This is a genomic window from Phytohabitans flavus (assembly GCF_011764545.1).
Lineage (GTDB): Bacteria > Actinomycetota > Actinomycetes > Mycobacteriales > Micromonosporaceae > Phytohabitans > Phytohabitans flavus.
Window position 1 is genome coordinate 114167 of record NZ_AP022870.1, and the last position, 56122, is coordinate 170288.

The following is a 56122-nucleotide window of genomic DNA, read 5'->3' on the forward strand; positions in this document are numbered from 1 at the left end:
GAGGCGGCCAGGTGGCGCACGGCCGGCCGCAGGCCCGCGCCGCGGGCCGTGGCCACGCCCCACTCGAACAGCCGCCGGCCCGCCGCGTTGGCCGGATGCCCTGGCATCTCCGCGCACGCGAGGTGTCCCATCACCCCGACCACCCGGATCCGCCCGTCGCGCTCGGCGGCATACGCCTGCCGGCACAGGTCGACCCATGCCCCTGGTTCCGTGCCGTCGCGGGCCATGCCGGTGTCCAGGTGCAGGTGCACGCGTGCGAGGCCGTCCGCGCGGGTGATCGCGTCGAGGTGGTCGCGGCTGGGTACCGCCAGGTCGACGCTTCGGCGCACGGCCGTGTCGAAGTCGGCGTCAACGGGGTTGAGCCAGCTCAGCACAGGTACCCGGAGCCCGGCATCGCGCAGGGCGACGGCTTCGTGGACGCTCGTCACGCCCAACCAGCCCGCGCCGGCGGCGGTGGCCGTGCGGGCGACGTCGACGGCGCCGTGGCCGAACCCGTCGGCCTTGACCACGGCCATCAGCCCCGCCTCGGTACGCCGCCTGAGCAGTCGGACGTTGTGCGCGACCGCGGTCAGGTCGACGGTCAGCCGCGCGCCCTCGCCAAGCGCCTCGGGACGAGCGGGCGCGAGCGCGGTCGCGGGGTGCTTCACGCGCCCGGCTCCGCCAGGACCGGGCCGTACAGCGCGGCGGGTGCGCCCGTCATCAAGGCCCAGTACCGGTCGCCGTAGCTCCAGTGCCACCACTCCGTCGGGTAGTTCACCAGGCCGGCGCCGCCCAGCACCTTTCCCAGCAGCTCCCGGCGCGCACGGGCGTCCGCGTCGATCCCCTCCGCGGCGTAGTAGCAGGCGCCGCCGGACTGCTCCGGCGTCGCGTCGATCGGCGTACCCATGTCGAGCTCCGCGCCGTCCGGGTCGACCAGCGTGAGGTCCACCGCCGCGGCCGCGACATGCGGAGCCACGTCGACCGGTGACACGAACCTGCTCGTCAGGCGGTGCAGCTCGGCGTCGGGCAGCCCCGGGTACAGGCGGCGAAGCTCCGTCGAATAGGTGGCGATGATGGACCGCTGCTGCCCAACCGGACGGTGACCCTCCACCACCCGCAGCCCGAGGCCGGCCGGCAAGGCGTCCCGAGCGGCGGCAAGCCGCTCACCCAAGCCCCGGCGGACCCACGCCCGTGCCGGCCCGAAGTCCGCGTCGAGGCGTACCAACGCCTCGCCGGCGTCGCGCACCGGCACCGCCGCCACCCGAGAATCGGAAAGCAAGATTGTCATGGTCCGAAGGTGGCGGCGCGAGGAGCGGTGCGCCTCAGTCTCAGGTGCCGATGGCCGGTCCTCGGGTACGAAGGACCGGCACCTAAAGCGAGAACGGGGTGTAACTTGCGAACCGACGAAATGAGGAGGGGGCCGGTGACCACTGGTGGCTTCTCGCCGAAGCGGCTGACTCGGCTGCGCGGGCTGCTCGAGCGTCATGTCGAGTCCGGCTTCGTCCCGGGGGCGGTGGCCGTCCTGGCCCGACACGGCGAGGTACGCATCGAGGCAACGGGCAATCTCGCGTTCGAGGGCGCGGGGTCGCGGACGCCGATGGCGGGCGACACGATCTGTCGCATGGGCTCGATGAGCAAGCCGATCGTGGCCGCGTGTGCGATGACGCTCGTCGAGGACTGCACGCTGCGCCTGGATGATCCGGTCGACGACCTGCTACCGGAGTTGGCGGACATGACCGTGCTCGCCGATCCCGGCGGGCCGCTGGAAGACACCGTTGCGGCGAAATGCGCGATAACGGTGCGGGATCTGCTGACCTACACCGTGGGTACCGGCGTGGTCCCCGCCGAGCCGGGAACGGTCCCGATCTCCGACGCGCTGAGCGCACTCGGTAGGCCGTCGCCAGACGAGTGGATGCGCCGGCTGGGCGCGCTTCCGCTGGTGCACCAGCCGGGTGAGCGGTGGATGTACGACACCGCCGCCGACGTGACGGGCGTGCTCATCGCCCGGGCCACTGGCATGTCTTTCGGGGATGCGTTGCGCGAGCGGATCTGCGATCCGCTCGGGATGAAGGACACCGCCTTCATCGTGGGCGGCGAGAGCGTCAGCCGGCTGGCGACGGCGTACGAGCGCGACAATGCCGCCACCGGTGAGCCGGTCGTCGAAGACGGCCCCGACGGGCGGTGGAGCCGGCCGCCGACGTTCGAATCAGGTGGCGGCGGGCTCGTCTCGACCGCCGACGACTACCTGACCTTCGCCTCGGCGCTGCTCGCCGGCGGTACGCACCGCGGCCAGCGGGTGCTCTCGCGGCCGTCGGTGACGCTGATGACCAGCGACCAGCTCACCCCGGCGCAGAAGGCGGTCTCCGGGTTCTGGCCGGGGTACTTCGACGCCATGGGCTGGGGTTTCGGGATGTCGATCCGCACCCGCCGTACGCACCTCGGGCCCTCGGTCGGTAGCTACGGGTGGCCCGGCTTCTACGGCACCGCCTGGTACAACGACCCGGCCGAGGACATGACGGCAATCCTCGTCATCCAGCGGGCACACGCCGGCGACCAGAGACTGCCGAGGTCGCACGACTTCTGGACCGCCGTCTACCAAGCAATCGACGACTGACCGGCGCAGTGCCCAGGTTCAGAAGGTCACGCGAGGCGGGGAGGAAACCCGCCGGTCGCGACAGGACCCCATCGCCTGGGTGTGATGCGCATTAGGGATTTGCCCTGGTCGAGCATGGCCTGGCGGTATTCGTTCCAGTCGGGGTGCTCACCGGCGATGTTGCGGTAGTACTCCACGAACTCGTCGAGTCCTTCGGCGGCGTCGAGTACCTCACAGTCTCCGTCGACCTGCGTCCACGGGCCGCTCCACTCGTCGGAGAGCACGATGACGCTCACCCCCGGACGTGAGCGTGCGTTGCGCGCTTTGGCGCGCTCTGGATACGTGGACACGACAATCCGGCCGGAATCATCCACGCCGCCGGTCACTGGTGACGCCTGCGGCGAGCCGTCCGCCCGCTGGGTGATCAGGATCATTCGGTGCCTGGGCCGGACGAACTCGAGGAGTCCGTCGAGGTCGACGGCTGTGTTCGTGGCGATGGTGCGCGCCATGCTTGTTCTCCTTGCTGTCTGACCGCCGCGTCAATGCGGAGGATAGGCGACAGCGACGCGCACCCCCAGAGAAGGGCAACCGCATGGAAGAGGACGGGCGGCGACCTCATGCCTCGCCGTTCGGCGCGGTGGCGGCCGAGTACGCCGAGCACCGCCCGGACTACGCGCCGGCCGCGGTGCGTTGGGCGCTGGAGCCCGCGTCCGGCCCGCGAGTGCTCGACCTCGGCGCCGGAACCGGAAAGCTAACCGGCACGCTTGTCGCGCTCGGTTTCGACGTCATCGCGGTCGAGCCCGACCCGGCGATGCTGACCGAGCTGCACCGCGCGTTGCCGGCTGTCCGTGCCCTGCCGGGCAGTGCCGAGGCGATACCGCTGCCGGACGCGTCGGTAGATGCCGTGCTGGCCGGAAATGCCCTGCACTGGTTTGACATGGCCGTCGCGGGGCCCGAGATGGCCAGAGTCCTCGCGCCCGGCGGCATCCTGGCTGGCCTGTGGAATGTCGTCGACAACCGGGTCGACTGGATTGCCGGACTCGAGCGGGTCAGCGGAAGCGCGGTCATTGGCCCGCGTGACACGTTCAGCAGTTGGCGCGCCGCGACGGCAGGCTCGCACCTTCCCGAGATTGGCCTGGTCGCCCAGTTCGGCTCGCCGGAGCAGGCCGAGTTTCCGCACGGGCAGCGTCGCACCGCCGACTCTCTCGTCGCGACACTCGTGACGCGCGCGGGGGTGCTGGTCATGCCAGAGCGGGAACGAGAGGTCACGCTCGGCCGGATCCGCGCTTTCCTCGCGAGCAGACCGGAGACGACCAGCGGCGAGTTCATCCTCCCGATGCTGACCGGCGTACTGCGCGTCCGGCAGCTGTGACCGTGAAGGACAAATGACGCAGCCGGATGATATGACCAACGGTATGGGCAAAGTGATCTGCGACATCACGATCTCGATCGACGGGTACTCGGCAGGGCTCGACCAGACCGAGGAACGCCCGTTCGGCGACGACGGCGGTGACGGCTCGGGCGGCATGCTGCACGCCTGGATGTTCGACACCCCCGAGGAAAACCGGGCCGAGGCCGACCAGTTCGCCGCTGCCAAAGCATTCATCATGGGCGCAACATGTTCGGCCCAGTGCGTGGCGAGTGGGATCGGCCGTGGAACGGCTGGTGGGGCGAGGATCCGCCGTTCCACGCCCCGGTCTTCGTGCTCACCCACCACGCGCGCGACCCGCAGCAGATGGACGGTGGCACCACCTTCTACTTCGTCACAGACGGCATCGCGTCGGCACTGTCACAGGCGCGCGAGGCAGCCGGCGACGGCGATGTCGTGATCGCCGGCGGTGCGACCGCCATCAACCAGTACCTCGCCGCCGGCCTGATCGACGAGCTGCAGCTGCACATTGTGCCGCTCACGCTCGGCGCCGGCACCCGGCTGTTCGAGGGGGTCCCGCAGCTGAAACTCGAGCAGGTGAGGTCGCGGGCAGCGAGCCTGGTCACGCACGTGACCTACCGCGTGCTTTCCTGAGCTGGCGAGCAGAAGCCTTGGCGGCGCCGGCCGCCGGCAAACCAGGTTTGCCGGCGACCGGCTGTACAGCCGGGTCCGGCCGAGAGCGGCACAGCGCAAAAGCTGTACCCACCCTCGAACTCGGCCCAAGCCATGAGCGGAAATGGGCTCACTTGATGCCCTTGGCCTCCCGCTTGGCCATCATCGGCTCGGCACCCTTGCCGACCTTCTGCAGCGCCTGCTTCAACTCTTTATCGTTCATCCTGGAACTACCCGGGATACCCGCTTCATGGGCGCGCTGACGCATTTCGTGAAGCTCTTCGCGACCAGCCATCTCGAAATCCTCCGTCCTCACTGCCAGGTGTGCGGCAGGGTTGTCCCTGCGTTATGGCTGGCTTACCCGCGACCACTTGGCGGAAACACGCATGGTTTTCCGCGCAGGAGGAAAGCGCGTAGGTGAGAGTTGTCGAGCGGATGCTGAGGAGTTGCCATGTCCATCGCCGTTACCGGGGCCACCGGGCACCTCGGGCGCCTCATTGTGGAGTCGTTGCTGCGCCGAGGCGTACCTCCGGATCAGATCGTCGCCCTCGGGCGGAATGTCGCGAAAGCCGACGACCTGCGTGATCGGGGGTTGCCGTCGTGCAGATCCAGTACGACGACGTCGACTCGCTGCGCCTGGCGTTCGCCGGGGTCGACGAGCTGATGTTCGTATCCGGCAACGAGGCCCGCAAACGCGAACAGCACCGCAATGTCGTCACCGCGGCGAAGGACACCGGAGTTGGGCTGATCGTGTACACAAGCATCGCCAACGCGGACAGGTCGACGCTTATGCTCGCCGCCGATCACCGGGCGACCGAGCAGGAGATCGTCGCATCCGGCGTGCCGTTCGTGTTTCTGCGCAACAGCTGGTACCTCGAGAACTACACCTCCCAGCTGCCGACGTACCAGGAGCGGGGATCGTCGGTGCGGCGGGCGACGGCGAGATCAGCGCGGCGACCCGCGCCGACTTCGCGGACGCGGCCGCGGCGGCACTGACTGGCGGCGCTCAGGCTGGCCAGGCGTACGAGCTCGGCGGTGCGGCGTTCACCATGGCGGGGCTGGCCGACGAGGTGTCGCGGCAGTCCGGCAAGCAGATCACGTACACCGATCTGCCCGTCGACAAGTACGTCGGTGTCCTTGTCGACGGGGGAACACCCCAGGCCGGCGCCGAGATCGTCGCCGACGGCGACCGCGGTGTTGCCAGCGGAGACCTTCATGTGGAAGGGAACGACCTCGAACGGCTCATCGGACGCCAGCCGACCACGCTCGCCGAGGCCAGCCGAGATGCGATGTGAGTGAGTAACGCGGTCAGCCCGCCTGGCGTCCCCGGGCGGGCCACGTCACCGTCCCGCTGAAACGGGACAATGAGGAACGCATCGGTCAGATGGGCCGTCAGGGTAGGGATGCCTGGATGCGTCCCCCGACCTCGCGGGTGCGCAGCAGCGGCTGGTCGCTGGCGGCCGGCCCGTGCAGGACCACACCGTCGGAGAGCCGGAAGGTGCTGCCGTGCCAGGGACATACCAGGCATTCGGCACCGTCCACATTGATCAGCTCGCCATCGCCGAGCGGGCCGGTCTGGTGGCCGCAGTTGCCGATCATCGCGGTCACGGCGCCGTCGGTACGGGTCACCACCACCGGCACCTCGCCGATCGAGGCCCTGAACGGCTTGCCCTCGGCGAGTGCGTCCTGCGCGCACAGGTCCTGCCACCCTTCGGGGATCTGGCGCAGGAACGCCTCGGCCTGGTTCACCGCGGCCGCCTGCCGGTAGCTCAGGTGGCCGCCGAGGTAGGCACCGAGGCTGGAGCCGGCCAGCCCGGCGTAGGCAAGCCGCCGCCCGAGGTGGTGGTTGCCGCTGAGCCGGGCTATCAGCGAGCCGGTGTAGAGGCCGACGGCGACAACGTTGACCGAGGCGTGGACGAGACCAATCCGGCGCTGCTCGCGAGACAGCGACGCCCAGTCGTTGAGGCCCGCCGCCACCGCCGGCAGGGCACCAGCAGTGCCGACGCCGGTGAGCACTGTCGCGGTGCGGTCGGCACCGGGAAGGGCGTCGACCACGGCGGTGCTCAGCCACGCGCCGATGGGTAGCTGCACGAGTGCGGGATGCAGCGGATGGCCCAGCCACACACCGTGCAACACATCGCGTATCCGCCCGCGTAGCACGGCCTGCACACCGCGCTGCAACGGGTCACCTACCCGGTCCAGCCAGTTGGCGGTCTCCAACCGGTCAAGCATCGTCCGCACAGCCATAGCACGCTGGTTCCCCACGCGGCGGCAGGCAAACGGCCGCCGCATGCAGAGGTGCGCGACGCGGCCGTCACGTGGATTCGTTGACCACGGCTAGACTGTGGCCCCGGCATTGCGGCGCCCCAAAGCGAGTCCTGGAAGGCTGATGATGGCTGACAAACCCGCCGTTGAAGAAAAGATCCGGCCGCACGTGCCGCACACCGCGCGGATCTGGAACTACTGGCTTGGCGGCAAGGACAACTACGCGGCCGACCGAGAGGTCGGGGACCGGGTCCGGGAGATCTTTCCCGTGGTGATCGAGCTGGCACAGGCCGACCGCCTGTTCCTGGGGCGGGCCGTGCGCTACCTGGCCGCCGAGGTGGGGATCCGCCAGTTCCTCGACATCGGCACCGGACTGCCCACTCAGGACAACACTCACGAGGTCGCGCAGCGGGTGGCCCCCGAGGCACGGATCGTTTACGTCGACAACGATCCGCTGGTGCTGGTCCACGCCCGTGCCTTGCTGACAAGTTCCCCGCAGGGCACCACCGACTACATCGAGGCCGACCTGCACGACCCGGACACCATCTTGCGGGCTGCCGCCAATACGCTGGACTTCTCCCAGCCCGTGGCGATCATGCTGCTCGGCGTCATGCACTTCATCAGCGACGACGACGAGCTTCAGCAGATCATCGACCGGTTGCTGGCGGCGGTTCCGTCCGGAAGCCACATTGCCGTGGCCAACACCACCACGGCTGTCAACGGCGACGTCACCGCGGAGGCCGTCCGCGTGTGGAATATCGACGCCGAGCCGAAACTCAAGCTGCGCACCCCTGAGCGCATCGCCGAGTTCTTCGCCGGCCTCGATGTCGTCGAGCCGGGCTGGGTCTCGTGCTCGCGGTGGCGCCCCGAGCCGCGCGACGACGGCAGCCTGCCGGTCGAGGTCGACCAGTGGTGCGGGATCGTCCGCAAGCCCTGACCTCCCTCCGGTCCGGACTTGCGCGGTCGGTCGATGTGGCGCATCGGCGACGGGCGATGAACCAGGCTTGAAGGGCCGCCGTAGTGTCCACAGGTGACAACTACGGCGGCTCTGGGTCTGGGAGGGAGCATGAACGGTGCCCTCGCGTCTGGGCTCGCGCCCATCGCGGAAAAGCATGACCTCGGCGGGTTGGTCAGCCTGCACCGGCAGGAGCGGCCGCTGATCCGTTACCGCGCTCGCATGTTCTGGATCATCGGTGTCGGCCTGTTGGTCGGCGTGATCTGGGTGGCGTTCCCGGATCCTGCGGTCTTCCTCTCCGTGCTGGCTGTCCACCTGGTCGGGGTCGCGCTGTCCGGCCCGGTCGCGGCCTGGGCGTTTCCGCCTGACGGGCCGTCCCGGTGGGTGGCGCTGTTCGAGCGTGGCCTTGTCGACGTGACCCAGCACGACGTCGACCATCGTGGTCGGGAGCCGGAGCACGACCTTGTCGTGCGCGTGGTGCGGTTCGAGCAGATCCGGCAGGTCGAGCAGCACCGCGGGTACGCCTACTCGACCGGCCAGTCGTTCCAGGCCGGCAGCGCGGCGGCCCGGGTCGTGGCCGACCGCGACGGCCAGCGGACAGTGATCGACCTGCACGGATACCGGCACCAGGACAAGCTTCTGGACGCGGTCCGGGCCCACGTCGGGGATCGGCTGCGTGCCGAGTCCCTGGCCGACCTGCGCAGCAGCGGCCAGGCACGCTTCGGCGAGCTGCTCGTCACCACGGAAAGGCTCTCGGTCAGCAGTGGTACCGGCGGCCTGCTACCCGGCGAGGCGTCGTCGCTGTCGCTGTCCAATGTGGTCCGGGTGCAGGAGATGGGCAAGGGTGCCAGCCTCATCATCTACCGGCGCAGCAGGCCCGGCGAGCGGTCGATCTTCCGGGACGGTTCGAACATGTGGTTTTCCGGGGCCGTCCCGAACGCGACCGCGGCCGCGGAGGCGATCGCCGCCATGCGGGGTGAGACGTCGAGCGGTGGGTAGGCTGCCGGCATGGCCGTTCCGGACTACCTGAAGCCGTTCGTGCTGCCGGTCGAGGTTATCGCCGCCGAACGCCATGGACCGGTCGTCGACCTCTATCTGCCGGAGGCCGCGCGGCCGTGTCCGGCTGTGGTGTTCGTCCATGGGGGCCCTCTTCCGCCCGACCTGCGGCCCACACCGCGTGACTGGCCGGTCTACCAGGCGTATGGCTCGATTGCCGCGCGGCGCGGCGCCGTCGGCGTCACGGTGGACCACCGGCTGTACGGTTCGGGCGATTACCCGCAGGCCGCCGCCGACGTGGCTGGGGCGATCGAGACGGTACGGGCCGACCCGCGGGTCGATGGCGACCGCGTTGCCATCTGGTGCTTCTCCGGCGGCGGGCTGCTCCTAGCCGACTGGCTGCGCGAGCCGCCGCACTGGCTGCGCTGCTTGGCGGCGAGCTACCCGGTGCTCGCCCCACTGCCGGGTTGGACCGTCGACCCGCGCTTCCGGCCGGCCGAGGCGGTCGCCGCCGCTGGAGCGCTGCCGATCGTGTTGACCCGTGTGGGGCGCGAGCGGCAAGAGGTCGCCGCGGGGATGGAGCTGTTTGTCGAGGCCGCTCGTGCGTCCGGAGCAGCGCTGGAGATCATCGACGTGCCGGACGGGCGGCACGGGTTCGACGTGCTCGATCACACCGCCGAATCTCGCAAGGCAATCGAGCGCGCCCTCGAAACGGTGCTAGCCGCGGTGGCCTGACCACCTCGCGGCGGAACGTCCGACGCCTATGTCCATCCCCCGATCCTGAGGAGGCCCCGGGCGCCTGCGTCAGCTCGCGGGGCCGGCGAACCACCGCCATCCATAGTGGATGGCGGTGGGTTCATCGCCGGACGTGAGCGTCAGCCGCGGCGCCACTTCTGGTTGGCGCCGCCGTGGCACTCCCACGTGATGAGGCGGGCGCCGTCGTTGCTGTCCCAGCCCGCGACGTCCACGCACTTGTTGGCCTGCGGGTTGACCAGGTCACCGGCCGCGGTCAGCACCCACTGCTGGGCCGGGTTGCCGCTACAGCCCGCCAGCTGCACCACGGCGCCGTTGGCAGTCGAGCCCCACGCCACGTCCATGCAGAGGCCGAATGCGCGGATCGTGCCGTCGCCGGGGAAGGTCCAGGCCTGCGCGCCCGTGCCGTTGCAGGTGTAGAGCTGGAGGTACTGGCCGTCGACCCCGTTGCTGTTAGGCACGTCGATGCACTTGCCGGCGTACCCGATGAGGCGGCTGGTGCTGCCACCGCCGCCGGTCGTGGTCAGGGACAGGCCGTAGACGCCGAGGATCTCGTTGACCGGCTGGTAGACGGTGGTACCGCCGCTGTTGCAGTCGCCGCCGGCGCCGGAGGTGACGCCCTGCGCCTGGTTGCCGCTGATGAAGGAGCCGCCGGAGTCGCCGGGTTGGGCGCAGGCGCTGCTGGCGACGAGACCGTACACAAGGGAGCCCGAGTAGTTGACGGTGACGTTCTTGGCGGTGATCGTGCCGCAGCGCCACCCGGTGGTACGGCCGGAGCGGCAGACCGAGCTGCCCACGGCGGCCTCCTGCGAGCCGGCCACGTTGGTGGTGCCGCCGTTGTACGTGTTGACGACCGGGCGGGACACCCAGTTGGAGTTCACCTGGACCCAGGCGTAGTCGTTGTCCGGGAACGAGGAGCCGCGGAACGTACCCTGCGCCGCGCCGCTGCCGCTCGTGGTGCTGCCGACCCCGCCACAGTGGCCCGCGGTCACGAAGCCGCCGGAGACCGCGAAGCCGACCGAGCAGAGGACGCGGTTGTCGATGACGTACTCGTCGCCGCCACGCACGTCGTACACCGGGCGGTAGGGGCTCGCCTTCGCCACGGTGCGGGCCGCGGTCCCGCCGACGCCGGCGGCGCGGACGAAGCGGTCGGCGGCGGCCACAGTGGACGCTTCCACGACCACGCTGTTGGAGGCGGGGTCGACGTACCAGGAGTGGACGCCAGCAGCCGCGGCGGCGCGGCGGTCCAGCGCGGCCTTGGTGCGGTCGAGGTCGGCGGCGCTACGGGCGACCGGTTGCGGGCGCGCACCGGCCGCGCGTACCCGAGCGGCCTGTGCCTTGTCGGTGACCCCGACGATGAGTGCGCCGCCGTCCGGGGCGACCCAGGCCCCGGCGTAGGCGGCGCCGAGCTCGGCGCTCAGCCGGCGTTCGATGGAGGGCGCGGCCGCCTCGACGACGAGCCGGTCGTGGATCTGCGCGTCGTTCAGGCCGAGGTCGCTTCGGAGGGCGGCGAGCTGGCCGGCCGGCAGCCCGGCCGGCTGGACGGCGGGTGCGGCGGGGTCGGGTGCGGGTGCGGCGGCGACCGCCGGTGAGGTGGCCGCGCTGAGGACGAGCGCGGCGGCGGAGACGAGGACAGCGGCTTTGCGGACCATTCGGATACCTCCCCAGAGCGCGAGAGCGCTTTCTGGGAGGAACCTTTACTGTTCGCGTGGATGTTTGTCAATGTGTTCGTGAGCGCTTCGCTTCGGTTCTGATCGTGCTCCCTTGGCGGGCTCGCCGCCACGAGCTGCACCGCGACCGGTTCTGATCGGATCTGAGACCGAATCTGATCGGTTGATATTGACTTTGATCGCGGTGAGTGCTTGGTTGGGTCGGAGACGTTTCAGGAGGGTTAACCATGAGACGCACAGTCGCCCTGTCAGCCCTGCTCAGCCTCGTCGCCGCTGCCGCGACCGCGCCCGGTGTGGCGTACGCGGACACCGCCCCCGCGCAGTGGCGGCCGGGCACACCCCCGATCAGCACGCCGTGGACCGCCGAGGTCGGTCCCGACAACGCCCTTCCCGAGTACCCCCGACCCCAGCTCGTCCGGGACCGCTGGCAGAGCCTGAACGGGGTGTGGCAGTTCGCCGGCGCCGCCGAGGGCGAGGCACCGCCGTTCGGCGCGGAGCTCAGCGAGCGGGTCCTGGTGCCGTACCCGATCGAGTCCGCGCTCTCCGGCATCCAGCGGCGCGAGGACCGGATGTGGTACAAGCGCACGTTCCGGGTGCCGACCCGCTGGCAGGTCGGTGGCGACCAGCGGCTCCGGCTCAACTTCGGCGCCGTCGACTACGACGCCACGGTGTGGGTCAACGGCGTCCGCGTCGCCACCCACCGGGGCGGCTACGACGCGTTCAGCGTCGACGTCACCGACGCCCTGCGCCCGACCGGGCAGCAGGAGCTGGTGGTCGGCGTCACCGACCTGACCGACCAGACCTGGCAGCCGGTCGGCAAGCAGCGCAACGTGCCGGACCGCGGCATCTTCTACACCTCCGCCTCGGGCATCTGGCAGAGCGTGTGGATGGAACCTGTCGCGGCCGGCCACATCGAGCGGCTCCAGCTGACGCCGGACATCGGCGACGGCAGCCTCCGCCTCGACGCGCGGGCGGCGGGCGGCAGCGGGCTGACCGTCGAGGCGATCGCGTACAACGGCAACAGGGTGGTCGGCCGGGTCAGCGGTCCCGCCGGTACCGAGCTGCGGCTGCCCGTGCGCAACCCGAAGCTGTGGTCGCCCGACTCGCCGTTCCTCTACGACCTCACGGTCAAGCTCTTCGACGGCTCGCGGCGGGTGGACCTTGTCACGTCGTACTTCGGCATGCGCGAGGTCGGCACGAAGCGGGGCGCCGACGGCAAGCCGTACATGACGCTGAACGGCGACATCCTCTTCAACATGTCCACACTGGACCAGGGGTTCTGGCCGGACGGCATCTACACCGCGCCCACGGACGAGGCCCTGCGCTTCGACGTGGCCGAGCACAAGCGGCTGGGCTTCAACACGATCCGCAAGCACATCAAGGTAGAGCCGGACCGCTGGTACTACTGGGCCGACAAGCTCGGGCTGATGGTGTGGCAGGACATGCCGTCGATGCGCACCGGCGGGACGCCGCCCGAGGACGCGCGCCAGGAGTTCGAGCGGCAGCTGCACGAGATCGTCGAGGAGCACCGCAGCTGGACGTCGATCACCGTCTGGGTGCCGTTCAACGAGGGCTGGGGCGAGTGGGACCGGGCCGCCACCGGGCGGATCGCCGACGAGGTCGGCGCGCAGGACCCCAGCCGCCTTGTCAACGCGCACAGCGGCGTCAACTGCTGCAACTCGCACGGCGACTCCGGCCGCGGCGACATCATCGACTACCACGACTACCACGGCCCGGCGTCCCCGGTGCCGAGCGGCGACCGGGTGGCCGCCGACGGTGAGCACGGCGGCTTCGGCATGGAGGTCGACGGGCACATGTGGTTCGGCGAGGGCCACGGGTACGGTGCGCTGCTCCCCGACAGCGCGACGCTGACCGCGCGGTACGTCGAGAACCAGCGGAACCTGCTCGCCATCGCCAACCGGTGCGGCCTCTCGGCCGGCGTCTACACCCAGATCACCGACGTGGAGCACGAGGTCAACGGCTTCTACACGTACGACCGCCGAGTGGCCAAGATGGACTTCAACCGGGTACGCGACGTGAACCTCGCGATCGTCCGGTCCGTCGACGGCACCGGCGCGAACGTGCCGCAGCCGCCGCCCGGCACGCCCGGCCTCACCGGCGTCGGCTACTGGCCGCTGGACGAGGGAGCGGCACGGTGACGGCGGACGCGGCTGGCGACCACGACGGTACCCTCGTCAACGGTCCAACGTGGACGCCCGGCAAGAGCGGAAACGCGGTCCAGTTCAAGGGCACCAACCAGTACATCGACACCGGCGCGGCGATCCTCGACACGACGGGCGGTTACACGGCGTCGGCGTGGGTGCGGCTGGACAGCCTGGGCGGCTTCGCCACCGCGGTGAGCCAGGACGGCGACAGCCACAGCGCCTTCTTCCTCCAGTACTCCGGGGCCGACAACCGCTTCGCGTTCAGCTTCGCGGGCATCCGGGCGCTCGCGCCCACGGCGCCGGAGACCGGCCGCTGGTACCACCTCGCCGGGTACGCGACCTGACCACCGGGTCGCTGACCCTCTACGTCGACGGTCAGCGGGCCGGTAACGCCAACGCCTGCCTCGGTGAGCGGTCGAGCGGCAACACCGTCATCGGCCGCGGCAAGTTCAACGGCAACCCGGTCGACTTCTGGCGCGGCGCGGTCGACCAGGCGCGCGTGTACGACCGTGCGCTCTCCGCGAGCGAGGTCGCCCAGCTCTACGCCTCCGGCGGGTAGGCGCCGCGCGGTACGTGGCGAAGGGCCGGTCTTCGGCGTTGCCGGCCCTTCGCCCCCGCCGCAGGAGCCGGTCGCCGTCAGAGCACCGGCTGGAGGAGGCGGTGCGGGCGGGCGCGGAGGGCGACGCTGACCGGGTCCTCCCGAGGCTGGGCCGGCGCCCCCGGGCCGGGGTGGGCCTCGATGTCCGCCGGTTGTACGTCGACACCGCCGCAGGTCGGGCAGCGGCCGGCCGCGTCGATCTCGGTGCCGCACACCGCGTGCCGGAACGTCCGTAGCGGCTGGCCGGTGGCGAAGTGGCGCTCGCCCCAGCGCATTAGCGGGTAGATCACCGACCAGAGCTCGACCCCTCGCTCGGTCAGCAGGTACTCGTCTCGCGGAGGGGAGTCCTGGTAGCGGTGGCGTGCCAGGATGCCGGCCTCGACAAGCGTGGCGAGGCGGTCGGCGAGCACCGCCCGCGGGATGTCGAGATGGGCGAGGAGGTCTCCGTAGCGGCGCACGCCGTAGAAGGCGTCCCGGACGATGAGCAGCGTCCACCGCTCGCCGACCAGCTCGAGTGCCCTCGCCAGCGTGCAGTTCTGCCCCTCGTAGTTCTTGCCCAGCGCCACGCTGTGATCCTACGCCCACTCGGTTCATTCAACGAACTGACCTTGCTAATGTCGGTTCGTTCACCGAACCGAGGAGCCCTGAGCGATGTCGACAACAGCCGCACCACCTGCCCCGGCCGTGTCGCGGGACGAGGCCCGCACCGCGTCGCGGGCCCTCTTCGTGGTCTGCGCCGCGACCCTGCTCGTCCTGCTGAACTACACGGCGCCGGTCGCCGTGCTCCCGCAGACCGCGGCCAGCCTCGGTGCCGGGCTGACCACCCAGACCTGGCTCATCAACGCGATCACCCTCGGCCTCGCGGCGACCCTGCTCGTGGCCGGCAGCCTCGGCGACGACTTCGGGCGCCGGCGCGTCTTCTGGGTCGGCCTCGCGCTGCTCGCGGTGAGCACGGCGGCCGCCGCGGTCGCGCCGGACGCCGGCACCTTCATCGCCGCCCGCGTGGTGCAGGGCGTGGCTGGCGCGGCGATCCTCGCCGCCGGGCTGGGGCTGCTCGGCCACGCGTACCGCACCAACCACGGCCGCGCGCACGCCACCGCCCGCTGGGCGTCGATGCTCGGAGCGGGTATCGCGATCGGCCCGCTGGCGTCGGCCGGGCTCGCCTCGATCGGTAGCTGGCGCTGGTTCTACGTGATCCTCGCCGCGCTGGCCGCGGTGCTGGCGGTGACCGGTGGCCGGCTGCTCGCCGAGTCCCGCGCCGCCCGGGTTGCCCGCATAGACGTGCCCGGAGTGCTGACCCTCGGCACCGGCCTGGCACTTGTCCTCGTCGCGGTGACCGCCGGCCGTACCGGCTGGGTACGGCCCGCGACGCTGGTGCCGCTGGTGCTCGGCGCGCTGCTGCTGGCGGTGTTCGTCGCGGTCGAGGCGCGCGGGCGGGCGCCGATGCTCGACCTGGCCCTCTTCCGCCGGCCGGACTTCAGGGTCGCCACGCTGGGCGCGCTCTTTACCGGGCTCGCCGCGCTCGGACCCAGCACCGTGCTGCCGACACTGGCGCAGCGGCTGATCGGCGTCAGCGCGTTGGGTGCGGCCGGGCTGGCGTTCGTGTGGGCCGGTGCCTCGTTCGTGGTCAGCGACCAGATGCGCCGGCTCGGCACCCGCGTCGCCCCGCACCGCCAACTCGCGCTCGGCTTCGCGCTGACCGCTGTGGGCTACCTGGCCATGCTCGGGTACGCGGACGCGCACTCCTGGCTCCGTACCATCCCCGGGTTGTTGATCTCCGGTGCCGGAAGTGGCCTGCTCAACGCGGCGCTCGCCCGGCTCGCGGTGGCCACCGTCCCGGCCGACCGGGTCGCGATGGGCTCGGGCGCCAACAACACCGCGCGGTACGTCGGTGCCGCGCTCGGCGTGGCCGCCAGCATCACCGCCGCGTCCAGCCTCCTGCCCGCCGGGCAGAGCGGCGGCTTCTCGGCACACGGCGCCGACGCGGTGCTGCTCCTCGGCGCGGTGCTGGCCCTCGCCGGGATGGGGATCGCGCTGGCCCGGCGGAACGAGCGAGCTACGACCTGACGCCTTTGGCGGCCGGTGTCCGCGACGCACCTCGCGTCCGGTTCGTGGCCGTCCGCGTTCGATGGGTCCGGATGTCCGGTCGCCCGGCGGAATTGCCGGCGGCCGGACGTCGTTATGCATGCGGCTCACGAAGGAAACGGGGCCCGGTACTGTGACGGGCGCCATTGCCGGAATGGCCGGGCCGGCCGTGTCGTTGAATGACTGGCGCCGGTGAATAGAGAGCGCCCGGCGTTTGATTCCCCCTTTCTGAAGCGCCCAAATGGTGCCCGTATGCGCCGTGCGCTTCCCCCTGGAATGGATGGAGTTTGGTTTGTCTAGCATGAACACGCTGCTGCGCAAGACAGTCACCGCATTCGCGGGTTTCACCTTTGCCGGTGGTTCCCTCTTCGGTTCGTCGACTCTGGCGCTGGCCGTGCCGGCCACCGCTGTGGCGACGACCGCGTCGGTGGCGGCGGCTGCGCCGGGTTCGGACAAGCCGAATGCCGAAAACAAGCCGTGCATGGACAAGCTTGTCCCACACGGTGTGCAGGGTGAGCAGTCGTACGTCGAGCTCAGCGATGAGCAGGTGGCGAACGCGAAGGCGATTATCGCGGCCACGAAGAAGTCGGACATGGACGAGCGTGCGGCTGTCGTGGCGGTCGCCACTTCGCTGCAGGAGTCCAAGCTCGAAAACCTGGGTCACCTCGGTGACATGAACGACCACGACTCGCTGGGGCTGTTCCAGCAGCGCCCGTCCGCGGGTTGGGGTACGCCCGAGCAGATCACCAATCCGGAGTACTCGACGGAGGCGTTCCTGTCCGGGCTGAAGAACATCGACGGGTGGCGGGACATGCCGCTGACCGATGCCGCGCAGTCGGTGCAGGTGTCGGCGTTCCCGGACCACTACGCACAGTGGGAGTCGCAGGCCGCGAACATCGTGGCTGATCACTGGAACGGCTGACCCCACACCTAGACCGCTGGCCGGGTCCCAAAGTTCGCACCCCCCGCGAGGGACCCGGCCAGCTCTCCTGTCTAAAGAGGACCTGACGGTCGGCTGGCGCCCGCCGCCTTGACGATGCGGATGATGGGCGCCGTCTCGACGTGGCGGATCGCGGTCAGCGCGCCGAGCCGCTCGGTCAGGTACCGGTACAGCGCCTGTACGTTCCGGCAGACGACGGTGGCGACAAGGTTTGTCTGCCCCGTCGTGGCGGCGGCGAAGGCGACCTCCGGGTGCGCGGCGACCGCCCGGCCGACAGCGTCCAGTTCGGACGGTGGCACGGACAGCCACAGGATTGCCTGGGTGTCGAAGCCGAGCGGGTGGGGGTCCAGGTCGAGGTCGAAGAAGACGATGCCCGCCTCGTGCAGGTACCGCAGGCGGCGCTTCGCGGTCGACTCGGACCACCCGGTCGCGGCGGCCAACTCGCCGTAGCTGGCCCGGCCGTCCTTGCCCAGCGTGTCGATGAGGATGCGGTCCTCGGCGGATAGGGTCACCGGTTCGTCGCGGCGGGGCAGGTCGGTGGTGAGCGCCGCGACCTGGGCGGGCGTGAGCGCGTCGGCCACCGCCGGGTGTTCGCTGGCGCCGCCGAAGTACAGGTGCAGTAGGCAGTGCGCGCTCACCCCGACGACGCGCGGTGTGCGCGGCAGCTTCCGCAGCAGCAGCGCGTCGCGCTCGTCGGCGCTGCGGACCTGGGTGACGCAGTTGACCTCGGTGCCGCCGGACATCAGGTTGACCCAGAACGTGTCCGGGCGGCGGGCCACGGCCTCCGCCACCGCGGACGCGGCGTCCGGCGTGCAGTGGATCCGGATGTACCAGCGCACCTCACCGGAGCGCCACACGTTGGTCTGGCCGATGACCCGTACCACGCCGGCGGCGCGCATCCGGCGGTAGCGCCGGGCGATCGTCTGGTCGGAGACGCCGAGCACCGCGCCGATCTGGCTGAAGGGCGCCCGCCCGTCGATCTGAAGCGCGTGGATCAGCGCGCGGTCGAGCGGATCCACCGTGACGGAATCCATCCCAGCACGCTAACCAATGTCGAGAACCCGCACATCTCCCCTGAAGAGTGGCACCAGGCACGCCGGCCCGCGCAGCCTCCCTCCCAAGCGGAAGGAGACTCGACATGCGTAAGTGGTGGCCGCTGGTGGCGGTCTGTCTGGGCGCGTTCATGCTGCTCGTGGACGTGACAATCGTGGTGGTGGCCCTGCCCGACATGGGCCGCGGGCTGGACGCCTCGTTCGCCGACCTCCAGTGGGTGATGGACGCGTATGCCCTCGCGCTGGCGGCGCTGCTGCTGGCCGCCGGCTCGCTCGCCGACAGGTTCGGCCGGCGCGGCACGTACCTGGCCAGCCTCGTGATCTTCGCGGTCGCGTCGCTCGCCTGTGGGCTGGCGCCGGACGCGGGCACGCTCATCGCTGGCCGGGCCGTGCAGGGCGTGGGTGGGGCGGCGATGTTCGCGACCACGATGGCGTTGCTCAACCTCGCGTACCAGGGTCGCGACCGGGCGGTGGCGTTCGGCGTGTGGGGCGCGGTCACCGGTGCCGCGGCCGCGACCGGCCCGGTGCTCGGCGGCCTGCTGACCGAGCACCTGAGCTGGCGGGCCATCTTCCTGGTCAACCTCCCGGTCAGCGTCGTCACGATCGCGCTGGCGGCGACGGTGCTCACCGAGTCGCGCGATCCGCGAGCCCGCCGTACCGACCTGCCGGGGCTGGTCACGTTCACGCTGTCGGCGGGCTCCCTCACGTACGCGCTGATCCGGGCGGGTGACGGCGGCTGGACCGCGCCGGTCACGCTGGCCTGGTTCGCGGCCGGCGCGGTGACGCTCGCGGCGTTCGTGGCGGTCGAGCGGCGCAGCCGGTACCCAATGCTGGATCTGGCCCTCTTCCGGCGCCCGGCCTTCACCGGCGTGATGCTGGCCGCGGCGCTGGTATCCGTGGCGGCGTTCGCCTACTTCGTCTACACCTCGATGTGGCTTCAGTCGACGCTCGGCCTCGGGCCGGTGCGCGCCGGGCTGGCGCTGCTGCCGATGAGCGGCGCGGCGTTCGTCACGTCGGCGGTGACCGCCCGGCGGCTGCACGACGTATCGCCGCGGCTGACGGTCGGGCTCGGCCTCGCACTCGTCGGCGCCGGCGCGCTCCTCCAGTCCACCGTGGACGGTGACGCCTCGTGGACCGCGATCACGCTCGGCCTGGTGGTCGCCGGTGCCGGCGTCGGCATCTGCCTGCCCAGCCTCACCGCGGCGGCCATGGCGGCCGCACCCGCCGAGCGGGCCGGCATGGCGGCGGGGGCGCTCAACACCGCGCGCCAGCTCGGCCTCGCGCTCGGGATCGCCGCGCTCGGCACCGCGTTCGCCTCCCGGGTGGAGGCCTGGAACCTCGCTGACCGGGCGGCGGCCGCGTCGGGGCTGAGCCTGACGATGGCGATCGCCGGGGCGGTGGGTCTGGCCGGTGCCGGGCTGGTCATCCCGCTGCTGCGCACCCGGCGCGAGCCAGCGTCCACAGGAGATTATCGGCACCTTGACGAGAAGTCTCCCGAGCGCTTATCGTCATGACGACGATAACGAGGGAGGGTCGGGATGGCCGACATCACGAGCAGACTGTTCCTGCGGCACCTGCGCGGCGCGCCGACGGCATACGTGCGGCACGTCGTCCGCGGGCGGGTGCGGCACGAGGGCGTGGGCACGTCGTTCTGGTACCGGCCGCTGCACGCGGTGCTCTCCGAGGTGCCGGTCGACGACCGCGAGCTGCCGCTGCTGTTCCACGCGCGCACGGCCGACTTCGCCGACGTGACCGTCCAGGCCACGGTGACGTACCGGATGAGTGAGCCGGCGCTGGCCGCGACCCGGCTCGACTTCTCCATCGACCCGCTGCGCGGCGGCTGGCGCGGCCAGCCGCTCGACCAGGTGGCCACGCTGCTGGCCGAGCTCGCCCAGCAGCCCGCCCTCGACCTGCTGGCCCGGGTGTCGCTCACCGAGGCGCTGGCCGGCATCGCGACGGTCCGCGAGGCGGTGGCCTCGGCCCTCGCCGGCGACCAGCGGCTCGCCGAGATCGGGGCGAGCGTGGTCTCGTCGCGGGTGGTGGCGATCCGGCCGGAGCCTGAGGTGGAGCGGGCGCTCCAGACGCCGACCCGGGAGGCGGTGCAGCAGGAGGCCGACCGGGCCAGCTACGCCCGGCGTGCGGTCGCCGTCGAGCAGGAGCGCGCCATCGCGGAAAACGAGCTCCAGAACAAGATCGAGCTGGCCCGCCGCGAGCAGCAGCTCGTCGAGCAGCGCGGGGCAAACGACCGGCGCACCGCCGAGCTGGAGGCGGCGGCCAAGCTCGTCACTAGCCAGGGGCAGACCGACCGCGCACGGCTCGCCGCCGAGTCGGAGCGGGCCCGCGAGCAGGCCCGCGCCGATGGTGTACGCGCGGTCGGCCTCGCCTCGGCGGAGGCGGAAGCCGCCCGGCTGGCCGCCTACCGGGACGTCCCCGAGTCGGTGCTCTACGCCCTCGCCCTGGAAAAGCTCGCCGGCCAGCTGCCACAGATCGGCGAGCTGACCATCACGCCGGACGTGATCACCAAGCTCGTCGGGCGGTTCGCCAGCGGCAACGGGGACGGCGCGCGATGACGCTGCCGCCCCGGGTGGTGACCGTGACCCGCCGCAGCGAGCTGGACGAGCTGCTGGCCCGCCACGGCACCCTCGGCGCGGCCGGCTACTTCCTGCGCCAGCGCGGCCGCGACCTCGCCGAGGTGCGGCGGCGGCACGACGCCCAGGCGGCCGCGCTGACCACGGTCGGCGCGGCCGTACCGGCGGACTGGCGGCGCGGCCACGTGGACCGCGCGGACCTGCCCCGGTTCCTCTTCGGACCCGAGGACATCGTGCTGGCGGTGGGGCAGGACGGCCTGGTGGCGAATGTCGCGAAGTACCTCGACGGCCAGCCGGTCATCGGCGTCAACCCGGAGCCGGAGCGAAACCCAGGCGTGCTCGCGCAGCACCCGCCGACAGCCGTGGCCGCGCTGCTGCGCCGCGAGCTGGCTGCCGAGCACCGGGCGATGGTGGTCGCCGAGCTCGACGACGGCCAGCGGCTGTACGGGCTGAACGAGGTCTACATCGGACACCCGAGCCACCAGTCCGCGCGGTACGTGCTCGGCACCGCCGGCGGCGCCCGCGAGCGGCAGTCCTCCTCAGGGATCGTGGTCGGTACCGGCACCGGCGCCACCGGGTGGTGCGCCTCGATCGCCCGGACCCTGGCGCGGGCACCCGCGCTGCCCGGCCCGACCGAGACGTCGCTGTGCTGGTTCATCCGGGAGGCATGGCCGTCGCCGGCCACCGGCACCACCCTCACCCAGGGCCAGCTGACTGGCCCGGAGTGGCTGGAGCTGACCAGCGAGTCAGAGCGGCTTGTCGCCTTCGCCGACGGGCTGGAGGGCGACCACCTGGAGCTCGGCTGGGGCCAGCGCCTGCGGATCGGGCTGGCCGACCGTTCACTGCGGATAGTCCCACGCCGCTGACCGGCTGTTGTGCGGGCGTTTTATCGTATGCGCTTACACGACGAAGGGGACCGGTGATGGACCGTAAGCGCATGGAGCTGATCCAGCAGCGGCTGACGCTCGTGCCCAATCCGGAGGCCGTGCTTCGGAGCCAGGCGGCCATGCGGCAGGTCCGGCTTGTCTACTTCGGGGTGCCCGTCGTGATGACCGCCGTGGTGATCTCCATGTTCGTGGTCCAGACCACCACCTACTCGATGGTCGGAGCCGGCATCCTCGGCGGACTCGGCCTCCTCTTCTGCGGCTACTTCTTCTACGCGTACGGGGCGATGGCCCGCGCGGCCAGCGACACCGTCAGCGGGCTCGGGCTCAAGCTGGTCGCGATGCCGACGTACCTGCGCGTGCCCGACTTCGCCGGCGGATTCCTCGGCGGTTTCACCGTGGGCGCGGTGACCTACCGGGGCGTCCGCCACGGGCGCGCCGTCCACATCGTCCAGGAGCCGAAGCTGGCCGCGACCCTTGTCGGCGAGCCGCCGAGCGGCGCGCCCGTCGTGGCAAACCCGATCGGGCCGGCCGAGATGGCCGCGCTCACCGGCGAGCCGGCGAAGTCGTGGCGCCGGGTGTCGGTGCTGCTCGGCGATGGCTTCGCGGCGGTACGGCGGGACGGCAACGCGGCGGGCAAGTGGATGTTCCACGACCTGCTCCTGGCCGAAGCGCTGCTGCCGCCCCTGACACCGTCCCGCTGAGCCGGCGCCCCGGTCAGGCGGCAGCAGCGCGGCGCAGCAGCTCGTGCACCAGGCCGACGACCTCGTCCGGCGTGAACTCCATCGCGTTGTCGCCGACGCTGAGCTCGAAGCTGCACCGGGTCGGGTCGGGGGAGGAGCGGGTGCGGCCGAAGACGTACATGCCGCGTTCGGCGACCATCTCCGCGCCGGCCCGTTCCACAGCGGCCTGCGGTGCGGGCAGGTGCACGTGGAAGAGCGGCGTCTGCGGCGGGTCCGGCCAGGCGAGCGCCGCGCCGTCCGCGTTGATGGCACGGGCGATCGCGATCGCGTGGTCCCGGAAGGCGGGCATGCGGGCCGGCTGGTCGTCGAGGCCGACCAGCGCGGCGAGCGCGAGCGGCCAGGCGTCCCGGATGGCGCCGCCCAGCCGCTGCCGCCAGACGGCCGCCTCGGCGAGCGTCTCCGGGTCCGCGGCGAGGACCGCGCCGCGTACCCCTTGAAGTCCTTTGTAGAGCGACACGTAGACGGTGTCGAAGAGCGCGGCGATTTCGTCCAGCGGGCGCTCGTAGTAGGTCTGCGCCTCCCAGATCCGGGCGCCGTCCAGGTGCGGCGCCACCCGCGCTCCCGTACGGCGGCGACCTGCGCGACGAGGTCGTCCCACTCGGGTAGCAGGCCGCCGATGTCGCGCTGCGGCAACTCCCAGACAACCGCGGCGAGCGGTTCGCCGACGGCGGCAAGGTCTTCGGCGGTCATCAGCCGGTAACGGTCGCCGGCCGCGTGCATGCGCAGCCCGTGCACCACCGCGTAGCCGCCTTGCTCCCACACGTCGAGGTGGCACTGCGGGTGCGCGGCGAACGCCTGCCGGCCGCTGCGCGACGCGTGTATGCGCAGCGCGACCTGCTGGGCCATCGTGCCGCTGGGGAAGAAGAGCGTTTCCTCCGTGCCGAGCAAGCCGGCAAGGCGGCGTTCGAGCTGGGCGACCGGGCCTTCCGGGCCGTCCGGCGGGGTCTCGGGGTCGACGTGGTCGAGCATCCGGCGCAGCACCGCGTGTGGCATCCGGCGGTGGGGCGCGTGCAGGAAGAGGGATCGGCCGCTCATCCTCCGATGGTCCCTCCCACGACGCCCGTTGCCGAGCCGCGCCGGCGGTGGGGTGTTGAAGCGCGGAGGGTGAGGCCGCGGGAGCGACGGTCTGGACCACAGCGGACATCGCGGTAGCTCAATCTCTATTGTGGATAGATCCGCAGATGGGTTAGGTACAGATCCGCTGGAACGCCTCGCGGCGCTCTTCGTCGCTCACGTCCTGCACCTGGTCGAAGCGGGCGATCGCGTTGCGGACGTGTGAGGCGTCGTGGATCGGCTCCTTGCGCAACCGGGGAAATGCGTACGCGCTGTCCGGGAGGGCTTCTGACCTCTGTTTTCCAGCCATGCCCATCGGACTACCCAGGTGGAGCGGAAGCCATGTCCCGGGCGAGGGCGCGCATCGTTCCGCGTACCCGGTCGGCGCCCAGCTCGCCCACGACGGCGCGGAGGTGTTCGGCGGCGAGGGGGCGAGCAGCGTGTGTGCGTCCGCGTCCGGGTCGGCGCGGTGGGCGAGCAGCAGCGCCACGTGGCGGTGCCAGAAGCGGTACGCGCCGATCCTGTAGCGGGCACCGGCCGAGCCGGTCTCCGACATGCGGAGCAGGTCGAGGTGGTCGAGGGCGTACGCGAGGTACGCGTCGACGAAAGCGGCCAGCCGATCAGCCGGCGCTGGCTCGTCGCCCGGCTCGCCAGGGCCGAGCGGCGCGGGTCCGGCGAGGATCGCGTCCTGTAGCTCGCGTTCGCGGGCGTCCAGCAGCGCCACGGCGAGCCCGGCCTTGTCGCCGAACCGCCGGAAGAGCGTGCCTTTCCCCACGCCGGCCGCGGCGGCGACCGCGTCCATCGACACCGCGGCAACGCCGTGCTCGCGGAAGAGCGTGGCCGCCGCGTCCAGGACGGCTGCCCGGTTGCGGGCCGCGTCGGCGCGCTCACGGGGTGGTGACGAGCGCAACACGAGCAGCTCGGCTACACCGCTGGCAGAAGCGGACTGTGGTCCGGTAGCGTTCGGATCCATAACCGGACTGTAGTCCAATTCTCTGGAGGACGTGAAATGACCACGCTGCTGCACATCTCCGCGTCACCCCGGGGCGCCAGGTCGGAGTCCCTCGCGATCGCGGAGACGTTCCTGACGGCGTACCGGGAAAACCACCCGGACGACGCCGTCGAGACGTGGAACCTGTGGGACGAGGGTGCCCTCCCGCCCTTCGGTCCCGACGCCGCGGCGGCGAAGATGGCGGTTTTCGCGGGCGCGGACCCGGAGGGCGACCAGGCCGCCGCCTGGCGGCGGGCCCAAGAAACGTTCGCGCGCTTCGCCGCCGCCGACCGCTACCTCTTCAGCGTTCCTATGTGGAACGCCGGTGTGCCGTACATCCTCAAGCAGTTCATCGACGTGGTCAGCCAGCCCGGGATGGTGTTCTCGTTCGACCCCGAGCGCGGCTACACCGGGCTGCTGGCGGGGCGGAAGGCCGTCGTGGTGTACACCAGCGCGGTGTACGGCGAGGGCCGCCCGCCCGCGTTCGGCAGCGACTTCCAGGCGCCGTACTTCGGCGGCTGGCTGCGCTGGGCCGGCATCACCGAAATCGAGGAGGTCTTCTTCCGCCCCAACCTCGCGATCGCCGACGCCGACCCGGGCCGGCGGGCCGCCCACGCCCGCGCCCGTGATCTGGCCAAGAGCCTCTAATCGCCGGTCAGCGGGTGAGGCGCCGCGGTCACGCAGCCAACATAGCGGTCAGGGTGCGGCTAGCCCTACCACGAAGACACCAGAGGGCGTTACTGCTTCGCGGCCCGTGCGCGGCTGCAATGGGGTACGTGGACACGCAGATCACGAACCAGCTTCTGGACGCGCCCGGGGCCGCCGCGCCGGCGGTCGAGCTGAGCGGCGTCACCCGGGTGTACGGGGCGCGCTCCGCGGCCGTGCGCGCACTGGACAATGTGGACATTGCCTTCGCGGCCGGCTCGTGGACGGCGGTGATGGGGCCGTCCGGCTCGGGCAAGTCGACGCTGCTGCACTGCGCGGCCGGCCTGGAGAAGGTCACATCGGGGCGGGTACGGGTCGCTGGGCGGGACATCACCGATGCCTCGGACGCCGAGCTGACCCGGCTGCGCCGTACCGTGATGGGCTTTGTCTTCCAGAGCTTCAACCTGATCGGTTCGCTCACCGCGGAGCAGAACGTGGCGATGCCGCTCCGCCTGGCCGGCCAGCGGCCGCCGCGGCGGGTGGTGCGCGAGGTGCTCGCCTCGGTGGGGCTTGCCGACCGGGCCCGGCACCGCCCCGGCGAGCTCTCCGGCGGCCAGCAGCAGCGGGTGGCGATCGCGCGGGCGATGGTCACGCGGCCGGCCGTGCTCTTCGCCGACGAGCCGACCGGCGCGCTGGACACCCGTTCGGCGCGTACCGTGCTGGGGCTGCTCCGCGCGATGGTCGACGACGGCGGCCAGACGATCGTCATGGTCACCCACGACCCGGCCGCCGCGGCGAGCGCCGACCGGGTGGTCTTCCTCGGCGACGGGCGCGTGGTCGACCGGCTGGAGCGGCCCACCACCCGGCAGGTCGCCGACCTGCTCGCCCGGTGGGAGGAGTAGGCCATGCTGCGCATGTCGTGGAGCACCTTTCGGGACCGGTGGCAGGTCTTCGTCGGCGCGATCGTCACGGTCTGCCTCGGCGTGGCGCTGGTCCAGTCGTCGCTGCTGACACTTGTCTCGGCGGCCACCGCGAAGATCCCGCCGGGGCTGAGCGCCGCCGAGGAGCGGGCGCTGCGCGACGGGTACGACGGTGCGGTCGCGCTGCTCGGCATGACGATGGGGCTCGCCGCGTTCGTCGCGATCTTCATCGTCAGCTCGACGTTCGCCTTCACCGTCGCGCAGCGCCGCCGTGACCTGGCGCTGCTGCGGCTCGTCGGTGCGGGCCGGGGGCAGGTGCGCACGCTGCTGGTGGGGGAGGCGCTCCTGCTCGGCGTGCTCGGCTCCGCCCTCGGCGTGCTTGTCGGCGTGGTGGTCATGCGGCTCCAGGCGGCGATGCTGGACGCGTTCGGGTTCGTGCCGCCGGGCTTCGTCGGCGAGTGGCGGCAGTGGGTGCTGTCCGTCTCCGGGGTACCGGCATCGGCATCGCCGTCCTCGGCGTGCTGGCCGCCTCCCGCCGCGCGGCCAAGGTACGGCCGCTGGAGGCACTGCGCGACGTCGGCGGGGCGGCCCGGGTCATGACCGTGTCCCGGTGGGTGTTCGGCACGCTCTTCCTGGGCGGGAGCATCGCACTGCTCATCCTTGTACCGGTGCTCGGCGGGGAGGCCGCGCTGCCGCTGTCCATCTTCGTGTCGTTCACGCTGGTGACCGCGTTCGCGGCGTTCGCCCCGCTGGTCGTGCCGCTGGTGGGCTGGCCGTTCGGGCTGCTCTTCCGGGGCCGGCTCGGGGTGCTGGCGCACGCCAACCTGCGCGCCGGCGTGCGCCGCAGCGCCTCCACCGCCGCCCCGATCATGGTGCTTGTCGCGTTCGTGGTCGGCATGGCCGGCACGATGGACACCATCACCGAGGCCAGCCGCCAGGAGGTCGCCCGCGACATGAGCGCCGACCTGGTACTCGACGCGGACCGCCCGGTACGCGACCAGGTGGCCGCCGTGCAGGGTGTCGACGCCGTCTCCGAGGAGGCGCCGGTCATCCTGGACGTCGGCTTGGACTACGGGGGCGAGCAGATCACGTACCAGGGCGTGGACGCGCTCGCGGTCGACCCCGCCGGGTACGCCAGCACGCACCGGGTAGTGCCGACCGCGGGCAGCCTGGCCGACCTGCGCGGCGAGACGATCGCGCTCAGCCCCAGCTACGCGCCCGAGTTGCGCTTCAAGGTCGGCGACACGCTGCCGGTACGGATCGACGGCGGACCCGACCGGCTGCGCGTGGTGGCCCTGCTGCCGGACACGCTCGCCGGCCCGTTCTTCCTGCTCCCACCCGACGTGATGCCGGCCGACGGCGCCTGGCGGTACGCGGTGAAGGCGGCCGACCCGCAGGCCGTCGCGCCCCGGCTCGCCAGCCTGGGTGAGGTGAAGACGACCTCGGAGTGGATCGAGGCATACGCCGACGAGGAGCAGCGCCAGAGCGTCGACGTCATGGTGGCGCTGCTCGGCATGGCCATGCTGTACACGGTGATCGCCATGGTCAACGCGGTGGTGATCTCCGCTTCGGACCGGCGCGGCGAGTTCGCGGCGGCGCGAGTGACCGGCCTGACCCGCGGTCAGGTGGTGCGCACCGCGCTGGGCGAGGCGCTGGGCGTGGTGGCGATCGGCCTGCTCCTGGGCACGCTCGCGGCGGCCGGCACCGTGGTCGGCATCGCATTCGCCATCAAGGACATGATCGGTATCAGCGCGACCAGCCCACCCTGGGCGCTGCTGGGCGCGGTCGCGGTCGGCGCCACGCTGATCGTGGGTACGGCGAGCGTGCTCACCACCCTCTCCGCGACCCGTACACCCGCGATCCGCCTCGTCGCCGCCCGCGAGTGAGGACCCGCCTTGCCTCTAATCAGCCATCGACGGGGCGACTTTCGTACGAGCCGACCAGGCGGGCCAGCTGCCGACCCGCCGCCCATAGCGGTTCGCTTTAGACCTCTCCGCGCGGGACGGACGCCGGTCACGCAGCCGACAGCTTCTCTTTCTTTGAGACAAGGTATTTGCCCCGGTCCGCGCCAGTCGCTGACCGTATGCTCCCGCGGGCACCGCGCAGGTCGGCGGCTCGCTGGCGCTCGCCGAGATCCCCGACCTAATAAGAGCAACCGGGTAGGGCGGCAGTCATACTCGGCTCCGGTAGCCGCCGGCGGGTGAGCACTTCCCTGACCAGGACGTTGAGTCCTCAGCGCAGATCGTGCCCCGTTGGTGGTCGGGAGACAGGACCGCTGATGGGATGTCGTGCCTCGCTGACTGTGGCGTGAGCACTCGTTTATTAGGTCGCTGGTAGTTCTCCGCAGGCTCGCCGGAGCAGATCTGTCCGCTATGGATTGGAGTCGAGTTTGCTGTTCGTCGGAGATGACTGGGCGGAGGATCACCACGACGTCGAGTTGCAAGACGAGACGGGCCGGGTGTTGGGCCGGGCGAAGCTGCCTGAGGGTGTGGCGGGTATCGGGCGGCTGCACGCGATGATCGGCGAGCACCTGGGTGAGGACGACGAGGCGACGGTGGTGGTCGGTATCGAGACCGACCGCGGCCCGTGGGTGCAGGCGCTGATCGCGGCCGGCTACCAGGTTTATGCGATCAATCCGCTGCAGGTGGCCCGGTACCGTGAGCGTCGTGGTGTGTCGGGTGCCAAGAGCGACACCGGTGACGCACATGCCTTGGCCGACATGGTGCGCACCGACCGCCACCAGCTGCGCCCGGTCGCCGGGGACAGCGCCCAGGCCGAGGCGGTCAAGGTCCTGTCCCGTGTGCATAAGACGCTGATTTGGGACCGTACCCGGCAGATGCTGCGGCTGCGTCACGCGCTGCGTGAGTTCTTCCCGGCCGCGCTGGTCGCCTTCGACGATCTCACCGCCCCGGAGGCCCTTGAGCTGCTGGGCGCCGCGCCGGAACCGACCGCAGCCGCCGCGCTGAGCACCGAACGGATCAACGAAGCGCTCAAGCGCGCACGCCGCCACGGCAGGGCAGCCAAGGCCGAGGCCATCGCGGCCGCGTTGCGGGCCGAGCATCTGGGCCAGCCCCCAGTAGTGGCTACCGCCTTCGCCGCGACCGTGCGCGCGCACGTGGCGATCCTGGGCACCCTCAACGCCGAGATCAAGACCATGGGTAAGGAGATCGAGGCCCATTTTTCCGAGCACCCGGACGCTGAGGTCTACCTTAGCCAGCCCGGCCTTGGCGTCGTGCTCGGCGCCCGGGTGCTCGCCGAGTTCGGCGACGACAAACAGCGTTACGCCGACGCAAGAGCACGCAAGAACTACGCCGGGACCAGTCCGATCACCCGCCAGTCCGGCAAGAAGAAGGTTGTGCTGGCCCGCTACGTCCACAACGACAGGCTGGTCGACGCCCTCGGCCAGCAGGCCTTCACCGCACTGAACAACTCACCAGGCGCCCGCACCTACTACGACCAACTCCGGGCCAAAGGCGTCGGCCACCGCGCCGCGCTCCGCCAGCTCGGCAACCGTCTCGTCGGCATCCTCCACGGATGCCTCAAAACAGGCAAGCCATACAGCGAAGACATCGCCTGGGCACACCACAGAAAAGATCTTGACACTGCCGCTTGACAACAAATCCACATGGGATGTCTGCGCTGCCGGGTCCGCGGTCCAAGCCCAACTCCACCTCGGGGATCGCCGTCGGGTAAGAGGTGGGTGCGCGGGCGCATGTGCTCTGCTTCCCTAGAGTGGCCGTGCCGGCGATCACCGGCGACTTTGCCGCCGGGTGGGCCCTCTGGTCCTGGATGATGCTGGTCCCGCGGCGACCGCGCGGACCCGTCTCCTTGATCGGCGCGGTCGGGTTGGTGCCGGAGCGCGGACCTGGTTGGACGGCCCCCGCCCAACCGCTGAGCTAGGTCAAGGTTGGGCCGGAGCGCGGACCCGGAGGCGAAGGTCGTGGTTGGCCGACCACGGCCCCGGGGTGAGCGTGCCCAACGGCGGAGGGTGAGGCCGCGGGAGCGACGGTCCGGACCACCACGGACATCGCGGTAGCCCAACTCCTTTGATTTTGGATCTTTATCCGGGAGAAGACGCCGAGGCCACCCTGACTCCAAAGCTGTCTAGCCGAGGTCAGCCCGGCCTGCCTCGGGGCAGCGACGTCCGTCATGGTCCCGATGCCACCGCCGTGGTGCTTCACTTCGACTTCACCCCATCTGAGAAGCAGCTTTGAACGCGTGAACCTTTCCACTCACCAGGTGCTACCAACCGGTGATGGACGATGACGCGGCCCTGCTCGCGCTTGTGGCGCGGGGTGACAGCGGCGCGCTGGCGCGGCTGTACCAGGCGTATGCCGGCCGCCTCTTCGGCTACCTGCTGCGACTAGTCGGTGACCGGATGGTCGCGGAGGAGATCCTCCAGGACACGATGCTGGCGGTGTGGCGCTCGGCCGGCGGCTACGCGGGCGCCTCGGCCGTCTCGACCTGGCTGTTCGCCATCGCCCGCCGCCAGGCGTATTACCGGCTGCGCGGCCAGGCACCGCCGCCACCGTTCGAGGCGGTCGACCGCCCGGACCCGGCGCCCGGGCCGGAGGAGCTGGCGATCGCCGCGGCCGGTGGCAGCCCGGTCGCGGGCGCGGTCGGTGACCTGCCGGATCACCAGCGGGACGTGGTCGCGCTGGTCTTCGTCGCCGGGCTGCCGCTCGCCGAGGCGGCCGCCGTCCTCGGCATACCGGTAGGGACGGTCAAGAGCCGGCTGCACCACGCCCGGGCCGCGCTGGCCCGCACGCTCGCCACCCAGGAGGTGCCGAAATGAGCCTGGAGTATGTGACCGGCGCACTCGACGCAGCGGAGCGCGCGAAGTTCGAGGCCCACCTCACCCAGTGTGCCAAGTGTCGCGCCGACGTGGCGGCCTGGCGTTCCCTGGCGACGGCGGCGGATGACCCCAGCCCGCCCGGGCCGGAGCTGATCCACCGGGTGCTGCTGCGCAGCGCACTCTCCGGACCGCCGCCGGCGACGCGGCGGAAGGCCTGGTTCTCGCTCGCGCTGCTGCGGGCCGAGGCGCGGCTGGTGCGGCCAGCGGTCCCGATCGCCTCCGCGCTCGTGATGGCGCTCGGCGTGGCTCTCGCCGCGGCCCCGTCGGCCACCGGCTCAGCGGGCCAGGTGCTCGCCCTGGTCGCGCCGGTCGTGGCCGCGCTGGGCATCGCCGGGGTGTATGGGCCACGCCGCGACCCCGCCTTCGAGGTGGTCGCGGCCACACCCACCGCGCCGGGGCTGATCCTGCTCACCCGGATCGCGCTCGTCTTCGGGTATGACCTGGTGCTCGCGCTCGCCGCCTCGGGCGTGCTCGCCGCGCTGGGCGGTGACCCGGGCGGCCTGTTCACGCTGGTCGACGCCTGGCTCGGGCCGATGGCGCTGCTGTCCGCGCTGAGCCTGGTGCTCGCCGTGTGGCTCGGCGCCGACGTCGCGGCCGGCGTGGCGGTCGTGCTGTGGTCGCTGCGGGTGCTGGCCGGCGGCCCGCTCGGCAACGCCACCTGGGCGCTCGACGCCGTCCGGATCGTGTGGGCGACAAACGCGGGCACCGTTCTGGCCGCCACCGCGCTCACCGCGCTCGCGGTATTCCTCGCCGCACGCGGTGAACCCATCCGCCACCACCGCGCTACTTACCTCGCGTGAGACCAATAGACCTCTGGCGGTCTGAGGTGCGCCGCGCCGGCTGGACCGCGCTGCTGACCCCGCCCGTCGCCACCGCTGTCCTCGTGCTCGTCGCGCTGCTCGACAGTGGCACGGCCACCGACGAGGCGACCGCCCGCAGTCTGCTCGCCGCCCTGGAGATGGCGATGCCGCTGGCCGCCGGGGTCGGCGCCGCGTCGCTGGTCGGCCGCGACCCGGCCGTCGAGCTACAGCTGACCGCGCCGACCTCGTATCGGTCGACGCTGCTGCGCCGGCTCGTGGTCACGCTCGGCTGGGCGGCCCTCCTGGCGGTGCTCGTCGTCGGCGTCCTCGTCATGACCGGCTGGTGGCCGCCGAGCCGAGGGATCGTGAGCGGCCAGCTCATCTGGCTCGCGCCCACGCTCTGCCTGGGCGGGTTGGGCTTCCTGGCCGCTGCGGCGTTCCGCGGACCGGCGGCGGCCGGCTCGCTGATCGCCGCCGTCTGGATCGTGCAGCAGGTCTTTCCCAGCGCGTTCCAGGACCAGGCCTGGTCCCGCCTGCTGTATCTCTTCGCCACCACCCGCGGTGCCGTGTCGGATGAGTGGACGGCCAACCGCCTCACGCTCGTCGCGACCGCGCTTGCCTTCGGTGTGGTCGGTTGGCTGCTGCTGGGGCGCACCGAGCGGCTGCTGCGCGGGGAGGCGGAGTGAGCGCGGCATTCCGATACGAGTTCCTGATGCAGGTGCGCAAGCGGTCGATGTGGCTGGCTAATGGCGCGATTGTGCTGCTGCTCGGCCTGCTCAGCGCCCGCTCGCTCGGCGACGTGCTCGACGACCCGGCGGCGAAGGCGACGATGGCCTCGACCGCGGTCCTGGTCAACCTGATCCTGCCGGTCGGCTACGGCTGCTTCCTCGCCGACCGCCTGGTCCGGGACGACCGGCTCGGCGTCGCGGCCATCCTCGACGCCACGCCCGCCTCCGCCGCGGGTCGCCTGGCCGGCAAGTACCTCGGCTCCTGTGCCGCCGCGGCCGTCCCGCTCGCGATCGTCTACTTCGGATTCGCCGCGCTCTACGCCGCCACCGCCGGGCGGCCGGTCGCGCTCGGCTGGGCGGCCGCGCTCTTCGCGGTGGTCATCCTGCCGGCGGTGTTGTTCGTCGGCGCGTTCGCGCTCGTCGTGCCGCTGCTGATCCCGGCGCCGCTGTTCCGGGTGCTGTTCGTCGGGTACTGGTTCTGGGGCAACGCGATCAGCCCCGCGGCGATGCCGACGCTGGCGTCGAGCCTTGTCACACCGATCGGCAGTTACCCGCTGGAGGTGTTCTTCGGCGTCGACCTGGCCGGACCCGAGCCCGGCGCGTTGTTCAACTTCCTCCGGCCGGAAGCCACCGCCGCCACCGCCTTGCTGTCCATCGGCGTGCTGCTCGCGCTCGCCACCCTCGTCCTCAGCGCCGCGCCCGCCCTGCGTGCCCGCATCACCCGATAGGAGAGTCCCTTGCGGATCGAGATTTCCGGGCTCACGAAGACGTACAAGGGAAAGGTGCCGGCCCTCGACGGCCTGGACCTGCTGGTGCCGACCGGCATGTTCGGGCTGCTCGGCGCCAACGGTGCCGGCAAGACCACGCTGATGCGGATCCTCGCCGGCCTGTTGCGGCCGACCTCCGGCGACGTGCGGATCGGCGGAAACGACGTGACGAGCCGCGCCGGGCGGCAGGCGGTGCAGCGGGTGCTCGGCTACCTCCCGCAGGACCTCGGTGTGTACCCGGATCTGAGCGCGCGCGAGTTTCTCGACTACGTCGGCCTGCTCAAGGGCATCGACGACCGCGCGACCCGACGGCGCCGGGTCGGCGAGCTGCTGGAGGTGGTGGCGCTCACCAGTGAGGCGGACCGGCGGCTGCGCGGCTACTCGGGCGGGATGCGCCGCCGCGTCGGCATCGCCCAGGCGCTCCTCGCCGACCCGCGCCTGCTGATCGTGGACGAGCCGACCGCCGGCCTCGACCCGGAGGAGCGGATCCGTTTCCGCACGCTGCTGTCCCAGCTCGCGGGGGAGCGCACGGTGCTGCTCAGCACCCACATCGTGGACGACATCGCGCAGACGTGCCGGGAGCTGGCCGTGCTGGCGAAGGGGCGGCTGGTCTTCCGCGGCACCGTGGAGGACCTCACCCGCCGCGCCGACCGTCGGGTGTGGTCGGTGGTCACGGCCGGTCCGGCGCCGTCCGGCGGCACGATCGTCTCGGCGCTGCCGGTGGAGGGTGGGCTGCGATACCGGGTGGTCGCGGCGACGGCGCCCACACTGGACGCCGAGTCGCTCAGCCCGAACCTTGAGGACGGCTACCTGGCCCTTTCCCAGCCTGGCCCCGTAGAAGATGCCATGCGGCCTTAGCACGCTGGTCACAAACCCGTCCGGACCTGGCCACCACTGATGATCAACGTGCACCATGGCGCCCGACCCGAACGCGATCGCGGCGGCCTCTGGAGAGCTCTATGCCTCGCCGAATACTCATACTGCTGCTTTCACTGACCCTTCTCCCCGTAGCGGCGGCCACGCCAGCCCAGGCCGCGCCCGCTCCCGCCGTCACCACCGAAGAGCTGACCACGCACGCGGGCGGCTCGACGCTGCTGCGCGCGCCGGTCGACGGCAGCCGCCGGTCGTACAACCTCGACGTCGAGGTCACCCGGCTCGGCACGGGCAACCTGCCCCGCGCCGACGTGCGGGTCGACGTCGAGACCGCGCCCGGCTCCGCCGAGTACCAGACGGTCACCCTGGAGGACCAGCCGCGGGCCGTGCTGTCCGGGACGGTCAAGGTCGCCGCGGGCGCCGGCGGCGCCGTGGCGGTGCGGCCCACGTTCTTCACCAAGGGCGACTACGCGGTACGGGTCACCGTCCGCGAGGGCAACACGGCGATCGCCGTGCGCGCGGCCCAGGTGCTTGTTGCCTCGGCGTTCGTGCCGGTCGGCGTCATCGCGGCGGGTACCGAGATCGTGTCGGCCACGCCGGACGGCAAGACTGTCGTCACCACGAACGGCGACGGCGTCGGCCTCGTCGACATCACCGACCCGACCAAGCCCGGCCCGCTCCGCGCGGTGCCCGTCACCGACGGCGTGACCTCGGTGGACGTCACCCCGAATGGCCGGTGGGCGCTCGTCTCCTCCACGAGCGGCGTGCTCGGCGTCGTCGACCTCGCCTCCGCCACCGTCGCGCGGCGGATCCCGATCCCGCAGGGCGCCGACGCGGTCAAGGTCTCGCCGGACGGGCGGTACGCCGCCGTCGCGGTCGAGGCCGAGGGCGCCGGGCAGGGTGGCGTGCTCGCGGTCGACCTGGTCGGCGAGCCGGACGCGTGGACGACCCGGGTGGTGCCGTTCGACGAGAACGACCCGGCGTTCGAGACCGGCTCCGACCTCCAGCCGGAAAACATCGACATCGACGAGCGAAACTACGCGGCGCTCTCCTTCCAGGAAAACAACGCGGTCGCCGTCGTCGACCTGGCCAGCGGCGCGACCGTGAGCCTCTTCAACCTGGGCACCTCGACCCGCCTCTACGACAGCGGCCAGGACGGCAACGTCTTCAGCGAGGACGTGCAGCGCACCGCCAGCCGCCACCCGGACGGCATCGCGTGGACCCCGGACCACCACATCCTCACGCCGAACGAAGAGGGCGGCTCCCGCTCGTGGTCGGTCTTCACCACCGATGGCGTGCTTGTCTTCGACTCCGGCGCCGAGCTGGAGCGGCAGTTCTCGTACCACGGCATGTTCCGCACCACCGACCCGGAGTTCGAGCAGGTCACCGCGGCCACGTTCGGTACCGGCCCGGAGGCGGAGACGTTCGCGCTGGTCGCCACCGAGCGGTGGGGCGCCCTCGCCGTCAACCGGATGGAGGACGCCGAGCACCCGCGGCTGAGCCAGATCGTCGGGACCAACTTCTACAACGACGACCCGCGCCCCGAGGGCGTGTACGCGATCACCGGGCGGGACCTGGTGCTGGTCGCCAACGAAGACGAGAACACGGTCGCGATCATGCGCCGCACCCCGACCGTGCGGGAGACCGACCGGCCCATCGCGACCTCGCACATCGCCGGCTGGAAGGAGATCGTGGGCTGGGCCGCCTCCGGTCCGTCCTCGCTCGTCGGTGTCACCGCGACGGACCAGCTGCTGCGCCTGTCGATCACGCCGACCGAGGTGCTTGTCGACGAGAGCCTGCCGATCGCCGGCCGCCCCGACGCGGCCATCTCCGACGCCAGCGTCGACGCTGTCGCGGTCGACCCGGTCAAGGGCGACGTGTGGGTCGCGCTGCGCCAGGACTCGTTCAGCGGCGACCCGGTTGAGCACGTCCTGGCCCGGCTGGACCGGGGTGGCCGGGTGGTCGAGACCTTCGCGCCGCACCTCGGTGACATCGTCGCCCTGACGGCGGACCCCGCGGGTGGCCGGCTGTGGGCGGTCATCCAGCAGCAGGACGGGCGCCAGTTGCTCGTGTCGTACGACATCAAGGGCCGCAAGGTCCGCTCGTGGCCGGCGCGCGTCAGCGACGTCGTCGAGCTCATCGCGTACAGCAATGGCGACCTGGGTGTGGTCAGCCGGGCGGACGACGCCGCCACGCTTGTCGACCGCGTACGGGTGTCGAACGTGCCGGAGGGCCAGCCGGCGCTCGTGGCGCGGGCGGCCAACCTCGCCACCGAGTTCGGCTTCATGGGCACCGACCGCGAGGTTGGCGAGGCGGCGGCCGTGCTGCCCGGCGGTGACCTGATCGTCGAGGCTCCGGTGCCCCAGGGCGGCTTCATCCCGCTCGTCCGGATCCCGCGCTTCGACCGCTCCGGCGGCAGCGCCCCGGCGGGTTCGGTCGTGCTCGGTGCCACCGTGGCGCAGGCCGGCACCACCGTGCCCCTGACGATCGGCAGCGCCCGCCCAGCCGGCTACCAGGTCCAGGCCCGGATCGCCGGCGGCGAGTTCGTGGCGCTGAGCGACGGCGGCCAGATCCCGGCCGGCGAGTCCACCGTGGACGTACGTGTCCCGGCCGTGGACGGCAAGTACGACGTGCGCGTCGTGCTCATGTCCGGCACCGGCTCGACCGCCACGCTCAAGGCGGCCGCCAAGCTTGTCGTGGACACCCCGGCCGGTACGGCGACGGTGACCGCGCCGACCGCGACCGCCCCGGCCAAGACGTACCCCGGCGGTGCCTTCCCCGTGCGGCTCACCACCGAGCGGGCCGGCGTCGCCACCGTGCAGGCCCGTCCGTCGTCCCCCGGGGCGAAGTGGGTCACGCTGAAGGTGGCCGGCGGCGGGATCGTGCCGACGCCCGGCGGCGGCGAGCTGTCCGTCACCGCGCCGGCCGGCGACGGTACGTACGACCTGCGGGTCACCTTCCGCTCCGGCGGCGACGCGGCGTCCACTGTGGATGTCCCGGGTGGGCTCGTCGTGGCGACCCCGCCCGCGCCGACCATCACGGCCAGCCCGAGCGCGGCCCAGCCGTTCACCACCTGGGCGGGCGGCCTGGTACGGGTCACGGTGACCACGGACATCGAGGCGAGCGTCACCGCCACGCTGGTGCCCGCACAGGGTGAGCCGCTTCCGCTGCCCGGCCTCGCCGGCTCGACCTTCACCGGCAGCCGTACCGTGCAGGTCGATGCCCCGCTTGTCGACGGCAAGTACGACCTCGTGGTCGAGGCCCGCAACGCGGCCGGCGCCACCACCCGCGTGGTGGAGACGGGCGCGCTTGTCGTGGCCACGCCGGCGCCCGAGGTGGCGGCGGTGACCGCGCTGCCGGTACGCAACTCGGCGCAGGGCGTGATCCGGCCGTCGTTCCGCTTCAACCAGACCGGTACGTGGGTGCTCGACACCCGGCCGGCGGGCAGCGGTGACGGGGCCTGGACGCGTCACCAGTCGTGGGCGACCCCGCGGACCATCTCGGACAACCAGCTCGAGCAGTCCGCGTTCATGCAGGCCCCGACGGCCGACGGCACCTACGACATCCGGATCGGCTTCGTCAACGAGGTCGGCACGGCGGTGCAGCAGGTGTTCCCCGGCGCGATCGTGGTGGAGACCCCCAACCCGGCGCTGACGGTCGTGGCGCCGACGGCGGAGCAGCCGCTGCGCACCACCGCCGGCGGCCGCCAGAGCGTCCAGGTGGAGACCGACCAGGTCGCCACCATCAAGCTGGAGATCCGTCCGGCTGGCTCGGACGCGGCGTGGACGCCGGCCGGCTCCGCGACGGTCGACGGCAGCGACGGCGGCGGCGTCCAGTTCGTCGGGCTGACCGCGCCGTTCGTGGCGAGCAGCACGTACGACCTCCAGGTGACGGTCACCAACGTGGTGGGCGGGTCGACGAGCAAGGTCGTGCCCGGCGGCCTCGTGATCGACAACCCGCAGCCGGTGGTCAGCATGGAGGAGCCCAGCAGCGTCCAGCCGCTGTACCGGCGGCCGGGCACCTCGGTGCAGACTTTCATCACGACGTCCGGCACGTACGACCTGAAGTTCGAGATGGCGCCGACCGGCACCGGGGAGTGGACGACGGTCTTCTCGGGGCAGGTCAGCGGCTCCCGGTACGCGCCGGCCACCGTCCCGCAGACCCCGGGGGCGTACGACCTGCGCGCCACGGTGACCAACGCGGACGGCGAGACCGCCACGTCGCTTCAGCCCAAGGCGCTGTGGGTGGGCAAGGGTCCGGGCAGCCCCATCGTCATCAACGAGCTGAAGATGGGCGGCCCCGAGTACGTCGAGCTGCGCAACATCACTGACGCGCCGGTCGACGCCTCGGGCTGGTACCTGACCGCCTGCCGCCAGGAGGAGACCGCACTCGCCACCGTCCCGGCGGGTACGATCCTCGCCCCCGGCCAGCGCTGGCTGGTCGCCACCGGCAGCTACCCGACCGCCGACCCGGCCTACCCGGCGCCCAACCAGCGGGTCGGCCGCCTCTTCGCCAACAGCGGCTCGGAGCTGTACCGCCCCGACCGCACCCGGGCCGACGCGGCGGGCGCCTCGGCGGGCCAGGGCTGCTGGGAGGGCGCACCCCTCCCGTCCGCACCCGCCGGCCAGTCGTGGAGCCGCGGCCCGGCCGGCACCGACACCGACGACAACGCCAACGATTTCACCGTGGGCTCGCCCACGCCCGGTAGCTGAACCGTCCCGCTCCAAAGCCGGCGCCTGGCCTTCGGGTCAGGCGCCGGCGCCATTCAGGCCCGCCGACTGCCGGGGAGAGCCGCGCCTGCCGGTCACCGACGCGATCCTCCGCCTGCTCGCCGACGCTACGCCCGCTGAGATGTCGTGGACGGTCGCCGCCTGAGACTTTCGGAGTCTGGTCGTTGCATCTGTCCACAGTGGTCACAGATCTATTCCACAATGGAGATTTGAGCTACCGCGACGTCCGCGGTGGTCCGGACCGCTGCTCCCGCGGCCTCACCCTCCGCGTCCCACAACCCGCCGCCGGCCTTGAGAAAGGCCGGCGGCGCCCGGAAGACCTTCTGGATCTAGTCGACTATTTGCCGCCTGGCAGCAGAAAGCATGCCAGCGATCGTGGTACTCAGCTGTCGCTATGGGCACAGCGAAATACCACGATCTGCCGGAAAGCCCCCGGCCGTAGCGCCGAGTTCGGGCGGTTCCGGTCAGCGTGACGCGGGCGGGCGCGGTGTCGCCACCGGCCCGGGGGTTTGGTTGTGAAGCGCGGAGGGTGAGGCCGCGGGAGCGACGGTCTGGACCACGGCGGGCGTCGCGGTAGCTCGAAATCTCTGTCCTGAATGGATCTGGGGCCGCCATTGGTGGGCAGATCAGTCAGATGGGGGTGGGGGATCGGTGGGCGGTGCCTGCGGGGGTGGGGAATCTGTGGGTGGCGCCTGCGGGGGAGGCGGCGGGGCGGGTGCCGCGTAGGCGATCGGGACGAGGGCGTAGCCGGGTGGGACCGGGTAGGCGGATGGGTAGCCGGGCGGGGCCGGGTAGGCGTACGGGGGCCGGGCGGGACCGGGTAGGCGAAGGGGTAGCCGGGCGTCGTAAGGGGTGGCAGTGGCGGCCGGTAGTACCTGTTCGACGGTGGCACCAGCAGGAGGATCGCGACCACGATCGCCAGCACGCAGCCCAGGACGATCAGTGCGGGGACCAGGCCGCCCAGCCAGGCGGCCGAGCCGGTGGACTCGAGCTCGAAGAGCTTGTCGTAGAACGGCGTTTCCTCGAGCCAGGGCCCTTCCTCGTCCAGGTCCTCCGGTGGCGCGAAACCTATTAGCAGGACCGCCGCCAGTGTGCCGAAGCCGCCGCACGCCACGCAGCACAATGCCGGGATGCCGGCGCCGACGCAGGTCAGGATGCGGGCGACGTTGCTGCCGGAGCGGACCGGAAAGGCGGTCGCCGCGAAGAGGGCCAGCAGGACGACCGCGGCCAGTGTGGTGAACGCGGTGATTTGCACGTTGGAGGCGCGTTCCATGCTGACCTCCTCCGGGTCGGCGTTGGTCAGCTCCGCGGCCCTGTCGATGAGGCCGTCGTAGACGACCGCCTCGACCACGGTCAGCGCGGCCAGCGCCAGCAGGATGGCGACCACGCCGAGCTGAAGGCCGAACGCCACGGTCACGGTGGCGGGGCGGCGCCGCTCGGCGGGTGGCGGGGGAGCCGCGACGGGAACGGTCACGGGCGGCACAGTACCGATTGTCGCGGTAGGTGTCGCGTCGCGATCGGCCGGACTTTCGGGCCCGGACGGTGGAGCGACCGACGATGCCAACATAGGGGCTTTCCCCCAGGTGCGGTCCGCGCGGGCGGCCTAGCGTCTGCGGCATGGTGCCAACCGGCGCCGCCGCCCCGCGGGGGGTGGGGCGGCGGCGTCGACCCCCGTACCGTTCTTCCAGTTGTCAGACTGATCGGGACGCCGAAAATCGTCGGTGAACTTCGGTAGCTTGACCAGGTGATCACCACCCTGGCCGTGCAGAGCTACCGCTCGCTGCGCGACCTGGTCGTCGAGCTGGGCCAGCTCACCGTGATCACGGGGGCGAATGGCACCGGCAAGTCCAGCCTGTACCGGGCGCTCCGGCTGCTCGCCGACTCGGCGCGGAATGGCGCGGTCGCCGCGCTGGCCCGGGAGGGCGGGCTGACCTCCACACTCTGGGCCGGGCCGGCGACGATCGGCAAGGCCGTGCGGGCCGGCGAGTACCCGGTGCAGGGCACGGTGCGGCGTGGCCCGGTCAGCCTCAAGCTGGGCTTCGCCGGGGACGACCTCGGGTACGCGGTCGACTTCGGCATGCCGAACGAGTCGGAGGACTCGGCGTTCAAGCTGGACCCGCAGGTGAAGCGGGAGGCCGTCTGGGCTGGCCCGATCCTGCGGCCGGGGACGCTGCTCGTCGACCGGGGCGGCACCGCGCTGCGGATCCGCGAGGCCCGCGCGTGGTCGGCGTTCGCGGACGCGGTGGGGCCGTTCGACAGCATGCTCAGCGAGTACAGCGACCCGCAGCGCGCGCCCGAGCTGCTGACCCTTCGCGAGCGGGTGCGGTCCTGGCGCTTCTACGACCAGCTACGGACCGACGCGGCGGCGCCGGCCCGTGAGGCGCGGGTGGGTACCCGTACGCCGGTGCTCAGCCATGACGGCGGCGACCTGGCCGCCGCGCTACAGACGATCCGGGAGATCGGCGAGGCGGCCGCGCTGGGCAGCGCGGTCGACGCGGCGTTTCCGGGCAGCCGGCTGGAGATCGGCGTCGATGGCGGGCGGTTCGAGGTACGGCTGCGCCAGCCCGGTCTGCTCCGCGGGCTCGGCGCCGCCGAACTCTCCGACGGCACGCTGCGCTATCTACTGTGGACGGCCGCGCTACTGACCCCACGCCCGCCCGCGCTGCTGGTGCTCAACGAGCCGGAGACAAGCCTGCACCCCGAGCTGATCCGGCCGCTCGCCGCGCTGATCGCGGGCGCCGCGGTGCGTACCCAAGTGGTGGTCGTCAGCCACAGCGGCCCTCTGATCGATGCGCTCACCCAGGACGAGCCCGACCTGACCCGCATCGAGCTGGTCAAGGACCTCGGCGAGACGCGGGTCGCGGGGCAGGACCGCTTCGACCAGCCCGCCTGGCAGTGGCCCAAACGCTGAGGCTGCACATATTTGTGGCATTTGTGGGCATTCCCGTACCCCAAACGGCCACGATCAGCCAACCGACCAGAGAGCGAGGCGGCGATGACCTACCTCGGAAGTGGCGATCCGGCCCGACGGCGGACCGACTACACCCCGCCCTGGCTCGCCGATCTGGCTGACGACGTGACGATGGAGGGCGCGGTGCTCAACGGCATCGTCCGCGGCGCCGACGCCGTGCGGACGCTGCTGTCGTACGCCCGGACGCTGTACGAGTACCAGGATTTCGTCTTCGTCGGCGAGTACGGGGAAAACGGCTACGTCGAGGACTACTCGTCCCGCATCCAGGGCCAGCCCATCGGCAATATCGCCGTGATCTACCGGAACGACAACGGCAAGGTCCAGCACCTGGTCATGAACCACCGGCCACTGTCAGCGGTACTGCTCTTCTCGCGCCTCATGGGTGAGCACTTCAAGGAAACGGCCTACGCCGACTTCTTCGCCGCTCCGACTGAGATCTAAGCCGGCGGTGCCGCCAGGAGCTTGGTCATCACGTCGTTCTCGGCGCCCTGCTCGTTGACGATGTGCTTGGCGAGGTTGCGGACGTACGCGTTCTGCCCCACCTTCAGCACCGCCTTCGCCATCAGGATCGCGCCCTTGTGGTGCTCGATCATCTGCTCCAGGTAGAGCCTCGTCGCGGCCGGAGGGTCGGCGGCGGCTAGTGCGGCCAACTGTTCCTCGGTCATCATGCCGTGGCCGGCGCCGTGCCGGGCGGCGGCGGCCGGGTCGTCCGGCGAGACCTCGGGCGAGCCCCAGGCGACCCGCCAGGCGTTCATTTCCTTGATCTCGCGGCCCTGGTCGGCGCGGATGTAATCGGCGATCGCCACCACCCGCTCCGGTACGCCGGACTTGCCGAGCAGCGTCTGGCTCATCTGTACCGCCTGACCGTGGTGGGCGATCATCATGGCGGCGAAGAGCATGTCCTGCCCGTTAGGGGGCGTCGAGGAGGCGGCCGGGGCGGGGGACGTGGCGGGCGGCGGTGGTGGCAAAGAGACCACAGTGGACGGCACGCCACCGCCGCAGCCGGCGAGCAGGAGACAGGCGGTCAGCAACAGCGTCGCGCGCACGGCAACCTCCTAAGGGGATCCGCCCCGCGCGCGTCGGCGCGCACGCGGGGCGGAGTCGGGGATGGGTCAGGACACGCCGTCGCCGTTGACGTCCAGGCGGTCGGCCGGGGCGAGCGGGTTCTGCGCGGTGAAGTCCCGCGGCACGAGGTCGAAGCCCTGCCAGTGCACCGGCATCGGGCTCTGGTCCTCGTCGCGCGGCACGTGGTGGAAGCCGACCCGGACCCACATCACCGGGTCGCTGAGCCGCTCGCCGTTCGTGTACTCCAGGATCGTCGTGCCCGCGCACTCCGGGTCCTGGTTGAACGTGGCGAACTTCTCGCACGGCTTGTACTGCGTGAAGGTCACGTCCGGCTGGGTCTCCGGGTGTGCCTCGTACGGGTCGTTCGCGCCCAGCTCCAGCTCGTACGAGCGGAAGTGGCCGTCCGCGTTCTTGCTGGTCGGGCTGACCACGCGCCACCACCGGCGGGTGGCGGTGTTGAGCGTGGCCTCGGTCGCCACGTCGGTCTTGCTGGTCGAGTAGATGGCAGCCCGCCGGCCCCGCTCGCCGGTCGGCGCGGTGTCGTACTGCTCGACCTTCTCCGTGCCGTACCCGCCGATGTTGAAGTCGACCCGCCAGAAGGCGCTGTGGTAGTGGTTCACCGAGTAGTCGGTCTGGCCCGGGCCGATCGGCCAGCCCTGGTCAGGAGTGGTGTAGTCGCGCGGCGCCAGGTCGCCGGTGGCGCCGAGGCGCACCGAGATCTGCCCGTCGTCGGCGAACCGGTACTCGGTGATGTACTCGTACCAGCCCACCTTGGAGATGGTTTGCAGCACGAGGTCGGAGCCCATCTTGGCGTACGGCTTCTCGGGCGTCTCACCCTCGAGCCGGTGCGCGAGACCGGCCTCCTCCTCGCTGATGCACAGCACCTTCTTGGCGTCCTGGCCGGCACCGGTCCACACGCCGCGCCGCTGCCCCTTGCAGTCGGAGGCCGCGAGCGGCTGCATGAAGTCGCCGCCGAAGCCGTACGAGGTGATGTCGTTCCACTCGTTGAAACCCGAGTCGTACGGCACGTTCAGCTGGGCGATCGTGGACGAGTCGAGCACCATGATCGGGAGCTTGTCGCGCTTGCCCTTGAACGCGACCTTCTCCAGCACCAGGCCGGTCTTCACGTCGACCCGCCAGCACATCTGCCACAGCGTGCCGTTCTTCAGCTCCTGCTTGACCAGGGCGTCGTTGCCGCAGTACTCCCACCGGTCGTTGGCCTCGGCCGGACCCGGCACCGCGATGCCGGCCGAGACGAGCAGCGCCGCCGCAGCGGCGCTCCAAAGCTTCCTGCGCATCCGGCTCCTAACGTAGGCGCGCCACCGTGCGACCCGAGAGGTCGACCACGATGTCGGTGATGTCGATGAACGGGCCATCCGGGACCCGGGTGATGAACTGCACGCACCGGTGCTCGCCGCACTTGTCCGCGCCGGTGTCGGCCGGGCGGGCGACGTACGTCGTGCCAGTGATCTCGAGCTGGTCCGGCGAGGTGAACGCCTTTCCGGTGGCCTTCTGGTACGCGGCTTTGAAGTCGGTGCTCAGCCCGTCCGCGAGGAAGAGCTCGACCGCCTTGGCGACCTCCCGGTCAGAGGGCGGTGGCTGCCGCTTGGCGGCCGTGAACGTGCCCTCGACCGCGCCGGTCTTCAGGTTGACGGTGCGCTTGACGAGCTTGTCGGCCGTGTAGTCGTAGAAGTACACGGCCGCCCGCCGCGGCGCGTTCGCCTCCTTCGTCTCGACGAGTTCGAACGAGAGGTACTCCGGCCCGGCGGCACCGTTGACGTCGGTGGCCCCGGCGAGTGGTGCGGCCAGCGCGGCGGTGCGCGCCCGGTCCAGTTCGGACGGTGTCAGCGGGTCGCGCCCGGTACCGGCGGCCGGCGCGGGTCCGAGGGTCGGATCGGCGGCGGGCTCCTGTGCCGGCTCGGCCTCGGCGCTTGCCGGGGCCGCCGCCTCGCCGCCCGGCACCTGGTGCGGTGTCGACGCGGTGGCACCGCCGATCCAGGCCACGGCGAGCGCGACGACGGCCGTGCAGGAGGCGACGCCTAACCCCCATCGCAGCCGTTGCGCCCGGGACTTCCAGGGATGCTCCATAAACCCTCCAGCGGGGGTGAGTGGACGGACCTCACCCTGTGTGCCGTCGATGTCACGATCATCAACGCGTTGGAAGATCGCGGCGCCACCAAACGAGACGGGCCGTACGCCATTTCTCAGTTCCCGCAACACCCCTGAAACGTTGATCACTTAATTTCCGGCCATCGGCGCGGAAGGGGTGGACCATCAGCGCGCTTGCCGATGCCATCGCGGACGCGCTCGCCCGCCCCGACGAGCGACCGCCGGAACCCCGTGCGGGGCTCGACCGGCGGCGGCTTTCCGCGCTACCTGTGGCGGCCCAGGCGGTCTCGGTGGTGGCGCCGTCGCCGGGCATGATGTCGGCGACCGCGATGGTCACCGCCATGGGCGCGGCGGCGGTGCCGGTGATCGGGCTCGCCACGCTGGCGATGACGCTTGTCGGGCTCGCGGTGGCACAGTTCGCCCGCCGGATGGCCGCTGCCGGCTCGCTCTACACGTACGTGTCCAAAGGGCTCGGTCCGGCCGCCGGCTTTCTGACCGGTTGCGCGCTGATCCTCGCGTACGGCTCGCTTGTCGTGATGTGCCTGCTCGGCTCCGGCCGCCGGGTGGTCGGCTTCCTCGCCGAGGCCGGCGTCCTGCCAGACAGGGGCGGCGCCCCCGCGCTCGTGGTCACCGCCCTGCTCGGCGCCGCGATGACCGCCATTGTGGTACGCGGGATCCGGGTCTCCGCGGCGCTCACGCTGCTGCTGGAGGCGGGCTCGGTGGTGGTGGTGCTGACCGCGCTCACCGTCGCCGCGTACCGGGGCTCGAACGCCGTCCCACCACCGTCCCCACTGGACGTCGGTGTCTTCGCGGCCGCGCTGATGACCGGCATCAAGGCGCTCGTGGGCTTCGAGAGCGGGTGCGCGCTGAGCGTCGAGGCGCGCAAGCCGTTCGCGGTGGTACCCCGGGTGGTGCTCTGGACGCCCGCCGCCTGCGGTGCCCTTTTCGCGCTGGCCGCGGTGCTGCACCTCGTCGGGATCGCGCGCGGTGCCGGCGGTGGCGGCGGGCCGGAGCTGCCGATCCTGCCCGCGCTGGTCCAGCTCGGCCTCGCGTCGTCGCTTTTCGCCTGCGCGATGGCGTCGATGAACGCGGTCGTGCGGGTGCTCTTCTCGATGGGCCGGGACCGGGTCGCGCCGCCCGCGCTGGGCCGCACCCACGCCCGCTACCGCACGCCGTACGTAGCCGCGTACGCGATGGTGCCGCTCGCCGTCGGCGTGCCGCTCACGCTGTTGGTGCTCGGCAAGCCCGGCCGCTGGATCTCCGGCTGGCTGGAGCTCGTCGCCGTGCTCGCGTTCCTGATCGCGTACCTGCTGGTCTGCCTCGCCGTCGCGCCGTTCCTGCACCGGATCGGCGAGGCCACGGGCGCCGCTACCGGCCTGGCGGCCCTGGCCGCCGCGGTGATCGCCGGATCGATCGTGCTCGTCGTCCGCGCCGGCCTCAACGACGGTCTGGGCTGGCTCGTCGTCGGGCTGGTCGGGTTTTTGTGGCTCGGCCTGCTGTGGCTGCTGCGGGTGCGGCGGCGCGCACCGCACCGGGTGAGCGCGATGGGCTTCTTCGACGCGGCCACGCCGGACGACATCCTGCCGGGCGCCTCGCCGGACGAGATGGCTTCCGGCGGCGCGTCGCGGCGGGAACGGTAGGCCGGCCGTGGCCACCACCGACCACCCGCCCGCCGGCCGCCAGCCCGCGGCCATCCGCAGCGCGCTCACCGTGCTCGAACAGGTCGCCCGCGCCGGCCCTGGCGTCACCGCGCGGGAGCTGTCGGCCGCGCTCGGCATGTCGCCGGCCACCACGTACCGGCTGGTGAACCTGCTCGTCGCCGAGGAGTACCTGGTCCGCCTCCCCGATTTGCGCGGCTTCGCGCTGGGTCGCAAGGTGGTGGAGCTGGCCGGCGCCGTCGCCCATTCCGCGGTGCCCGCCGGCGCGGCCGACGCGGTGGCCGAGCTGCGGTCCCGGGTACGCCTCGCGGTGCACCTCGCCTCCCTCCGGCACGGCCGGCTGCGCATGGTCGACCCCGACCCGGACCACCCGCCGTCACCGGACGCCGTGCTCGCCCGGCACCTGCACGCCTCCGCGCTGGGCAAGCTGCTCCTCGCCGAACAGCACGACTGGCAGGCCCTGGCCCCCGGCGCCGCCGACCTGCGTCAGCTCACCCCGCAGACGGTCGGCCGGCCGGACGCGCTGGAGAAGGAGCTGGACCAGGTCCGTGGCGACCAGGTGGCGCGGCAGTTCGGCGAGGTGCGCCCGGACCGCGGCTGCGTCGCGATGCCGGTACGGGATCCGGACGGCACGCTCGTCGCAGGACTCGCGATCAGCGGCCGGCCGGACCGGATCGCCGCCCTGGCCCCGGACGTGCTCCGCCTGGTCGAACGCTGCGCCCACGACCTCGCCCGCCTCCTCCGCACCCTCGTTTAGCGCGGTGCGGTGCTCAGGCGAGGACCGGGACCGGCTCGCCCTTGTCGTCCGTAGCCGTGACGGTGACCTTTCCGGCCGGGCGCCGGTCGTACGGGCCGGAGACCAGCGGTGACGTCCCCTGCCGGGTGCCGGCCGAGGTCTCCACGCTGATCCGCCGCACGGCCTGGCTGCCGGCCGCCACGTGGTACCACTGGCCGCGCGCGTCGCGGGTCCACCAGCCCACCACCACGTCCCGCGTGTATCGGCTGCACAGCCGGGTCCCCGACGCGGCCGCCACCACGGTCGGCGTGTCCGACACGACCACGGCGGCCACCCGGTTGGCGCTGCCCGGCCCGGCGGTACGCACGCAGACCACGCTCGCCGTGCCCTGAAGTAGCCGCCCGCGCCACAGCTCCCAAGCCGTCACCGACCCAGGGCTCCGGCCGGGGGCGCCGGCGAGCGCACACCCCAGGCGCGACCAGGCGGCCGGACCGCCGGCGGCGTCGAGCTCGTTCGGCTGGGTGACCGCCCCGGGCGCGCGCGGCGGGACGTACATGAGATGGGCCAGGCCCGCGCTCCCGAAGTCCCCGAGCGTGTACGGCTGCCCCTGCCCGGCCGACGTGGACCTGAGCCGCAGCAGCGGCCCGTTCCAGCACCGCTCGCCCTCGGGTACGGCCACCGCCTCGGTCAGCCCGTCCTCCACGGCGAGGCCGTGCCAGTCCGCGCCGGTCAACGCGCGGGCCTGCGGTGCCGTGGCCCAGGGCGCGAGCAGGTAGCGCGCCTTCCCCGGGCCGGCCGGGATGCGTAGGGCGCTTGTCGCGTACTCGTCCTGGGCGGGCGCCGGCTGGACGGTGAGCGTCCGCGTCCCGCCCTCCCGCTCCGCGTACGTGGCGACCCGGGTGGCGTCGGCGAGCACGACAAGCGTGGTGCCGTCCACCGGCCCGGCGAAGAGCAGCGTGGGAGAGCCCACGGGCGGGTCCGCGGCCGTGCCGCCCTCGGCGGTGACCGCCACGCCGTCGTCGCCCGCCCCGCCCACCTGCCACGCCGACGAGGCCGCCTGGACCAGGGCGTCGTCGCCGGAGCGGGCCCCGCGGCTGGGCCAGGACGCCAGCGTGAGCTCACTGGTACCCGTCCACGCATCCGCCGGTACCCGCGTGACCGCCGCCTCCGTCGTGGCCGCGTGTCGCGCGCCGGCCGGGTCCCGCTCCGCGCGCGACACCGCCAGGATGACCATCACCAGCGCGACGACGAGCGACAGCGCCGCCGCCACGAGCGCGATCCGCCCGGCCCGTAGCAGCCGCACGCCCAGCGGATCCGGCGCCCGAAGGCGTACCACCGTCGGGTCCGCGGGCGACTCCGCCAGCAGCGCCCGCTGCTGCCCGCCGGTCAGCGCGCGCTCGTCCCGCAGCCGCGCGACAAGCTCGGCCGCCGCCACCATCGCGCGGTCCGCGTCGGGCCAGCCCAGGTCTCGCATGACCAGGAGGGCGTCGGCCCGGGTCAGCCCTTCGACCACGACCAGCAGGTACGCCGCGCGGGCGTGCGGCGCGAGCCGGGCCAGGCCGCCCGCCACGGTACGGTGCGCGGCACTCCCGCTCACCGTCGTGTGCCAGGCCCAGGTGACCAGGACCGGCAGCTGAAACGGGCGGCGCCGGGTCGCGGTCCGCAGCACGCGGCGGCGCATTTCCGGGTACGTGAGCTCGCGCTCCGACCGCCACGGAAGCGCCCGCTGCACGTCCCGGTGGGCGCGTACAAGCCTGGCCTGCGGTGCTCGGCCGGAGTGCCCGACCAGGTACGCGATCCGCACCAGCCGGTCGTAGTGCCGCAGGAATACGCTGCCCGCGCGCGCTGCGGAGGGCGTGGACGTGCGCTCGGATCCCACGGAAACAAAACGGTGAAGGCGGCCGATAGGTCACGCTGCGGCACGCCTCACCGTTCAATGAGGTCAGTCGCCGCCGGGCAGGATCGGGGGAGGGAGGGGAGCGGCAGCGGCGGCAACGGGAGGAGCGGGGTCGGTAGCGGGAGGAGCCCGCGGGACGACTCCGACGGCTCCGGCGTCGGGTCACCGCCCTCCGGCGGGGGTACGGGCTTCGAGCCGGACGAGCCGCCCGGCGCCGACTGGCTTGTGCGCGGTGCCGGCGCCGTGGTCGGGGCGGGCGCCGGCGTGGCCGGGGTGGGCGGCGGCGCGGGCACGGTGGCGGCGGAAAGGGCGCGCAGCAGTGCGTCCACCTCGGCCAGCAGCCGCGCGGCCGTGGCGCCGTCGCCGATGTGGGCGATGTGTGCCTGGGCGGTCGCCAGCAGGGCCTGCGCGTCGGCGGTACGGCCGGCGGCCAGCGCGGCACGGGCGTCCGCGATCGCCTGCTCCGCGGCCTTCACCTCGGCGCGCTGCGGGTAGACCACTTTGGACACCGGCCACAGGACGCTGCCGGGCTGGGCCTGGTGTGCCGATACCGCCAGGCCCACCGCCACCACCGCGGCGGCCGCGGCGCCGAGGACGGCCTGCACCAGCCGCCGCTTGCGCCCCGGGTCGCCGGCGCGGAGCGGTGCCGGCTCGTCGTCGAGTGCCGCCAGGAAGGCGTCGTCCGGCAGCGCGTCCACGGGGTCGCCGTCCAGGTCGGCGCGCCACGTGGCGAGCATCGTGGCGGCCGGGTCGGTCGCCGGGTCGCCGTCGAAGGGGTCGCCGCGGCCGAGCGCGTCCAGCAGCCGGTCGTCGGCCGCGATCTGGGCCACCGAGACCGGCTTGTCGGCCTTGCCCCTCTGGTCGGTCATGCCGCGCTCACCTCGTCCAGCGCACTCCCGGCCAGGGTACGCAGGCGGGCCAGCCCGCGGGACTGCGCGACCCGGACCGCGGCCGCGGACATGCCCATGACCACGCCGACCTCCTCGGCCGGGAGTCCGACCGCCACCCGCAGCAGGATGATCTCGCGCTGTGCCTGCGGGAGGCGGTCGAGCAGCGCGGACAGCCGGCGGGCGAGGTCGGTGGAGACGGCCTGCTGCTCCGGTCCGGGCGCCGCGTCCGGGCGGTCCAGCACGTCGTCCGAGGCGGTCACGGCGGACGAGTCGCGGATCGCGGCGCGCTGGGCGTCGGCCACCTTGTTGGCGGCGATGGCGTACACGAAAGCGGAGAACGGGCGTCCCTCGTCCCGATAACGGGGCAGTGCCCGGAGCACCCCCAGGCAGACCTCCTGGGCCACGTCGTCGGCCGTCGTGTACGCGCCGCCGATGCGGCCCAGCCTCGCCCGGCAGTACCGGACGAGCCCCGGTCGCAGCTGCGCGAGCAGGGCGGACGTCGCCGTGGAGTCGCGCCTGGCGGCGCGCGCGACGAGTTCCGGATCGATGGTTGCCGTCATGTCGTGAGGGGCCGCACCTTCGTTACTGCCGGGTTAACCACGCACCGTACCGGTGAGCAGCGTAAATGGCCAACGCGGGAAATTCGTTGTTGCGCCGGGCGGCGCCGGGCCGATGCAACAGGTGTGGGAGTCGAGGTACGGGTCGAGGGCCTCACCAAGTCGTTCGGCCGCCAGCCGGTCTGGTCGGACGTGAGCCTGACCCTGCCCACCGGCGAGATCTCGGTGCTCCTCGGCCCGTCCGGTACCGGCAAATCGGTCTTCTTGAAGACCCTAGTCGGGCTACTGCGCCCGGATCGCGGGTCGATCTGGATCGCCGGCCACGACCTGACCCGGCTATCCGAGCGCAAGCTCTACGAGGTCCGCCGCCTCTTCGGCGTGCTCTTCCAGGACGGCGCGCTCTTCGGCTCGATGAGCATCTACGACAACGTCGCCTTCCCGCTGCGCGAGCACACCCGCCGCTCCGAGTCGTGGATCCGCGAGGTGGTGCGGGAGAAGCTCGAGATGGTCGGGCTGGTCGGCGCCGAGGAGAAGCTGCCCGGCGAGATCTCCGGCGGTATGCGCAAGCGGGCCGGCCTGGCGCGGGCACTCGTGCTCGACCCGGAGATCGTGCTCTTCGACGAGCCGGACTCCGGCCTCGACCCGGTGCGCACGGCGTACCTCAACCAGCTCATCATCGACCTCAACCAGCAGACCGAGGCGACGTTCCTGATCGTCACCCACGACACCAACACCGCGCGGACGGTGCCGGACAACATCGGCCTGATCTACCACGGGCACCTGGCCATGTTCGGGCCGCGCGAGATGCTGCTCTCCAGCACCGAGCCGGTGGTGCGGCAGTTCCTGAACGCGCAGCGGGTCGGGCCGATCGGGATGGCCGAGGAGAAGGACGCCGACGAGCTGCGCGCCGAGGCCGCGTCCGGTGTGGAGCTGCCACCGCTGCCGCCGATCCCGTTCCAGCTGCGCCCCTCCAACGGCATGCCGCGCGCGGCCGAGCACCCGCCGGGCGCCTGGTGCATCGCGAACCGCGTCGAGCCGCCGGCCGGCTCGTTCCAGTCGGCGGTGTTCAGATGATCACGGCGACCGGCAACTTCGTCGCGTTCAGCCTCGACACGCTGCGCGGGCTGCCCCGGCGGCCGTTCCAGGTGCGCGAGTTCGTGCAGCAGGCGTGGTTCATCAGCTCCGTGTCGATCCTGCCGGCCGCGCTTGTCTCGATCCCGTTCGGCGCGGTGATCGCGTTGCAGCTCGGTTCGCTGGTACGCCAGCTCGGCGCGCAGTCGTTCACCGGCGCGGCGTCGGTGCTGGCTGTGGTGCGCGAGGCCGGCCCGATCGTGACCGCGCTCATCATCGCCGGCGCCGGTGGCTCCGCGATCTGCGCCGACCTGGGCGCGCGGAAGATCCGCGAGGAGCTGGACGCGATGCGGGTGCTCGGCATCGACCCGATCCATCGCCTCGTCGTGCCCCGCGTGCTCGCCACGATGCTCGTCGCGGTGCTGCTCAACGGCCTCGTCAACGTGGTCGGCGTGGGCGGCGGCTACTTCTTCAACGTCGTGCTCCAGGGCGGCACCCCGGGCGCGTACCTGGCCAGCTTCCAGGCCCTCGGGCAGCTCCCTGACCTCGTCGTGGGGGAGATCAAGGCGCTGGTCTTCGGCGCGGTGGCGGCGCTCGTCGCCTCGTACAAGGGGATGACCGCGCGGGGCGGCCCCAAGGGCGTGGGCGACGCCGTCAACCAGAGCGTGGTGATCACGTTCATGCTGCTATTCGCGCTGAACTTCGTGATCACCGCGATCTACTTCCAGGTCGTCCCGCAGAAGGGGACCTGACGTGCTGAACACACTCGGTACGCAGCTCGACTTCTACCTGCGTGCGTTCGCGTGGACGCCGCGCACGCTCCGGCGGTACAAGGGCGAGATCGTGCGCCTGCTGGCCGAGGTGAGCTTCGGCAAGGGCGCGATCGCCGTCGCGGGCGGCACCGTCGGCGTCATCTGCTTCCTGACCTTCTTCACCGGTACCGAGGTGGGGCTCCAGGGGTACCAGGCGCTCAACCAGATCGGCAGTAGCGCGTTCACCGGCTTCGTCTCGGCGTACTTCAACACCCGGGAGATCGCCCCGCTCGTGGCCGCGCTCGCGCTCTCCGCGACCGTCGGGTGTGGATTCACCGCGCAGCTCGGCGCGATGCGGATCGCCGAGGAGGTGGACGCGCTGGAGGTGATGGCGGTGCCGTCGCTGCCGTTCCTCGTCACCACCCGGATGATCGCCGCGTTCGTCGCCGTCGTCCCGCTGTACGTGATCGGCCTGCTCTCCAGCTACTTCGCCACGCGCACCATCGCGGTCTTCTACTTCGGACAGTCGGCGGGCACGTACGACTACTACTTCGACCTTTTCCTGCCCCGGTCGACGTGCTCTGGTCGTTCGTCAAGGTGCTCGTCTTCGCGGTCATCGTCGTGCTCGTGCACTGCTACTACGGGTACACCGCCACGGGCGGGCCGGCCGGCGTGGGCGTGGCGGTGGGGCGGGCGGTGCGCCTGTCCATCGTGGCTGTGAACATCGTGGACTTCTTCCTGTCGCTGGCCATCTGGGGCGCGACGACGACGGTGCGGATCGCGGGGTGACCTCCACATGAGACACCGCATCCTGGGTATCGCGTTCGTGCTGCTCCTCGTCGCCGCGCTCACCGCGTCCGTGCTCCAGTACCGCAAGGCGTTCACCCCGGCCACCTGGGTCACACTGGACGCCGAGCGGGCCGGCATGCAGCTCAGTCCGGGCGCCGACGTCAAGCTGCGCGGCGTTGTCGTCGGCGACGTCCGCTCCGTCGACAGCGAGGGCGGGGGAGCCCGGCTGCGCCTGGCGCTCGACCCGGCGCTGGCCCGCCAGGTGCCGGCCGACGTGACCGCGCGGCTGCTGCCCAAGACGCTCTTCGGCGAGCGGTACGTGGCGCTCGTCGCCCCGCCCGGCGCGAGCGGCCAGCCGATCCGCGACGGCGCGGTCATCACGCAGGACCGCAGCCGAAACGGCGTCGAGCTGGAGCGGGTGCTCGACGAGGCGCTGCCGCTGCTCCAGTCGATCCGGCCCGATCGGCTCGCCACGGTGCTCGGCGCGCTCGCCGCCGCGCTCGACGGGCGCGGCGAGCAGCTGGGCCGAAACCTGGTCCTGACCGGCGGCTACCTGGGCCAGCTCAACAAAGAGATGCCCGTCATCGCCGAGGACGTCCGCAAGCTGTCCACAGTGGTCGACGCGTACGACGCGGCGCTGCCCGACCTGCTCTCGATCCTGCGCGACGTCACGGTCACCGCCGGCACGGTCGTCGACCAGCGGGCCGAGCTATCCGCGTTTCTGGCCAGCGCCACCGGGAGCGCCGACACCACGCGGCTCTTCCTCGACCGCCACGACGACCAGCTGATCCGGCTCGGCGACGTGAGCCGGCCGGTGCTGGAGCTGCTGGCCGCCTACGCGCCGGAGTACCCGTGCCTGATGCGCGGCCTCGTGGCGCTCCAGCCGCGTGTCGAGGAAAGCTTCTCCGGGGGGAAGTTCCACATCACGCTGGAGATCACGAAGGACGGCGGCAAGTACGAGCGCGGCCGGGACGAGCCCGCCTACGGGCCCGGCAACGGTCCACAGTGTCACGGGCTGCCCAACCCCAAGGTGCCGTCGCCCGGCCAGCCGATCAACGACGGCTACGACTACGGCGCCGACCGCACCACGCCGAAGCTGCCGATCGGCCTGCCCTCCACGACACCGGCGACGGCCGGCACGCGACCTCCGGACCAGCCCACCGACATGGGCTCGGCCGGTACCGCCGAGGAACGTGAGCTGGTCAAACCCATCATCAGCGCGGTCACCGGCCTCCTGCCCGTGGAGGTGCCCGACATCGCCGTACTGCTGTGGGGGCCGCTGTTGCGCGGAGCGGTGGTGAACGCGCCATGAGTATCCGCGCTCCACTCCTGAAGCTGATCGCGTTCGCGGCGGTGACCGTGCTGCTCACCGCGATGCTGGCGCAGACGTTCGGCTCGTTCACCGGCGGCGGCACCAGCTACCGGGCCCGGTTCACCGACGTGACCGGCCTCCTCGAAGGCGACGACGTGCGGATCGCCGGTGTCCGGGTGGGCCAGGTGGAGGACATCCGGGTCGCCGACAACACGGTGGCCGAGGTCGAGTTCACAGTGGACGGTGACATCCCGCTCGGCACCGGCGTCCGGGCGAAGGTCCGCTACCGCAACCTTGTCGGCCAGCGGTACATCGCGCTCAGCGAAGGCCCTGGCGACGGCCGACCGCTGCCCCCGGACGGCCTGATCCCGCTCGCCCAGACCACACCCGCGCTCGACCTGACCGTGCTGTTCAACGGGTTCCGGCCGCTCTTCACCGCGCTCACACCGGAAGACGTCAACAAGCTGGCGTACGAGATCATCCAGGTGCTCCAGGGCGAGGGGCCGACGGTGACGAGCCTGCTGCGGCGTACCGCCTCCCTCACCAACACCCTCGCCGACCGCGACGAGGTCATCGGCCGGGTCGTCACCAACCTCAACGGCGTGCTGTCCACACTGGCCGATCGCGACGAGAGCCTGGACACGACGATCAGCCAGCTACAGAGCTTCGTGAGCGGGCTCTCCGCGGACCGCGCGGCGATCGGCGAGGCGGTCGCCAACCTCGGCGAGCTGACCGGCGCGACCGCCGACCTGCTGCACGACGCCCGCCCGGCCATCCAGTCCGACGTCGCCGCGCTGGAGCAGGTGGCCGGCACGCTCAACGAAAACTCCGCGGTCATCGACCGTACGCTCGGCACGCTGCCCGGGCGGTACGAGTCCCTTACCCGGGCCGCGTCGTACGGCTCGTGGTTCAACTTCTTCCTCTGCGACTTCGATGGCCGGGTCACACTGCCGGGTGCGGGCGCGGTCACCCCGGCCGGCGTCAACTCGCCCGCGGCCCGCTGCGACACCTCGGGAGGTGCCCGATGAAGCGGCACCCCCGCGTCACCGGGGCGGTCAGCCTCGCCGTCCTGGCGCTGCTGGTGCTCGCCGCGTTCCAGCTCGACGGCATCACGTCGATCGGCGACCCGGCCTACCGGGCGGCGTTCCGGGACGCGAGCGGGCTGGCGCCCGGCAACGAGGTGCGCGTGGCCGGCGTACGCGTGGGCAAGGTGACCGACGTCGGCCTGGCCCGCGGCCCCGCCGGCCCGTACGTGCGGGTGCGCTTCCGCCTCGACGACGAGAGCGTGCGCCTCGGCGAGCGGACCGGCGCGACGATCCGCATCAAGACCGTGCTGGGCCAGAAGTACCTCGCGCTCGCCCCAGCCGGGCCGGGCCGGCTGCCCGAGGACGCGGAGATCCCGCTCGACCGCACCGCGGCGCCGTTCGACGTGATCCAGGCGGTCACCGGGCTCGCCGAGACCGTCGACGAGATCGACTCCGAGCGGCTGGGGGAGGCGTTCACCACGCTGTCCCGCACGTTCGCGGACACGCCGGCGAGCGTCGAGTCCTCGCTCAGGGGACTGTCCCGGCTCTCGCAGACCGTCGCCAGCCGCGACGCCGAGCTGCGCGAGCTGCTGGGGCGGGCGCGCACCGTCACCGCGGTAC

55 protein-coding genes and 2 pseudogenes (2 of these 57 cut by a window edge) are annotated in these 56122 nt (G+C 71.9%); 39 read left to right on the top strand and 18 right to left on the bottom strand.

All coding sequences use genetic code 11. The features are described 5' to 3' along the window. Window positions 1-647, bottom strand: partial view of an alanine racemase gene (gene alr / locus Pflav_RS00515; protein ID WP_173032822.1) — the 5' portion only. It extends 511 nt beyond the left edge of the window; only the first 647 of its 1158 coding nucleotides appear in the window; the start codon lies at window positions 645-647; its stop codon lies off the left edge, out of view. After that, the gene (locus Pflav_RS00520; protein WP_173032824.1) at window positions 644-1267 is read right to left on the bottom strand and encodes a M15 family metallopeptidase; all 624 of its coding nucleotides are present in this window, start codon (window positions 1265-1267) and stop codon (window positions 644-646) included. Before Pflav_RS00520 ends, alr begins: the two co-directional genes overlap by 4 nt. Before the next feature lie 135 nt (window positions 1268-1402). Between Pflav_RS00520 and Pflav_RS00525 the strand changes: the two genes are divergently transcribed. Beyond that, entirely contained in the window at window positions 1403-2593 is a 1191-nt protein-coding gene (locus Pflav_RS00525; RefSeq protein ID WP_197937780.1) for a serine hydrolase domain-containing protein, read from the top strand. A 26-nt stretch (window positions 2594-2619) separates the two neighbouring features. On the opposite strand, the gene Pflav_RS00530 is transcribed toward Pflav_RS00525, so the two are convergent. Continuing rightward, window positions 2620-3081 carry a PPOX class F420-dependent oxidoreductase gene (locus Pflav_RS00530; RefSeq protein WP_173032826.1) on the bottom strand — a complete coding sequence of 154 codons (462 nt, stop codon included), beginning with the start codon at window positions 3079-3081 and terminating at the stop codon, window positions 2620-2622. A gap of 83 nt (window positions 3082-3164) precedes the next feature. Between Pflav_RS00530 and Pflav_RS00535 the strand changes: the two genes are divergently transcribed. Together Pflav_RS00535 and Pflav_RS00540 are read left to right on the top strand one after the other, a co-directional pair. Further along, complete coding sequence (locus tag Pflav_RS00535) at window positions 3165-3944, top strand: class I SAM-dependent methyltransferase (protein WP_173032828.1); 780 nt, start codon at window positions 3165-3167, stop codon at window positions 3942-3944. Window positions 3945-4190: 246 nt separating this feature from the next. Then, on the top strand, window positions 4191-4595 hold the full coding sequence (locus tag Pflav_RS00540) for a dihydrofolate reductase family protein (RefSeq protein ID WP_232070880.1): 405 nt from the start codon (window positions 4191-4193) through the stop codon (window positions 4593-4595). A 148-nt stretch (window positions 4596-4743) separates the two neighbouring features. On the opposite strand, the gene Pflav_RS00545 is transcribed toward Pflav_RS00540, so the two are convergent. Beyond that, the gene (locus Pflav_RS00545) at window positions 4744-4908 is read right to left on the bottom strand and encodes a hypothetical protein (RefSeq protein ID WP_173032830.1); all 165 of its coding nucleotides are present in this window, start codon (window positions 4906-4908) and stop codon (window positions 4744-4746) included. Window positions 4909-5064: 156 nt separating this feature from the next. Here Pflav_RS00545 and Pflav_RS44505 point away from each other — a divergent pair, with 156 nt between their 5' ends. The 3 genes from Pflav_RS44505 to Pflav_RS44515 are packed head-to-tail and all read left to right on the top strand — an operon-like array spanning window position 5065 to window position 5908. Beyond that, complete coding sequence (locus Pflav_RS44505) at window positions 5065-5277, top strand: SDR family oxidoreductase (protein WP_232070881.1); 213 nt, start codon at window positions 5065-5067, stop codon at window positions 5275-5277. Next, window positions 5214-5609: an NAD(P)H-binding protein gene (locus Pflav_RS44510; RefSeq protein ID WP_232070882.1), complete on the top strand. Its 396-nt coding sequence runs from the start codon at window positions 5214-5216 to the stop codon at window positions 5607-5609. The genes Pflav_RS44505 and Pflav_RS44510 overlap by 64 nt, the downstream gene beginning before the upstream one ends. Before the next feature lie 53 nt (window positions 5610-5662). Continuing rightward, a complete protein-coding gene (locus Pflav_RS44515) occupies window positions 5663-5908 on the top strand; it encodes a Rossmann-fold NAD(P)-binding domain-containing protein (RefSeq protein WP_232070883.1) in 246 nt (81 codons plus the stop codon). A gap of 97 nt (window positions 5909-6005) precedes the next feature. On the opposite strand, the gene Pflav_RS00555 is transcribed toward Pflav_RS44515, so the two are convergent. After that, window positions 6006-6845 (bottom strand): Rieske (2Fe-2S) protein, encoded by an 840-nt coding sequence (locus Pflav_RS00555; protein WP_332107721.1) that lies wholly within the window; start codon window positions 6843-6845, stop codon window positions 6006-6008. Between the two features lie 160 nt (window positions 6846-7005). Here Pflav_RS00555 and Pflav_RS00560 point away from each other — a divergent pair, with 160 nt between their 5' ends. The 3 genes from Pflav_RS00560 (at window position 7006) to Pflav_RS00570 (ending at window position 9564) form a co-directional block, all read left to right on the top strand. Continuing rightward, complete coding sequence (locus Pflav_RS00560) at window positions 7006-7815, top strand: SAM-dependent methyltransferase (RefSeq protein WP_173032834.1); 810 nt, start codon at window positions 7006-7008, stop codon at window positions 7813-7815. Window positions 7816-7944: 129 nt separating this feature from the next. Further along, the gene (locus Pflav_RS00565; protein ID WP_173032836.1) at window positions 7945-8832 is read left to right on the top strand and encodes a hypothetical protein; all 888 of its coding nucleotides are present in this window, start codon (window positions 7945-7947) and stop codon (window positions 8830-8832) included. A 9-nt stretch (window positions 8833-8841) separates the two neighbouring features. Continuing rightward, a complete protein-coding gene (locus Pflav_RS00570) occupies window positions 8842-9564 on the top strand; it encodes an alpha/beta hydrolase (protein WP_173032838.1) in 723 nt (240 codons plus the stop codon). A gap of 140 nt (window positions 9565-9704) precedes the next feature. On the opposite strand, the gene Pflav_RS00575 is transcribed toward Pflav_RS00570, so the two are convergent. Next, window positions 9705-11234, bottom strand: coding sequence for a ricin-type beta-trefoil lectin domain protein (locus Pflav_RS00575; protein WP_173032840.1), 1530 nt, complete (start codon window positions 11232-11234; stop codon window positions 9705-9707). 245 nt (window positions 11235-11479) lie between these two features. Between Pflav_RS00575 and Pflav_RS00580 the strand changes: the two genes are divergently transcribed. Genes Pflav_RS00580 through Pflav_RS47065 form a run of 3 tightly spaced genes read left to right on the top strand, consistent with a single transcriptional unit; the run spans window position 11480 to window position 13976 of the window. Further along, window positions 11480-13411 carry a glycoside hydrolase family 2 protein gene (locus tag Pflav_RS00580; protein WP_232070884.1) on the top strand — a complete coding sequence of 644 codons (1932 nt, stop codon included), beginning with the start codon at window positions 11480-11482 and terminating at the stop codon, window positions 13409-13411. Further along, window positions 13408-13761 (top strand): LamG-like jellyroll fold domain-containing protein, encoded by a 354-nt coding sequence (locus tag Pflav_RS47060; protein WP_269474450.1) that lies wholly within the window; start codon window positions 13408-13410, stop codon window positions 13759-13761. Before Pflav_RS00580 ends, Pflav_RS47060 begins: the two co-directional genes overlap by 4 nt. A gap of 11 nt (window positions 13762-13772) precedes the next feature. Beyond that, window positions 13773-13976, top strand: a complete 204-nt coding sequence (locus Pflav_RS47065) for a LamG-like jellyroll fold domain-containing protein (protein WP_269474597.1) — start codon at window positions 13773-13775, stop codon at window positions 13974-13976. A 77-nt stretch (window positions 13977-14053) separates the two neighbouring features. Here Pflav_RS47065 and Pflav_RS00585 read toward each other — a convergent pair whose 3' ends face one another. Continuing rightward, on the bottom strand, window positions 14054-14581 hold the full coding sequence (locus Pflav_RS00585; RefSeq protein ID WP_173032842.1) for a winged helix-turn-helix transcriptional regulator: 528 nt from the start codon (window positions 14579-14581) through the stop codon (window positions 14054-14056). A gap of 85 nt (window positions 14582-14666) precedes the next feature. Here Pflav_RS00585 and Pflav_RS00590 point away from each other — a divergent pair, with 85 nt between their 5' ends. Then, entirely contained in the window at window positions 14667-16082 is a 1416-nt protein-coding gene (locus Pflav_RS00590; RefSeq protein WP_173032844.1) for an MFS transporter, read from the top strand. A gap of 319 nt (window positions 16083-16401) precedes the next feature. Continuing rightward, window positions 16402-17022, top strand: coding sequence for a hypothetical protein (locus Pflav_RS00595; protein ID WP_173042155.1), 621 nt, complete (start codon window positions 16402-16404; stop codon window positions 17020-17022). 71 nt (window positions 17023-17093) lie between these two features. Here the strand turns inward: Pflav_RS00595 and Pflav_RS00600 are convergent, their stop codons facing one another. Beyond that, entirely contained in the window at window positions 17094-18074 is a 981-nt protein-coding gene (locus Pflav_RS00600; RefSeq protein ID WP_173032846.1) for an Lrp/AsnC family transcriptional regulator, read from the bottom strand. Between the two features lie 104 nt (window positions 18075-18178). Between Pflav_RS00600 and Pflav_RS00605 the strand changes: the two genes are divergently transcribed. Genes Pflav_RS00605 through Pflav_RS00620 form a run of 4 tightly spaced genes read left to right on the top strand, consistent with a single transcriptional unit; the run spans window position 18179 to window position 22268 of the window. Further along, entirely contained in the window at window positions 18179-19606 is a 1428-nt protein-coding gene (locus tag Pflav_RS00605; RefSeq protein WP_173032848.1) for an MFS transporter, read from the top strand. Between the two features lie 24 nt (window positions 19607-19630). Continuing rightward, a complete protein-coding gene (locus tag Pflav_RS00610; RefSeq protein ID WP_173032850.1) occupies window positions 19631-20662 on the top strand; it encodes an SPFH domain-containing protein in 1032 nt (343 codons plus the stop codon). Beyond that, a complete protein-coding gene (locus Pflav_RS00615) occupies window positions 20659-21546 on the top strand; it encodes a hypothetical protein (RefSeq protein WP_173032852.1) in 888 nt (295 codons plus the stop codon). Before Pflav_RS00610 ends, Pflav_RS00615 begins: the two co-directional genes overlap by 4 nt. A 56-nt stretch (window positions 21547-21602) precedes the next feature. Continuing rightward, complete coding sequence (locus Pflav_RS00620) at window positions 21603-22268, top strand: hypothetical protein (protein ID WP_173032854.1); 666 nt, start codon at window positions 21603-21605, stop codon at window positions 22266-22268. A 13-nt stretch (window positions 22269-22281) separates the two neighbouring features. Here Pflav_RS00620 and Pflav_RS47070 read toward each other — a convergent pair whose 3' ends face one another. The 3 genes and pseudogenes from Pflav_RS47070 to Pflav_RS00630 form a co-directional block, all read right to left on the bottom strand. Further along, window positions 22282-22860 carry a beta-eliminating lyase-related protein gene (locus Pflav_RS47070; RefSeq protein ID WP_197937791.1) on the bottom strand — a complete coding sequence of 193 codons (579 nt, stop codon included), beginning with the start codon at window positions 22858-22860 and terminating at the stop codon, window positions 22282-22284. A gap of 173 nt (window positions 22861-23033) precedes the next feature. Continuing rightward, window positions 23034-23342 (bottom strand): annotated as a pseudogene (locus Pflav_RS48295) (beta-eliminating lyase-related protein); the annotation flags it as partial. Between the two features lie 151 nt (window positions 23343-23493). After that, window positions 23494-24333, bottom strand: coding sequence for a TetR/AcrR family transcriptional regulator (locus Pflav_RS00630; protein ID WP_232070885.1), 840 nt, complete (start codon window positions 24331-24333; stop codon window positions 23494-23496). Between the two features lie 36 nt (window positions 24334-24369). Here Pflav_RS00630 and Pflav_RS00635 point away from each other — a divergent pair, with 36 nt between their 5' ends. The 11 genes from Pflav_RS00635 to Pflav_RS00680 all read left to right on the top strand — a co-directional run bounded on the left by Pflav_RS00635 (window position 24370) and on the right by Pflav_RS00680 (window position 38651). After that, window positions 24370-24999: an FMN-dependent NADH-azoreductase gene (locus Pflav_RS00635; RefSeq protein ID WP_173032856.1), complete on the top strand. Its 630-nt coding sequence runs from the start codon at window positions 24370-24372 to the stop codon at window positions 24997-24999. A gap of 128 nt (window positions 25000-25127) precedes the next feature. After that, window positions 25128-25898 carry an ABC transporter ATP-binding protein gene (locus tag Pflav_RS00640; protein ID WP_232070886.1) on the top strand — a complete coding sequence of 257 codons (771 nt, stop codon included), beginning with the start codon at window positions 25128-25130 and terminating at the stop codon, window positions 25896-25898. Between the two features lie 3 nt (window positions 25899-25901). Beyond that, window positions 25902-26516 (top strand): FtsX-like permease family protein, encoded by a 615-nt coding sequence (locus Pflav_RS43020; RefSeq protein WP_197937793.1) that lies wholly within the window; start codon window positions 25902-25904, stop codon window positions 26514-26516. Window positions 26517-27430: 914 nt separating this feature from the next. Beyond that, window positions 27431-27802 (top strand): FtsX-like permease family protein, encoded by a 372-nt coding sequence (locus tag Pflav_RS47760; RefSeq protein ID WP_332107849.1) that lies wholly within the window; start codon window positions 27431-27433, stop codon window positions 27800-27802. A gap of 503 nt (window positions 27803-28305) precedes the next feature. Next, entirely contained in the window at window positions 28306-29529 is a 1224-nt protein-coding gene (locus Pflav_RS00650) for an IS110 family RNA-guided transposase (protein ID WP_173032861.1), read from the top strand. Between the two features lie 642 nt (window positions 29530-30171). Next, window positions 30172-30711 carry an RNA polymerase sigma factor gene (locus Pflav_RS00655; protein ID WP_173032863.1) on the top strand — a complete coding sequence of 180 codons (540 nt, stop codon included), beginning with the start codon at window positions 30172-30174 and terminating at the stop codon, window positions 30709-30711. Beyond that, on the top strand, window positions 30708-31571 hold the full coding sequence (locus Pflav_RS00660; protein WP_173032865.1) for a zf-HC2 domain-containing protein: 864 nt from the start codon (window positions 30708-30710) through the stop codon (window positions 31569-31571). Before Pflav_RS00655 ends, Pflav_RS00660 begins: the two co-directional genes overlap by 4 nt. Beyond that, window positions 31568-32257, top strand: a complete 690-nt coding sequence (locus Pflav_RS00665; RefSeq protein ID WP_173032868.1) for a hypothetical protein — start codon at window positions 31568-31570, stop codon at window positions 32255-32257. Before Pflav_RS00660 ends, Pflav_RS00665 begins: the two co-directional genes overlap by 4 nt. Further along, window positions 32254-33027, top strand: a complete 774-nt coding sequence (locus Pflav_RS00670; RefSeq protein ID WP_173032870.1) for a hypothetical protein — start codon at window positions 32254-32256, stop codon at window positions 33025-33027. Before Pflav_RS00665 ends, Pflav_RS00670 begins: the two co-directional genes overlap by 4 nt. Before the next feature lie 9 nt (window positions 33028-33036). Then, window positions 33037-33924 carry an ABC transporter ATP-binding protein gene (locus Pflav_RS00675; RefSeq protein WP_173032872.1) on the top strand — a complete coding sequence of 296 codons (888 nt, stop codon included), beginning with the start codon at window positions 33037-33039 and terminating at the stop codon, window positions 33922-33924. Window positions 33925-34025: 101 nt separating this feature from the next. Continuing rightward, window positions 34026-38651, top strand: a complete 4626-nt coding sequence (locus Pflav_RS00680; RefSeq protein WP_173032874.1) for a lamin tail domain-containing protein — start codon at window positions 34026-34028, stop codon at window positions 38649-38651. A 400-nt stretch (window positions 38652-39051) separates the two neighbouring features. On the opposite strand, the gene Pflav_RS44530 is transcribed toward Pflav_RS00680, so the two are convergent. Beyond that, entirely contained in the window at window positions 39052-40143 is a 1092-nt protein-coding gene (locus Pflav_RS44530) for a hypothetical protein (protein ID WP_173032875.1), read from the bottom strand. A 270-nt stretch (window positions 40144-40413) separates the two neighbouring features. Between Pflav_RS44530 and Pflav_RS00690 the strand changes: the two genes are divergently transcribed. Both Pflav_RS00690 and Pflav_RS00695 read left to right on the top strand, forming a co-directional pair. Then, window positions 40414-41580, top strand: coding sequence for an AAA family ATPase (locus tag Pflav_RS00690; RefSeq protein WP_173032876.1), 1167 nt, complete (start codon window positions 40414-40416; stop codon window positions 41578-41580). An 84-nt stretch (window positions 41581-41664) separates the two neighbouring features. Beyond that, a complete protein-coding gene (locus tag Pflav_RS00695) occupies window positions 41665-42081 on the top strand; it encodes a hypothetical protein (RefSeq protein WP_173032877.1) in 417 nt (138 codons plus the stop codon). Here the strand turns inward: Pflav_RS00695 and Pflav_RS00700 are convergent. The 3 genes from Pflav_RS00700 to Pflav_RS00710 all read right to left on the bottom strand — a co-directional run bounded on the left by Pflav_RS00700 (window position 42078) and on the right by Pflav_RS00710 (window position 44793). Then, window positions 42078-42686 (bottom strand): DUF305 domain-containing protein, encoded by a 609-nt coding sequence (locus Pflav_RS00700; RefSeq protein WP_173032878.1) that lies wholly within the window; start codon window positions 42684-42686, stop codon window positions 42078-42080. The genes Pflav_RS00695 and Pflav_RS00700 overlap by 4 nt on opposite strands. A 66-nt stretch (window positions 42687-42752) precedes the next feature. Further along, the gene (locus Pflav_RS00705) at window positions 42753-44003 is read right to left on the bottom strand and encodes a copper amine oxidase (RefSeq protein ID WP_173032879.1); all 1251 of its coding nucleotides are present in this window, start codon (window positions 44001-44003) and stop codon (window positions 42753-42755) included. 7 nt (window positions 44004-44010) lie between these two features. Beyond that, window positions 44011-44793, bottom strand: coding sequence for a hypothetical protein (locus tag Pflav_RS00710; RefSeq protein ID WP_173032880.1), 783 nt, complete (start codon window positions 44791-44793; stop codon window positions 44011-44013). Between the two features lie 290 nt (window positions 44794-45083). Between Pflav_RS00710 and Pflav_RS00715 the strand changes: the two genes are divergently transcribed. Then, the gene (locus tag Pflav_RS00715) at window positions 45084-46454 is read left to right on the top strand and encodes an APC family permease (RefSeq protein WP_173032882.1); all 1371 of its coding nucleotides are present in this window, start codon (window positions 45084-45086) and stop codon (window positions 46452-46454) included. 7 nt (window positions 46455-46461) lie between these two features. Continuing rightward, window positions 46462-47229, top strand: a complete 768-nt coding sequence (locus Pflav_RS00720; RefSeq protein ID WP_173032884.1) for an IclR family transcriptional regulator — start codon at window positions 46462-46464, stop codon at window positions 47227-47229. 13 nt (window positions 47230-47242) lie between these two features. Here Pflav_RS00720 and Pflav_RS00725 read toward each other — a convergent pair whose 3' ends face one another. Genes Pflav_RS00725 through shbA form a run of 3 tightly spaced genes read right to left on the bottom strand, consistent with a single transcriptional unit; the run spans window position 47243 to window position 50555 of the window. Beyond that, window positions 47243-49087 carry a hypothetical protein gene (locus tag Pflav_RS00725; protein WP_173032886.1) on the bottom strand — a complete coding sequence of 615 codons (1845 nt, stop codon included), beginning with the start codon at window positions 49085-49087 and terminating at the stop codon, window positions 47243-47245. Window positions 49088-49134: 47 nt separating this feature from the next. Then, window positions 49135-49974, bottom strand: coding sequence for an anti-sigma-D factor RsdA (locus Pflav_RS00730; RefSeq protein WP_173032888.1), 840 nt, complete (start codon window positions 49972-49974; stop codon window positions 49135-49137). Continuing rightward, entirely contained in the window at window positions 49971-50555 is a 585-nt protein-coding gene (gene shbA, locus Pflav_RS00735) for an RNA polymerase sigma factor ShbA (RefSeq protein ID WP_173032890.1), read from the bottom strand. Before shbA ends, Pflav_RS00730 begins: the two co-directional genes overlap by 4 nt. A 123-nt stretch (window positions 50556-50678) precedes the next feature. On the opposite strand from shbA, the gene Pflav_RS00740 reads away from it, so the two are divergent. From Pflav_RS00740 to Pflav_RS00765, 6 genes and pseudogenes are all read left to right on the top strand, one after another. Then, on the top strand, window positions 50679-51626 hold the full coding sequence (locus tag Pflav_RS00740; RefSeq protein WP_173032892.1) for an ABC transporter ATP-binding protein: 948 nt from the start codon (window positions 50679-50681) through the stop codon (window positions 51624-51626). Next, a complete protein-coding gene (locus tag Pflav_RS00745) occupies window positions 51623-52375 on the top strand; it encodes an MlaE family ABC transporter permease (protein ID WP_173032894.1) in 753 nt (250 codons plus the stop codon). Before Pflav_RS00740 ends, Pflav_RS00745 begins: the two co-directional genes overlap by 4 nt. Window positions 52376-52484: 109 nt before the next feature. Then, window positions 52485-53062, top strand: a pseudogene (locus Pflav_RS47765) (ABC transporter permease); the annotation flags it as partial. Between the two features lie 109 nt (window positions 53063-53171). After that, window positions 53172-54476 carry an MCE family protein gene (locus Pflav_RS00755; protein WP_173032896.1) on the top strand — a complete coding sequence of 435 codons (1305 nt, stop codon included), beginning with the start codon at window positions 53172-53174 and terminating at the stop codon, window positions 54474-54476. Beyond that, window positions 54473-55504, top strand: coding sequence for an MCE family protein (locus Pflav_RS00760; protein ID WP_173032898.1), 1032 nt, complete (start codon window positions 54473-54475; stop codon window positions 55502-55504). Before Pflav_RS00755 ends, Pflav_RS00760 begins: the two co-directional genes overlap by 4 nt. Beyond that, window positions 55501-56122, top strand: partial view of an MCE family protein gene (locus Pflav_RS00765; protein ID WP_173032900.1) — the 5' portion only. It continues 353 nt past the right edge of the window; only the first 622 of its 975 coding nucleotides appear in the window; the start codon lies at window positions 55501-55503; its stop codon lies off the right edge, out of view. The genes Pflav_RS00760 and Pflav_RS00765 overlap by 4 nt, the downstream gene beginning before the upstream one ends.

Bases quoted from the DNA above. Each gene is read 5' to 3' on its own strand.
- Pflav_RS00520 (WP_173032824.1), bottom strand. From the start codon at position 1,267: ATGACAATCTTGCTTTCCGATTCTCGGGTGGCGGCGGTGCCGGTGCGC.
- Pflav_RS00530 (WP_173032826.1), bottom strand. From the start codon at position 3,081: ATGGCGCGCACCATCGCCACGAACACAGCCGTCGACCTCGACGGACTC.
- Pflav_RS00535 (WP_173032828.1), top strand. From the start codon at position 3,165: ATGGAAGAGGACGGGCGGCGACCTCATGCCTCGCCGTTCGGCGCGGTG.
- Pflav_RS00540 (WP_232070880.1), top strand. From the start codon at position 4,191: ATGTTCGGCCCAGTGCGTGGCGAGTGGGATCGGCCGTGGAACGGCTGG.
- Pflav_RS00545 (WP_173032830.1), bottom strand. From the start codon at position 4,908: ATGGCTGGTCGCGAAGAGCTTCACGAAATGCGTCAGCGCGCCCATGAA.
- Pflav_RS44505 (WP_232070881.1), top strand. From the start codon at position 5,065: ATGTCCATCGCCGTTACCGGGGCCACCGGGCACCTCGGGCGCCTCATT.
- Pflav_RS44515 (WP_232070883.1), top strand. From the start codon at position 5,663: ATGGCGGGGCTGGCCGACGAGGTGTCGCGGCAGTCCGGCAAGCAGATC.
- Pflav_RS00555 (WP_332107721.1), bottom strand. From the start codon at position 6,845: ATGCTTGACCGGTTGGAGACCGCCAACTGGCTGGACCGGGTAGGTGAC.
- Pflav_RS00560 (WP_173032834.1), top strand. From the start codon at position 7,006: ATGGCTGACAAACCCGCCGTTGAAGAAAAGATCCGGCCGCACGTGCCG.
- Pflav_RS00565 (WP_173032836.1), top strand. From the start codon at position 7,945: ATGAACGGTGCCCTCGCGTCTGGGCTCGCGCCCATCGCGGAAAAGCAT.
- Pflav_RS00570 (WP_173032838.1), top strand. From the start codon at position 8,842: ATGGCCGTTCCGGACTACCTGAAGCCGTTCGTGCTGCCGGTCGAGGTT.
- Pflav_RS00575 (WP_173032840.1), bottom strand. From the start codon at position 11,234: ATGGTCCGCAAAGCCGCTGTCCTCGTCTCCGCCGCCGCGCTCGTCCTC.
- Pflav_RS00580 (WP_232070884.1), top strand. From the start codon at position 11,480: ATGAGACGCACAGTCGCCCTGTCAGCCCTGCTCAGCCTCGTCGCCGCT.
- Pflav_RS00590 (WP_173032844.1), top strand. From the start codon at position 14,667: ATGTCGACAACAGCCGCACCACCTGCCCCGGCCGTGTCGCGGGACGAG.
- Pflav_RS00595 (WP_173042155.1), top strand. From the start codon at position 16,402: ATGAACACGCTGCTGCGCAAGACAGTCACCGCATTCGCGGGTTTCACC.
- Pflav_RS00600 (WP_173032846.1), bottom strand. From the start codon at position 18,074: ATGGATTCCGTCACGGTGGATCCGCTCGACCGCGCGCTGATCCACGCG.
- Pflav_RS00605 (WP_173032848.1), top strand. From the start codon at position 18,179: ATGCGTAAGTGGTGGCCGCTGGTGGCGGTCTGTCTGGGCGCGTTCATG.
- Pflav_RS00610 (WP_173032850.1), top strand. From the start codon at position 19,631: ATGGCCGACATCACGAGCAGACTGTTCCTGCGGCACCTGCGCGGCGCG.
- Pflav_RS00615 (WP_173032852.1), top strand. From the start codon at position 20,659: ATGACGCTGCCGCCCCGGGTGGTGACCGTGACCCGCCGCAGCGAGCTG.
- Pflav_RS00620 (WP_173032854.1), top strand. From the start codon at position 21,603: ATGGACCGTAAGCGCATGGAGCTGATCCAGCAGCGGCTGACGCTCGTG.
- Pflav_RS00630 (WP_232070885.1), bottom strand. From the start codon at position 24,333: ATGGATCCGAACGCTACCGGACCACAGTCCGCTTCTGCCAGCGGTGTA.
- Pflav_RS00635 (WP_173032856.1), top strand. From the start codon at position 24,370: ATGACCACGCTGCTGCACATCTCCGCGTCACCCCGGGGCGCCAGGTCG.
- Pflav_RS43020 (WP_197937793.1), top strand. From the start codon at position 25,902: ATGCTGCGCATGTCGTGGAGCACCTTTCGGGACCGGTGGCAGGTCTTC.
- Pflav_RS47760 (WP_332107849.1), top strand. From the start codon at position 27,431: ATGGCCATGCTGTACACGGTGATCGCCATGGTCAACGCGGTGGTGATC.
- Pflav_RS00655 (WP_173032863.1), top strand. From the start codon at position 30,172: ATGGACGATGACGCGGCCCTGCTCGCGCTTGTGGCGCGGGGTGACAGC.
- Pflav_RS00660 (WP_173032865.1), top strand. From the start codon at position 30,708: ATGAGCCTGGAGTATGTGACCGGCGCACTCGACGCAGCGGAGCGCGCG.
- Pflav_RS00680 (WP_173032874.1), top strand. From the start codon at position 34,026: ATGCCTCGCCGAATACTCATACTGCTGCTTTCACTGACCCTTCTCCCC.
- Pflav_RS00695 (WP_173032877.1), top strand. From the start codon at position 41,665: ATGACCTACCTCGGAAGTGGCGATCCGGCCCGACGGCGGACCGACTAC.
- Pflav_RS00705 (WP_173032879.1), bottom strand. From the start codon at position 44,003: ATGCGCAGGAAGCTTTGGAGCGCCGCTGCGGCGGCGCTGCTCGTCTCG.
- Pflav_RS00710 (WP_173032880.1), bottom strand. From the start codon at position 44,793: ATGGAGCATCCCTGGAAGTCCCGGGCGCAACGGCTGCGATGGGGGTTA.
- Pflav_RS00730 (WP_173032888.1), bottom strand. From the start codon at position 49,974: ATGACCGACCAGAGGGGCAAGGCCGACAAGCCGGTCTCGGTGGCCCAG.
- shbA (WP_173032890.1), bottom strand. From the start codon at position 50,555: ATGACGGCAACCATCGATCCGGAACTCGTCGCGCGCGCCGCCAGGCGC.
- Pflav_RS00745 (WP_173032894.1), top strand. From the start codon at position 51,623: ATGATCACGGCGACCGGCAACTTCGTCGCGTTCAGCCTCGACACGCTG.
- Pflav_RS00755 (WP_173032896.1), top strand. From the start codon at position 53,172: ATGAGACACCGCATCCTGGGTATCGCGTTCGTGCTGCTCCTCGTCGCC.
- Pflav_RS00760 (WP_173032898.1), top strand. From the start codon at position 54,473: ATGAGTATCCGCGCTCCACTCCTGAAGCTGATCGCGTTCGCGGCGGTG.